Source organism: Mesorhizobium sp. M8A.F.Ca.ET.057.01.1.1, from assembly GCF_003952565.1.
In the GTDB taxonomy this organism is placed as follows: Bacteria; Pseudomonadota; Alphaproteobacteria; order Rhizobiales; family Rhizobiaceae; genus Mesorhizobium.
Window position 1 is genome coordinate 5,233,594 of the sequence record NZ_CP034454.1, and the last position, 56,270, is coordinate 5,289,863.

The following is a 56,270-nucleotide window of genomic DNA, read 5'->3' on the forward strand; positions in this document are numbered from 1 at the left end:
ACGCAGTCTATGTTCCGGCAACCGGCGACACACCGCTCACGGCCGCCGATATACTGACGCGACGCGAGCTGCAGATCGCGCTGCTGATCGCCGACGGCAAGCTCGACAAGGAAATCGCACGCCAGCTCGGCATCAGCGGCTACACGGTGCGCGAACACATCAGGCGGATCTTCGCCAAGCTGAATATCGGCCGGCGCTCGGCGATCGCATCTTGCGTACTGCCCGGATGGACGGATTTTCGCCACGATGTCCGATAGATCGAGGTGCTGCCTGCGACCAGCAGGGGTGCCTTGCCTGAAGGGGTCAGCCCTGAGCATGCCGAAGAGCTCGCGCGGCTCGTCGGGGTCGGTCAGCATGTCGAGTTCCTTGTAGAGGCCGGTCGACTTCAGCTGACCCCTGACATAACGCAGCGCCGAAAAGTCCCTCTATGGCGAAGCCTACGGAATCGAACAGCGTGATCTGGATGGCATCGCGCCGGCCCTTGGTCGCGCCTGATATGACCTGCCACAGCTCGGTTACCAGGTGATCGGGCACATGCTGCTGGATCTCGCCTTCGATGGGGTCCGCTGGGGATATTCGACGAAGATGCCGAAGGCCGGCGATCGCCAGATGTCAACATCCCTTCATTGTTGACATTATTTAATGTATCTGTAATAGTTTTTACAAAATAATAGACCATGGATTGCGGGGGGGGCCAATGGCGATACGCAATGTTCTGATGCGCGGGGATCTGGCGCTGACGCCGTCGGAGGAAAAGATCGTCCGGCTGCTGTTGACGGACTATCCGACCTCCGGCCTTGGCACCGCCTCGTCGCTGGCGCGGCGCGCCGGCGTCAGCGATCCCACCGTGGTCCGGCTGGTGGTCAAGCTCGGCTATGAGGGGTTTCCGGATTTCCAGGCAAAGCTGCTCGCCGAGGTCGAGGCCAGGCTGCATTCGCCGCTGTTGATGATGGAGACCAAGCGGCAAAGCGGTTCCATCGACAGCGCGGTGCTGGCCTATCTCGATTCCGTCACCGCGGCCCTGCAGAAAGCTACCGCCGCGACCCCGATCCAGACCTACGAGCGGGCCGCCCGCCTTTTGATGGAGGCCAAGGGCGAGATCGTTCTGGTCGGCGGCCGGTTCAGCCGCCACATCGCCGGCATGCTGGCCGGATATCTCGTGCAGTTCCGCAGCGGAGTCCGCGATCTCGGCGTGCTCTCTTCCCAAGCATTCGACACGCTGGCCGATCTCGGTCGCCGCGACGTGCTCGTCGTCTTCGACTATCGCCGCTATCAGCTCGACGTGATGGCCTTTGCACGCCAGGCCGCCGCGCTCGATGTGCGCATTCTTCTGTTCACCGACCAATGGCTATCGCCGATATCCGATCTCGCTGAAGTCACGATCGTCAGCCCGCTCGAAGTCGCCTCCCCCTATGACACGCTGGCGCCGGCGATCGCACAGATGGAGGCGCTGACCGCCCACATCGTTTCGACGCTGGGCGATGACGCCCGGGCCCGTATCGAGAGAATCGAGAACGTGCGGCACGCCAATGCGGTGACACTCGACAGCGATGCGGAAGGCCAGACGGTTGGCCCCCGAAAGACAGCTGAACCACGCAAGACACCTGGACCCAAAGCAGCAAAGCAGGACGACAAGGCATGACCCAAACCTTATCCAAGCGGGCCCTACCCAAGCGAGACGAAGCCTTCCGTGCCGGCGAGACGGCGCTGCTGCTCGTCGACATGCAGCGCATCTGGCTGGAACCGGGCGCGGATCCCTCGCATCCGGAGCGCGGCCCCGACCATTATTTCTACCGGCAGACATCCTCGCAGACGATCCCCAACCAGGAGCGCCTGCTGGCGGCGGCGCGGGCCAATGGCGTCGAGGTGCTGCACACCATCATCCAGAGCCTGACCGAAGATGGCCGCGACCGTTCGCTCGACCACAAGCTGACGCCGATCCATGTCGCGCCCAGCCTCCCCGAAGGCCTGCCGGTCGCATCGCTGGCGCCGGTCGGCGACGAGATCATGCTCCCGAAGACCTCGTCCGGCATCTTCAACTCGACCAATGTCGACTACCTCCTGAAAAATCTCGGCATCCGCTACCTCGTCGTGGTCGGCGTGCTGACCGACCAGTGCGTGGACATGACGGTGCGCGACGGCGCCGACCGTGGCTATCTCGTCACCTGCGTGTCGGATGCCTGCGCCACCATCACCCAGGAACGTCACGACATCGCGCTGAAGGCCTTCGGCGGCTATTGCTGGGTCACGGACACCGACGCCGTCGTCGACCGCTTCACCGCTTTGGGAAAAACCGCATGACATCGACCGTCGAGCCCCTCGTTGCCGTCGTCACCACGGATCTCTCGGCCATTACGCGGGGCCGCTTCGTTACTGAAGGCAAGTTGCAAAAAACCGCCGCGACCGGTGTCGGTTGGCTGCAGGCCAATCTGTCGATGACGCCGTTCAATTCGATCGTCGATCCCAACCCCTGGGGCTCGTCGGGGGACCTTCGGCTGATCCCCGATCTCAAGGCACGCTTCCGCACCGAACGGACGGGATCGGCGACCCCGTTCGACATGGTGGCCGGCGACATCGTCGAGCTCGACGGCAGCCCGTGGCTCGGCTGCACGCGGACCATGCTCCGGGAGGCGCTGGCGGAATTGAAGGCTGCGACCGGCCTCTCCGTCATCGCCGCCTTCGAGCACGAATTCCACATTGCCGATGGCAGCTTCGCGCCGGCGCATTCGATGTCCTTTGCCGCGCTGCGCCGCGCCGACCCGTTCGCCCCCAATCTGATGGCGGCGCTGGAGGAGGCAGGCATCGGCCCCGAAGTCGTCATCGCCGAATTCGGCAATGAGCAATTCGAAGTGACGCATGAGCCGGCCAATGCGCTGACGGCAGCCGATCGCGCCGTCGCCATCCGTGAAATCACGCGCGAAGTGGCGCGCAATGCCGGCTGGCGCGCCAGCTTCGCGCCCAAGATCGCCCCCGATGCGGTCGGCAATGGCGTGCACATCCATTTCAGCTTCGTCGACGAAACCGGCAAGCCGGCGACTTACGATGCGGCGCGCCCCGGCGGCCTTTCCGCGAGGGCTGGCGCCTTCTGTGCGGGCGTGCTGCGCCACCTGCCTGGAATGACCGCCATGACGGCGTCGAGCGTATCGTCCTTCTATCGCCTCAAGCCGCACAGCTGGAGTTCGTCCTACACCTGGCTCGCGGACCGCGACCGCGAGGCGTCGCTGCGCATTTGTCCGACGGTGACGATCGGCGGACGCGATCCGGCACGGCAGTACAATGTCGAGTACCGGGCGGCCGACGCCACCGGCAATCCTTATTTGTCGCTGGCGGCGATCATCCGCGCCGGGCTGGAAGGGCTGAAGGCGGATCTGCCATCGCCGCCGCTGGTCACCGGCGACCCGACGCTGATGAGCGAGGCGAAACGGGCGGAACTCGGTCTGGTGAGGCTGCCCGAGACCCTGCCGGCGGCGCTGGACGCGTTCCTTGCCGACAAGACCGTTACGGGCCGGTTCGCGCCGATCTTCATCGAGACCTTCGTCGGGCTGAAGCGGCATGAAGCCGAGCGTCTGGCCGGCCTCGATCCGATTGCCATCTGCGATCTCTACCGGACGCTTTATTGATGACTGCGCAGACTGAAAAAAACTCGCTCACTCAAGAAGATTGGCCCGACGCCGTGGAGGTTCTCAACGAGCACGGTCTCTCGGATATCGTCCTGCTGTGCGAGCACGCGTCCAACCACATGCCGGCGCAATATCGGCAGCTCGGGCTCGATGCCAGCCATCTGCAGCGCCATATAGCCTGGGACATCGGCGCCGCGGAAGTAACGCGCCTGTTGTCGGCACGGCTCGATGCAGCGGCCTTGCTCAGCGGCTATTCCCGACTGCTGATCGATCTCAACCGGCCGTTGGGCAGCTCGGGCAGCATTCCGGTGCTGTCGGAAGACACTGACATTCCCGGCAATGTCGGCATTGACGCTGCCGAACGAAACCGACGCGCGGAAATCATGTTTTCGCCGTTTCATGAGCGAGTGTCGGCACTTCTCGATTGCCGGGCCGCCGAAGCCAGGCCGACGCGGATCGTGACGATCCACTCTTTCACGCCGGTGTTCCTTGGTGTTGCCAGGCCATGGCATGCGGGCGTGCTGCATGCGCATGCAGCCGATCTCGCCGCGGCGATCCTTTCGGGCCTGCGCGCTGACCCAGCCCTCAATGTCGCGGCCAATGTGCCCTATGTGATCAGCCGCGACGCCGATTACGCCGTGCCCATCCATGGCGATGATCGCGGCATCCCTGCTGTCCTCATCGAGATAAGGCAGGACCTGCTGTCGACACGGTCGGGCATCGAGGAATGGGCGGACCGGCTGGCGGCGGCGCTGCCCACCCGCGAGACAGAGACAACTTCGTGAAGAATCTCGGCCTGCGCGAACGTGACGCCGCGACGATCGCGCAGATCGGCGCTTCGCTGCCGTCCGAGCGCGAGTTGATAACGATGTTTGATGTCCCAACCGACGTCAGGGCAATCCCGCCTAAAGCGACGGCCCCAGCTGCATCGGGCTGCCGTCGCTGAACCGGGATAGACGGAACCTGTGAAGGTTGTGTCCAGTCTCCTTTCCCTGGATCAAGTCGGACAGGACGCGGCCCATGCCGGGCCCTATGCCAAAGCCGTGGCCGCTCATCCCTGTCGCGATGACGAGACCCGGAACCGCGGCCGCGCGATCCACGACAGGCACGACATCCGGCATCGCATCGATCATGCCGGCCCAGCTTGCCTTGAGCGGCACCGCCTCGAATTGCCGGAAAAGTTTCCGAAAGCCCACGTCGATGGCGCGAAGGGCCCTGGGCTCCGGGGCAGGATTGAGAACGCGCATCCGTTCGAACGGGCTTTGCTTGTCGGCGTCCCATTTGCGTGGGGTGGACCAGCTGTCCGGATAGGCGCGAGGCGCCGCCGGCTGGTAGCGCGTGCCGAAAGGATTTGCCTTCAGGGCGGGGAGATATTTCGGCGCGTGACGCAATGCATCCGGCCCGACATAGAGCAGGTGGCTGCCGCCCGCCGCCAGCGTGTATCCACCGTCCTTTCTACGCCGGAAGGCGATGCGTTCGTCCGCGGCGGCGCCCGCATGGATTTCCGGCATCGGCGTGGTCGCCGCGACGGTCGTGCGGACGCTGAGCTGCGGGATCGAGACGCCATGCGCGCGCAGGAACAGCGACGTCCAGGCGCCGCTGGCGACAAGCACGTTCGACGTGGCGATGCGGCCTTTTTCGGTCCAGACCCCGCTGACGCGCCCCGCGGAGATATCGAGCATGCGCGCCGCACAGTTCTCGATGATGGTGACACCCTGGCGAGCGGCCAGGCGGGCAAGACCCGGCACGGCGACCCAGGGCTCGGCGCGCATGTCCGACGGCGTGGTCATGGCACCCTTGAAGGGGCGAGACATGGCTGGGATCAGTTTGGCGGTCTCGCCCTGGTCGAGGAGGCGCGTGTCGACGCCATGGGCCTCGGCGATCTTCAGGAACTTGGCGAAATCAGCCATCTCCTTGTCGGTGCGCGCAAGATAGGTCACGCCGGCCTGCGTCAGGCCTATGTCCTCGCCGCACTCTTCGGCCAGTTGGCGCCAGAGACGCTGCGCTTCGATGACGATGGGCAGTTCGTCCGCGTCGCGGCCCTGCTGGCGGATCCACCCCCAGTTGCGCGAGGACTGTTCCGCGGCGATGCGTCCCTTCTCCAGCAAAGTCACTGGTATGTTGCGCCGGGCGAGGAACAAGGCCGCGGTCACGCCGATGATGCCACCGCCGACAATGACCACATCCGACGTTTTCGGCAACGGCGCTTGAAACTGGATCGGACTGGCCTCGGTGAAAGGGAAGATTGTCAAAGGATTATCCTTGTTTATAAGCGTGGCCCGACGCCGACGGCTGGTCCCGGTGGCGCGAAAGTCGCAAGCCAAGCACGACGTGCGTCAACGAGCACTACACGACCGGTCTCGAAAATTTGCATGCCAGCTCAATGAAATTGTTGACCATCCGTCGAGGCCGCTTCTCGTCACCGCGGTCAGGCGTCGAGAACGCGCCGCGGCCGCCAGTACATGCCCGGGCGAAAATTGGATGGTGGTTCAGCTTTTCAGGTCTCGAAGCGCCGTCAGATCGATCTCGGTGATATGCCAGCGGCCGAGGTTCGCCGTGTAGAGTTTCTCGCCCTTGAAGGCGATGTTGGTGGGATGCGCCAGTGTCGTGGCCGCCGGGTCTTCGATCAGCACTTCGAGGCCTCGGTCCGGCCGCCAGCGATAGATGCGGCTTGGCTCGTAGCACGAGATGAACAGCGCGCCGTCAGCCGCGAAGGCGAGCCCGTCGGGAACATTGTGCACGCCTTCGACGACGACTTTTCGCGGCCCTGCCGCGCCGTTGGCAAGGATCGGCACATGGCTGATGCAGGGCGCGTCGCTCTCCACGACATAGAGGCCGCTGCCATCAGGCGCCATGGCCATGCCGTTGGCGAAGGACATCGCCTCCCGGCACCACAGGCCACCCTCGCCGGTCTTGAGGTCGTAGCGAAAGATGCCCGAACGATTGTCTTCGCCGACGCTATCCGACACGTAGAGCCAGCCTCTGGCCTCATCGACGATCGGATAGTTAGGCACCCGGATGCCGGACGACGCGAAGCGCTCCATGTGAGCTGTCGCGGCGTCCCAGCGGAAGATCGCGGCATGCCTCAGATCGCAGGCAAAGCAGTTGCCCGCGCTATCGAAGGCGATGCCGAGCAGAAAGCCATCCGTCCCGCCCATACGCTCGACCGAACCGCCATCGGCGGCCAGCCGCAGCAGGTCACCTGTCTCGGTGCCGCACCAGATCGAGCCATCACGGTGGACGGCCACGCCCTCGGGATGCGCGACGCGCGGGCTGGTGAAGATGCCATCGAAGAAGACGCGCGCGGCCGACATGTCGAGCAACGGCTTTGGCATGGATCAGCTCCTTGCGGTGAACAACCTCTGCTGTGCAGCGATACAGCGCTCGACCACGGCGCGGTCCGCGGCGAGGATTTCCGCGATCAGCGCACCGCGCTCCTTGGCACTGACGAATTCCAGGCGGCGCAAGCCGAGCGGATCGATGCGATTGCGCAGGACGGCGAGCGTATCGCTGGACGGCAGCGGGACCTCGCGGCAATCGGCATCGAAGGTCACGGCAAATCCGGAGGCGTCGCGGATCTGCTGCTGCGTAGTACCAGGCATTGTCTCGATGACGATCAATTCCCGGGATATCTGGTCGAGCCGAAAGACGCAGAGATCGGTGAAGACCAGCGCCTTGCCGGTGCGATAGCCCATCGGCTCGCGCTCGGCCGGCGTCAGCAGCCCACGCGCGGAACTCGCGATCTCGACCCCGTCAACCAGCGACTGGGCCGAATGGCGGGGGACGTAGAGCAAATAGTCGCGATGCATGTTGGCGACATCGGCCATGCCGCCTTGCCCCGGCAGCCGGATCAGTCCGCCGCTTGGCTTGCGCAGCGCGACGGTGTTGACGCGGCCGCGCCGGTCGACCTGGGCTGCGCCGACGATCTCATGCGTCACGGCACCGGCCTGGTAATAGGTCGAATAAGTGTCGTCGCCGCCGGCATGCGCCGCCGCCGTCTCGCAATCCAGGCTTTCGATCAGCGACAGGATCATCGGGCTCGGCGCGATGTCGAGATGGCCGCAACTCATCGTCGCGATGATCATGTCCGGCGCGTGCGTTGCCTTGGCCAGCCGATAGGCGACATTGGCCAGCGGCGAGACGGCGCCGGCACTGGCGAAGCTTTCATTGTCGAGTTCGGCCGCGATTCTTGCGGCGATGACCTCGTCGACGGATGCTTTCTTGTCGCCATGCACGAGACCAGGCATCGCGAGGACAGTCTCGGCGCTGACTTTCGCTGCTTGTCGGAGCGGCTCCGGGACGCCTTCCGGAGGCGTGGGCAGATTGTCCGCCAGGGCTGTGTCCCTGGCCGCGAACGCTTTCGACAATGCCGGATAGTCCGTGACATAGAATGGCAGGCAGGATGCCGGATAAGCGCCGCCGGGCGCGAGCGCTATGGCCGAGACCTGATTGCGGGTGAGGATGCTCTGGCGGCCATCCTGCCGCAGCGCCCCGACCGGGACAATTTCCTCGACCGTGACCAGCACCTTGCGGGCAGCGCCGGCCATGGCGAAGTCCAGGGCACGCGGCCCGATGATCTGCACATTGCCGCTTTCGTCGGCGCGCTGGGCATGGAGGACGAACGTATCGAGCCGCAGCGGCGGGATAAATCCGGTATCTGTTCCGGTCACCGGATCAGGCCTGGCGCTCGCGCCCGGCACCCGCGCCAGCATGTCCGATCCCAGTGGCAGTTGGAACGGCATCGACGGCAGGTTCTGCTGCGCCGCCCGCAGCGCCTGGATCATGGCGAGTGCCGTCCAATCGCGAACCGGGATTGCGCCGGCCTCGGCGGCCGCGCGGAACCTCGGCGGCAGCCCAAAGATGTCGAGACTGGAAAAGCAGAGATCGATTTTCGCAACGGCATTTGCTTCGAGCAGCAGTTCAAGCGGCAAGCCGCCAGCCCAGCAGACGTAGTGCAAGTCCTTGACGCCGGAACGCGCGACAGCGCGCAGCAAGGCGATCGGCAGCCGCGCGAAATGGTGGCCGCCGACGCCAAGCGAGTCACCCTGGCCGACCATTGCGGCCAATCCCTCGATATCGGTGAAGCGCGGCCGGTTCGGTTTGACCAGGGACGTCTCGGAACTGTTCCTCACAGCGCGGATGCCTCGATGCGGTAGCGGGTCACGAACAGGTTTTCGGGCGAGAATTCCAGCGCTGTGGCAATGCTGGATTGCGCGATCGGATTGTCGGCCAGGGCGGTTGCCGGGCCGAGGCCGAAGGGCGAGCAGATCGGCTCGATGCCGATGGCGACATGACGCCCATTCCAGGGCGCGGCCTTGCGGCCGCGATTGGAGTACCACAGCAGAAGGCTCGGGAAGTGCTCCTTCTGCCAGGTGAGTCTTACCCGATAGCCGTCGGCGTGGTTGGCGAGCGCCACGGTGGCGCCGAGCCCTTCGATCTGCAGCAATTCCTCGGTATCGGCGGCCAGAGGCAATCGCGAGGCGTCGGCCATCCCGCCGGCGCGCGTCGGCACGCTGGTCAAGTCGGTGAAGGATTTGTCCCGGGCGAACAGTTCCGCGCCCGGTTCGACATCGTGTGGATAGGTGCGGCCTTCATCGAAGCTGCCGAGTTCCAGTGAGGCGGCACCTGTCGCGAACGGGAGCCGGAACACCGGATGCAGGCCGATCGGCAGGCGGCAGGCGCGGCGAACAGCGATCTTGAACTCGATGTCGATGGCCGGCGCCGACGGATCGGGCGTCACTGTCCGTTCAACGCGCTCGACCGGGCTTGCCTGGGGATAGGCGAGCGACATCGACAATGACCCGCTGCCGCTGGCCTGCCAGGCCCAGTCATGGTTGGAGCCGTGGCCATGGACCTCTTCATCCTGTTGCGGTGAACCCATCACGCGCGCCCAGTTCCCGGGCCATCCCTCGGCAGGCACCGAATAGCCGAAGGGCACGCAAGGCCATTCGCCGCGCAGCTTGCGCAGGATGCCTGGCAGCGCCTCCCTGTCCGGTTCGTTCGACCACGGCGCGATGTGCATCGGCGAGACCTGCCGGCCGTCCTCCAGAATGAAAGTGACCGGCGCCAGCATGGCGCCGAGCCGCTGCACGGTCAGCGCGCCGTGCGCCCAACCCAGGCCGCGATAGTCGTCGACGCCCTTCACTGCCCGGCCTTCTTCACCTTCGCAATGCTCCTCTCGGCGAACTCCCTGACGCGCCGCTGGCCGATCTCGCCGCGATAGAGGTCACCTAATATATCGCGCTCCATGGTGAGACCGGCGGCCAGATCGCCCGACACGGCATGCGCCGTCAGCGTCTTCAACCCTTCGATCGCGGCGGCGGGTTCGGCGGCGATCATTCCGGCCAGTTCCAGCGCGCGCGGCATCAGCCCGTCGACGTCGACGATTTCGTTGACCAGGCCGGCATCGACGAATTCGGAGGCCGGCACGATGGCGCCGGTCATCAGCAGAAAATTGGCCCGGTTGCGGCCGAGCTTGGCGACGCTGCGTTGCGTGCCGCCGCCGCCGGGGATCAGCCCGAGCTTGATCTCCGGCAGGCCGAGCTTGGCGAACTGGTTGGCGATGACGATGTCGCAGCACAGCACCAGTTCCATGCCGCCGCCCAGCGCAAAGCCGTTGACCGCCGCGATCACCGGCTTTGAGTTGTTCTCGATCGCCGCGTACATGCGCGTGCCGGCGGCCTGGAAAATGTCGAACTCCGGGCCGGTCTGCGCGGCATATTCCTTGATGTCGGCGCCGGCCATGAAGCCGCGCCCCTCGCCGGTCACCACGATCGCACCGATGCCCTCGTCGCCGGACAGCGCCTCGAAGGCCTCGGTGATCTCACCTTGCATCATCCGGTTCATGGCGTTGAGCTGGTCGGCCCGGCGGAAAGTGACGACCGCGACGCGGTGTGATAATTCAACCGTGAGTGTCTGGTAGGCGCGCATCGTCAGGCCGCGTCCACGGTCATGTCGCCGGATGCTTCCAGCGCGGCGATCTCGTCCTTCGACAGGCCGAACTCGGCCAGGATCTCGCGGCCGTGCTGACCGACCAGCGGCGCCGGCCGCTCGATAGTCGCCGGCGTCTCGCTCATCTTCACCGCCGGTGCCACCACCCGCACCTTGCCGCCGCGCGGATGATCGTAGCTGGTGATCATGTCCATATGCGTGACCTGCGGATCCTCGGCCGCGCGCCGGATGTCCTTCACCTCCGCACACCAGATGTCGGCTGCCAGCAGCCGCGCCAACAGATCCTGCGTGGCGAATTTCTTGGTCTCGGCGTTGACCTTCTCGAACACCTCGTCGCGCTTGTCGAACAGGGTCTTGAGGTCGTCGTAGACGGCAAGCTGTGGCGCCCGCAGCACCTCGTACAGCGTCTTGAATGGGCTCATGGCGATCGAGATGTAGCCGCCGTCGCTGGTTTCGTAGATGCCGAACGGCGCCTGCATGCCGGGATGGCCGATGCCGGAGTTCGGCCGCACGAAATCCTCGCCGAGATTGAGCACGGCGACATATTCCTGGTTGAGATGCGCCAGCAGGCCGGCGAGCAGGTTGACCTCGATCTTCTGGCCCTTGCCGGTCCTCTCGCGATAGTAGAGCGCCGACAATATGCCGTAGACCATGTTCATGGCGCCGATCTGGTCGGCGAGGCCCGCGCCGGCGGGAACCGGAGCCTGGTCGCCACGGCCGGTGTTGGCGATCAGGCCGGCGAGACCCTGGATCAGCATGTCCTGGCCGGGGCGCTCGACGTAAGGTCCCTCCTCGCCATAGCCCGACCCCGAGCAGTAGATGATGCGTGGGTTGACGGCCTTGAAGTCCTCATAGCCATAGCCGAGTTTGGCCAGCACGCCGGGACGGAAATTCTGCACGACGACGTCGGCGCTTTTCGCCATCTCCATGATGATGGCATGCACCTTGCGGCTTTTCAGGTTCAGCGCGATCGAGCGCTTGTTGCGGTTCCAGGCGAGGAAGTTCGGGCTCTCCGAGCCGCCCACCCATTTGGCGAAGAATGTCATGCCGCGGAACATGTCGCCGGCGCCGGCGCGTTCGACCTTGATGACATCGGCGCCCATGTCGCCCAGCAGTTGCGTGGCGAACGGCCCCTGCAGCAGGTGGCTGAAGTCGAGGATGCGGACGCCTTCGAGGGCCTTGTTCATATCATGTCTCTTCGTGGTTCACAGCAGTTCGGGAACGTAGCGCGGTGCGGCAGTCAACCCGCCGTCGACGCGCAGGTCGGTACCGGTGGTGAAGCCGGCGGCGTCGGAGGCGAGATAGACGGCGGCCTCGGCCACTTCGGAGGGCTCGCCGATGCGGCCGAGCGGATGCATTTTCACCCACGCCTTGGCGAGATTGCCACCGATCTCCTTGATCAGCTTGTCGTTCATCGGCGTGTTGATGGTGCCCGGCGAGATCGAATTGACGCGGATGTTCATTGGCCCGAACTCGACCGCCATCTGGCGCGTCATCGCCATCACCGCGCCCTTGGCGCCGGCATAGGCGGTCCAGCCATCCAGCCCGATATGGCCCTGGGCCGAGGCCATGTTGATGATCGAGCCTGATTTCTGCGCGATCATGTGCGGCAGCGCGTATTTGCAGCCGCGAAACACGCTGGTCAGGTTGACCGACATCAGCCGGTGCCATTGTTCGTCGGTCATCTCGTGCACCGGCATGCCGCCAATGGCGATGGCGGCATTGTTGACCAGAATGTCGAGGTGCCCGGTCTTCTTGACGGCACTGTCGATGAGCCCCGAGATATCGGCCTCCTGCGAGACATCGCAATGCACATAGTCGGCACGGCGGCCGGCCGCGCGCAGCGCGGCCGCGAAATCCTCGCCTGCCGTATCGGCGATGTCACCGATGAAGACATGCGCGCCTTCGCGCGCCATCGCCTCGGCAATCGCGTGGCCTATGCCGTCGGCCGCACCAGTGATGACGGCGGTTTTTGCTTCGAGACGAGCCATATCAGCCTCCGTTCGCGCGCCGGCGCTTCGCCTCGTCGAAGGCGACCGCGGCGATGATGATCATGCCGGTGATGACCAGCTGCCACTCGGTCGGCAGGCCAAGCCCGCGCAGGCCGTTGGATAGAAACTGGAGGATCAGCACGCCGAGCGCCATGCCGGTCAGGCTGCCGATGCCGCCGGCGAGGCTGACCCCGCCGAGCACCGTTGCCGCGACGACCTGGAATTCGAAATTGAGTCCGGCCGTGTGCTGCGCCGAGCCGACGCGCGCCGCCAGGATAATGCCGGCAACCGTCGCCAGCAGCGAACTGATGATGAAGCAGATGAACTTGACGCGGCGCACGTCGTAACCGGCCAGCCGCGCCACTTCCTGATTGCCGCCGACGGCATAGATCTGCCGTCCGAACGGCCGGTGCTGCATCATGTAGCCGAAGGCGGCAAGCAGGACGATCGCGATGATGGCCGAATAGGGGATGATGTTGAACAGGCGGCCATCCGACAGCGCGATGAAGCTGTCGAGGCTGGCATTGTCCGGGATCGCGCGCTGGCCGGTGTAGAGATAGACGCCGCCGCGCATGATGAACATCGTGCCCAAGGTCACGATCAGCGAGTTGATGCCGGCATAGGCGGTGAGATAGCCATTCACCACACCGATGATCAGGCCGAACAGCAGTGCTGCGCTGACGCCGAGCAGCAGCGAGTTGGTGTCGTTCATAATGATGATCAGCGGTAATGCGATGGTCGCGAGCAGCGATCCGATCGAGATATCGACCTCACCGGAGATGAAGACGATGGCGCAGCCAATGCCGGTGGTCAGCGCGAGCGAAGCCTGGCCGAGCACGTTGGTCATGTTGCGCACGGAGAAGAAATTCTCGACCGTGACGGAAAAGAAGACCAGCACCAGGATGAGGCAGACGAGCAGCGCAAGTTCCTGCCGGGCAACGAGCCGCGCCAGCAGGGAGGGCTGGGCTTTTGCGGAAGCTATATTGGCAAGGCTCATGGTCTTATCCGATCGCCGCATTGAGGATCTTTTCCTGCGTGGCTTCATCGCGCGACATGATCGCGGTCAGACGGCCCTCGCACATCACGGCGATCCGGTCGGCGAGACCGAGCAGCTCCGGCATTTCCGATGTCATCATGACGACCGCCAGGCCTTCGCCGGCGAGCCGGTCGATCAGCGCGAAGATCTCCGACTTGGCGCCGACATCGATGCCGCGCGTCGGCTCGTCGACGACGATCACCTTCAGGCCGCGCATCAGCCAGCGCGAGATCAGTACCTTCTGCTGATTGCCGCCCGACAGGTTCTTCACCTGCTGGAACAGGCTGGGTGTCTTGATGCGGAAGCGGTCGACATAGTCCTGTACCGCCCGGTGCTCCTTCGCCGTGTCGACGAAGCCCATGCGCGCGAAGGCGCCAAGCGAGGCGAGGCTGGCATTCTGGTAGACGGGCAACTCGCCCATCAGCCCTTCGCTCTTGCGATCCTCGGTGAGCAGGCCGATGCCGAGCCTGACACCAGTGCGCGTGTCATGTGGCGTGAGGCGCTGACCGTCGACGCTGATCGAGCCCGCGGTGATCGGATCATAGCCGACGATCGCCTTGGCGAGTTCAGTGCGACCCGCGCCCATCAAGCCGAAGAAGCCGAGCACCTCGCCGGCGCGTGCCTCGAAAGACACGTCGTCGAGCTTCTTCGCCGTGCTGAGCTTCTCCACCGACAAGGCAACCTTGCTGCCTGCCGCGCCGCGCTGGCGCGAAAACAGATTGTCGATGCGACGGCCGATCATGTCCTGGATCAGCGTGTCGTTGCTGTGCTCGCCGATCGGTTTGGTCGAGATGTGTCGCCCGTCGCGCAGCACCGTCACCGTGTCGGCGATCTCGAACACCTCGTCGAGCTTGTGGCTGACATAGACCACCGCTATGCCGAGGCTGGCCAGACGGCGGATGACGGTGAACAGCAGGGACACCTCGTTCGGCGTCAGCGAGGACGTCGGCTCGTCCATCACCACGACGCGGGCCTCATGGGCGAGCGCACGGGCGATCTCGACCATCTGCTGCTGGCTGACCGGCAGCGAACCCGTGCGTGCGGCCGGATCGACATTGAAGCCGATGCGGTTGAACAGGGCGTCTGAATCGGCGCGGATTTTCTTCCAGTCGATCGACCCTGTCCTGCCGGTCGGGTAGCCCTCGAGGAAGATGTTCTCCGCGACCGTGAATTCGGAGATCAACGCAATCTCCTGGAAGACGACCTTGATGCCCTCCTTCAGGCTGTCGCGCGGCGACTGGATATCGACCTCGCGTCCACGCATGCGAATGGTACCGGCATCCTTGCCGTAGACGCCGGCCATGATCTTGATCAGCGTCGACTTGCCAGCGCCGTTCTCGCCCATCAGGGCATGGATCTTGCCGGGCTCCAGGGTGAAGTCGACATCGTCGAGCGCCACGACACCCGGGAAGCGCTTGTCGATGCCGCGCAATTCCAGTGCCGGCACATCGGTATCGATGGCCGCGCCTTCGCCAGGGTGCAGAAAATCAACGGACATTGGCTCTGTTCCGGATGATGTCGAGATAAGTGGCCAGGATGATGACGACGCCCGGCACCACCATCTGCAGATCCTGGTTCCAGCCGAGGATGATGATGCCGTTGTCGATCACCTTCAGCACCAGCACGCCGAGCAAGGTGCCGAACAGCGACCCGCGCCCGCCGAGCAGGCTGGTGCCGCCGAGGATGACGGCGGCGATGACGGTCAGTTCGAAACCGCGGCCGGCGGTCGGCTGGCCAGCATTCATCAGCGACGAAAGGATCATGCCGGCAACGCCGACGCACAGGCCGGTGACGACGAAGGCAAACAGCTTGAGGCGTTCGGAACGTACGCCGGACAGCCGCACCGCCTTTTCATTGGCACCCACCGCGTAGAGGTAGCGGCCGAGCGTGGTGAAGCGCAGCGTGACATAGGCAACCACGAAGATCAGCGCGGCCAGGATGACAGGCACAGGCACAGGCACAGGCCCGACATAGCCGGCGCCGAGATCGGTGAAGCTTGCCAGCTGATTGTGGTTCTGCACAGCCTCGCGCGTGAACAGATAGACGCCGCCCTGCAGCATCATCATCGTGCCGATGGTGGCGATCAGCGAGTTCACCCGGAGCCGGGTGACGACCAGGCCGTTGAACAGCCCGACCCCGCCGGCAAAGGCGAGGGCCGCCAGCATGCCGAGCGCCAGGCTGTGGGTGGAATTCAGCACCGCCATGCCGATGCAGCCGACGAAAGCGAGCGAGGCGCCGACCGACAGGTCGACCTCGGCGGTGATGATGAGCATGGTCATGCCCGAGGCGACGACCAGCACCAGCGCGCATTGACGCAGGATGGCGATGATGTTGGCTTCCGAATGGAATTGCGGCGCCGCTATCGAGATGGCGATGCACAGCACAGCCAGGATGACGCCCAGCACAAGCTGGCTGCTGCCCAGCAGCTGACCGCCGATGAAACGCTTCGGTGCGGAGGCGTGTGTAAGCTCGCTCATTTCAGTTCATTCCAGACCAATTGCCTGACACTGCCCTTCCCGCGTCAAGGGAAGGGCAGTGTCATCAGGCTTATTGCTTCAGGTCGGCGGAGGTCTTCATGCACTTTGCCGGCGGTTGCAGCGCGTTGACGGCATCCCATTTGATGGTGCGGGTGGTGCCGTCATAGTCATAGTACTTCTTCCAGTCGTCGCCGTTCATCGGCGCCGTAGGGCTGACGATGTGCTCGGGCACTTCCTCGTTGTTGAAGAGCTTGACCGCCGCGTCGATGGCGGTGAACCCTTCCTTTTCCGGGAACATCGCGGCCTCGATGCGGTACGACGGTTCGTTCTGCATGGCGTTGATGAAGGCGAGGCCCTCGCCGCCGGTGCCGACCGTCAACAGGCCGTCCTGCGATTTGCCTGCCGCCTTCCAGGCCTGCAGGCCGCCAAGCGAGGAAGAGTCGTTGATGCCGTAGATGATGTTGATGTCGGCATTCTTGGCGAGCGCCGCCGAGGAGACTTCGAGCGCACGGTCGGGGTTGCCGCCGCCGTCGAGGTCGTGGACCATGACCGCATCAGGGATGACGGTCTTCAGCCCGTCCATGAAGCCGTGCGAGCGCAGCACCGTGGCCGACAGCAGCGGCAGGCCGACATTCATCACCTTGGCTGCCCCGCCAAGCTTTTCCTTGGCGTATTTGCCGGCTTCCACACCGGACATGTAGCCCGTGTCGTAGTCGCAGATGGCGACCATCGTGGTCATGCCCTTGACCGGGTTGCCTTCCAGCACCACCGGGACGTTGGCGGCCTTGGCCTGTCGCAACAGCGGCACCACGCCTTCCTCGTTGACCGGGGTGATGATCAGCACGTCGACGCCCTTGGCGATGAAGTCTTCGGCCGCGGCGACCTGCTTGGCGATGTCGAGATTGGCGTCCTGCACCTCGACTTCGATGCCGAGTTCCTTGCCGTGAGCCTTCATGCCCTTGATGACGTTCTGATACCATTCATGGGTGGCGTAGTTGGTGACGTAGCCGATGCGCTTGGGCATGTTCTCGGCATGCGCGGTTGCGGCGCCGAGCGCCAGCATGGCGGCTGACGCGAACAGGATTGACTTGGACCAGAGCATTTTCTTCTCCCAGATTTATCGCTTTTGTTAGTCGCTGAACGGGTAGTCCCGCCGTTCCGGGTCGGCACGTAAAGAAGAGGCGGAGTCGGACCAGCCGAGTGCCGCCGATATCTTTTCGGCGGCGGCCTGGGTGCGTTCGAAAACGGCTTCGCGGCCGAACCGCGCCGCCTTTTGCGGCAGCAGTGGCACGGTGAGCGCGGCGATGACGGCACCGGTGTGGTCGCGCACCGGCATCGAGATGTTGGTGCAACCCTCGACGGCCAGCGAGGCGCGCATCTCGTAGCCGAGCCTCGCGACCTCGTTCAGCCGCGCCTCGATTTCCGCCCGACTGCCCTGGCCTTCACCGGCGGCCACGATGCGCTCGACGATGCGGTCGCGCTCGGCCCGGTTCGAATGGGCAAGCAGCACGGCGCCCGAACTGGTTTCGAGGATCGGGAAATGCGACCCCAGCGCCACCGAGTAACGCATCGGCAGCGGGGAATCGATCTGCAGCACCACCAGCGCGTTCTGTCCTTCGCGCACCACCAAGTGGCAGCTTTGGTCGGCATTGGCGGTCAGTTCGCGCATCACCGGCAGCGCGCATTCGACCAGCCGGTTTACCGGCGGATGCATATGCGCCAGTTCGAACAGCTTCAGCGAGAGACGGAAACGGTCCGACTGGGTGCGGAAGATGTAGCCGCGCTTCTCCAGGAGAAGCAGGATGCGGTAGATCTCGTGGATTGAGCGTCCCAAGCCGGCCGCGATCTCGGTCTGGGTCAGCGTCTCGGCACTCGAGGCCATGAACTCCAGAACGTCGAGCGCCTTGTCCACCGCCGGCACGCGATAACCGCTGCGGCCGGCTTCGCCGTCGTCGAGTGTATCGGCAACACTGGCGGCCATCACGCAATGCTCCGTTCCGGTTGCATGGTTTCGCGGTAGAGGCGATTGACGAGGTCAGCGAGGTCGGCCGCCGATACCTCACCGGCGATGGCGGCGGCCGCATGCGGCGCGCATTCGCGGAAGAAGGCGATGAAGCCCGGATGCGTCGGACGCAGATAGGACGAGGCAATCGTCCGAAGCGTGGCGCTGAAGAAACCGCCTGAAAGCGCGTTGACCTCAGCGTCTTTCCAGGCAGCGAGCGATCCCGGCTGTCCGCCCGCCTTCACATAGTCGCCGCGCTGGTAGTGTGGCGAACACAGGAAGAGTGCATAGTCGATCGCGGCTTGTTTGTGTTTCGACTGGGCGCTGACGCCGATGCCGGCACCGCCGAGCAAGGCGCCGGCGGAGCCCGGTGTCGGCACATCGGCAAAGCGCAGATATGGCCCGTCGGTTCTCGCCGCGTAGTTCACGTAGCCGAAGGCGAACGGCACATAGACCACGTCGTCATGCGCGATCATGTGGTCATAGCAGCGGATCGGGTTCCATTTCGACGAGTCCGGATGCGACAGCGCTGCCAGCTCCCGCAACTGCGCGATGGCCTGCTCGACCCTTTGCCTGGCGATGAATGGCTCACCGACCTCCTGCGGATGGCCGAGCGTCAGAAGCATGCACATGGCATCCGTCGGGACCGAGGGCAGACCGAGCCATTTGCCGTCCTTGCGCGCAAGCCGGCCGAGTTCCAGCACCTCGTCATGCGTGCGCGGCACCGGCCCGTAGCGCTCCAGCAGATCCGGACGATAGGACGCGACCTGACAGGCGGCATCGATCGGCAGTGCCCATTGGCGTCCGTTCCTTTCGTAGGAGCGCCATGACGCGCCGACTGAATCCTGCTCGAAGAAGCGCATCTGCTCCGCCGACAGATAGGCGTCGAACGGCACCATCAATTCATCCTGAGCGATGTCGCCGATGAAGGGATGGTCGAAAACGACGAGATCGTAGGTGCCGAGTACCGGACCGAGCGCGCCCTCGCCGAATTCGTAGAGGCTGCGGCGATCCCATTCGATTTCCAGGCCGGGATTGCCAGCGCAATAGGGCGCGACGCTGGCGTCCAGCGGACCCCAGCAACGTCGATGATCCCACGCAAGACCGCGCAGTCTTGTCATTTCAGGCAATTCCTCCCTGGAGCCGGGCATGACCGCCCGGCCCGCCGACTAGTAGCAGGTATTTTCACATAGACAAGTAACTTTTACATATGCAAACGGCAGTTCGCCGTCCGACTGACCTCAGGCCAGGCCGAACCGCTCGACGGCGCGCATGATGCCGCGCAGCTCGGCGAGGCCTTTCAGCCGACCGATCAGCGAGTAGCCGGGATTGATCTTTTTCTTGCCGATGTCGTCGGCGAGCAGATGGCCATGATCCGGACGCATCGGGATTTGCCAGTCGGCGCGACCCTGTGCGCGGCGGCGCGCCTCTTCCTGCATCAAAGCGAGGATGACATGCGCCATGTCGGTGCCACCCTCGAGATGCTCAGCCTCATAGAACGAGCCGTCCTCCTCGATGGTGATGTTGCGCAGATGGACGAAATGGATACGGTCGGCGAATTCCTTGACCATGGCGACGATGTCGTTGTCGGCGCGCGTGCCGTAGGAACCAGTGCAGAAGGTCAAGCCATTGGCGGGGCTGTCGACTGCGTTGAGGATGAAACGCGCATCCTCGGCCGTCGAAACGACGCGCGGCAGGCCATAGAGCGAGAATGGCGGATCGTCGGGGTGGATGCACATGCGCACCCCCGCCTCTTCAGCCACCGGAATGATCTCGCGCAGGAACCAGGCGAGGTTATCGCGCAGTTCCTTCGGCCCGATCGCATCGTATTCCGCCAGGGCCTCGCGAAAACTGTCCCTGTTATAGCTGCGCTCCGTTGCCGGCAGGCCGGCGATCAGGTTGCGCTCGATCTGGTCGATCTGCTCCGGCGTCAGCGCCTTCAGGCGTTGCTCGGCCTCGGCGATACGCGCCGGCGTGTAGCTTGCCGCGCCATTCTTGCGCTGCAGGACAAAGAGATCATAGGCGGCGAAGTCGATGGCGTCGAAACGCAAGGCATAACCGGTCGTCGGCAGCCGGTAGGCCAGATCGGTGCGGGTCCAGTCGACCACCGGCATGAAATTGTAGCAGATCGTCGCGATGCCGGCCTTGGCCAGCGCGCGGATGCTGTCGCGATAATAGCCGGCATAGCGCTCGCGCTCCGGCGCGCCGATCTTGAAGGAATTGTGGACCGGGATGCTCTCGACCACCGACCAGGTCAGCCCAGCCGCCTCGATGATGCGCTTGCGCTCGAGCACATCGGCCTCGGGCCAGGCCCTGCCGTCATAAATTTGGTGAAGCGCTGAAACCACGCCGGTGGCGCCGGCCTGTTTGACATGCTCAAGCGTTACCGGATCGTCGGGACCGTACCAGCGCCAACACTGTTCCATGAAGTCTCCTCACTGTTTAGCGGCGACCATATTGTTGGACCATGGCCCTGTCAACTGAACCTTTTTGGCCTCGCATGGTTGATTTTCCGCCAGCCAAACCCTACTCTGGTCCAACAAATAGCAAGGAATTAGCGGTTGGAACAGGCAAGTCACGAGCCGATGGAAACGTCGGACGAAGCAGGGATCAGCAGCTCGGCGGTCGACCAGACGGTGCGGCAGATCCTCGACCTTATCCGCACTCGCGCCCTATCCGTCGGCGACGTCCTGCCTACGGAACGGGAACTCGGCGAGTTGTTCGGCGCCAGCCGCAACACGATCCGCGAAGCGCTGCGCACCATCCGCACCTATGGCCTAATCGACCCCAAGCCGCGTGTCGGCGCGGTACTGGCCGATCGGCAAAACGTCGCGATCCAGAATTTTTTCGCCGCGCAAATGGACATATCGAAAACCTCCTTTCACGACATTCAGGGCTTTCGCCGCATCATCGAGGTGAGCATCGGCGACCACATCATCCTCAATACCAGCGTCGCCGAACTCGACGCCCTGGACGAGATCAACGGCCTGATCGAGACCGCCAGGGATGTCCAGGAGGCGGCACAGCGCGATTTCGATTTCCACCTGGCGCTGATGAAGCTCGCCGGCAACCGCATGCTGGTGCAGACCTACCAGTTCCTGTCGCCTGTCATCCTGCACATCATGACCGTCGGCAAATCCATCCGGCCGGTGCTGAGTGAAACACGCCGCGCCCATGGCGAGATCATCGCGGCGCTGCGCGCCCGCGACCGCATCGCCTACAGCTACCTGATGAGCAGGCACCTGGACTTCGGCCTGCGCTTCGTTCCCGACGATCTCGAAAACGCCCGAACCGCGCCGGTGCCGCCGCTGTCGGACGTCCCATCTTCCAAGGAATTGCCCCATGCTTGATTTTGAGAACAAGGTCGCGCTGATCACCGGCACGACCGGCATCGCGCTCGCCACCGCGAAGCGGCTGGCGCAAGGCGGTGCAGCGATCGTCGCTTGCGGCATCGACCGAGCGGCCAATGCCGCCATGCAGGAGAGCCTCGCCAAGGCCGGATCGAATGCTCTGGTGCAGACGGTGGATGTCTCGGTTTCCGACCAGGTGCGCGAGGCGGTAGCGGCCGGCGTCGCGAAATTCGGCGGCATCGACGTCATCGTCAATTCGGCGGCGGTGCATCCCTATGGAACGGCGACGACGACCGACTGGGAAATCTGGAACCGCGCAATGACGGTCAATGTCGGTTCGATCTATCTGACCGCCCATTTCGGCATCCCTGAAATGATCAAGCGAGGCGGCGGCGCCATCGTCAATGTCGCTTCGGTGCAGGGCTTTGCCTGTCAGCAGAACGTTGCCGCCTATGCCACGACCAAGGGCGCCATTCATACACTGACGCGTTCGCTGGCACTCGACTATGCCGCATCGGGCATAAGGGTCAATTCGGTCAGCCCAGGCTCGATCCGCACGCCGATCCTGGAGAAGGCCGCGCGTGTCGACGGCGGCAGCGACGCCGACGTCGAAGAGGCCTACAAACGGTTCGGCGCGGCCCATCCGCTCGGCCGCATCGGCGAGCCGGAAGAGGTGGCCGAGCTCATCGCTTTCCTGTGCTCGCCCAAGGCCGGCTTCTGCACCGGTGCGGACTATAAGATCGACGGCGGCCTCACCGCCGGCATCGGCGTGAAGTAGAGCCATGAAGATCGGTCTTGGGCTTTACCGGGAATCTCTGACAACGGACAATTTCCGCTTCGCCCGCCAGGCGGGCGCCACGCACATCGTTGCCCATCTCACCAACTATTTTCGCGGCCGCGACCCTTCGCTGTCCGCCGGCAGCGAAGCCGAGGGCTGGGGCGATTGTTCCGACGACGAACTCTGGGACTACGAGGATTTCGCCGGCCTGGTGAAGACCGTGCGCGACAATGGCCTGGAAATCGCTGCGATCGAAAATTTCTCGCCCCGCTTCTGGTCCGACGCGCTGCTCGGCGGCCCGGACAGGGCAAGGCAGATCGAGGGTCTGAAGCGCCTTGTCCGCGATGCCGGACGCGCGGGCATTCCCTGCATCGGCTATAATTTCTCGATTGCCGGCGTCTGGGGCTGGTCGCGCGGTCCGTTCGCGCGTGGCGAGGCGGTGTCGGTGGGCTTGGACCTCTCGTCCATCGACCCCGATCTGCCTCTCCCCGACGGAGTCGTCTGGAACATGCGCTACCGCGCCGGCCGGCCGGATTCCGAACCGGTGAAAGTCAGCAGCGACGAGCTCTGGGAGCGGCTGGACATGTTCCTGCGCGAGATCGTGCCGGTGGCCGAAGAGGCCGGCGTCATGCTGGCGGCGCATCCCGACGATCCGCCGGCCGAGGCGCTGCGCGGGGCGGCGCGGCTGGTCAACCGGCCGGAGAAATACGACCGGCTGATGGATATCGTCGACTCGCCATCCAATGGGCTTGAACTCTGTCTCGGCTCGCTGCAGGAAATGCCAGGCGCCGACGACATCTACGACCATGTAAGGCGCTTCGCCCGACGCGGTCGCATCGGCTACATCCACTTCCGCAACGTACGCGGCAAGGTGCCCAGATATCACGAGACCTTCGTCGACGACGGCGACATCGACATGGCCGAGATCGTCCGCATCCTGCGCGACGAAAACTATGGAGGCGTGATGATCCCCGACCATACGCCGGAAATGTCCTGCGACGCGCCATGGCATGCCGGAAAGGCCTTTGCGCTGGGCTATATGCGCGCGCTGGTGCAGAACGCCGCGGCGCTCGGGCCTTCCCGCACCGACCAATCCACTGACGCTCGGAGGCAAGCCTGATGGCCGGATCTATTCGCCTCTATGGTGACGATGCCGAAATGTATCGCCTGTTCGAGGCCGAACTCTTCGTCGCCGTGGTTGGCGACGTGATGGACACGCTCGGGCTGCAGCACCAGTTCCTGCCGCCCGTGTTCAAGCCGGTCGACGACAAGACGCGGCTGCTCGGGCGGGCCATGCCGGTGCTTGAGACGGACATCTTCCTGTCCAATGGACCGACGCACAATCCGCTGATGACCAAGCCGTTCGGGCTGATGTTCGAGGCGCTGGACGATCTGAAGCCCGGCGAGATCTACGTAGCCAGCGGCGCCTCGCCCCGCTACGCCCTATGGGGCGAGCTGATGTCGACCCGCGCCAAAATCCTCGGCGCGCATGGCGCGCTGGTCGACGGCTTCGCCCGCGACACGGACGGCATCAAAGCATTGGGATTCCCCTGCTTCTGCACCGGCTACTATGCACAGGATCAAGGCGTGCGCGGTAAGGTGATCGATTACCGGTGCACGCTCGAAATCGGCGGCGTGCGGATCGAGCCGGGGACGCTGCTGTTCGGCGACAAGGAAGGCGTTATCGTCATCCCGCGACAGGCCGAGGAAGAAGTGGTGCGGCTGGCCTTGGAAAAAGTGCGTGGCGAAAAGCTCGTCGCCAAGGCGATCCGCGAAGGCATGAGCGCGGTGGAAGCCTACAGGACTTTCGGCATCATGTGATCGGTCCCGAGGGGCTTAGGTCCAGCCATGGGGTGGGCATTAACGCATCCAGTTCGGAACAATCTTTTTTGGTGGAAGTTCTCCCCTTGAAGGGACGAACTCTCCGAAGGAGATTTCCTATGAAACATGTTCTGATGACCAGCATGCTTGCGATCGGGCTCGGCTGCGGGGCGGCGATGGCTCAGACACAGCCCGCCGAAAGCCAATCAGGAGCGGACACAAACTGCGCTTCCGGCACGACCAACTGCCAAAACGGCTCGAAGATGAAGGACCAGGCACAGGGTACCAAGGCCCAGACTGATCAGCAGGCTCAGGGCAAGGCCAAGATGAAGACGGACGAGCAGGCCCAGGGCAAGGCCAAGGTCCAGACCGATCAGCAGGCCCAGGGCAAGGCCGGTGCCAAGACGGATGAGCAGGCCCAGGGCAAGGCCAAGGTCCAGACGGATCAACAGGCCCAGGGCAAGGCCGGCACCACGACGGACCAGCAGGCCCAGGGCAAGACAAAGGTCCAGACCGATCAGCAGGCCCAGGGCAAGGCCGGCACCACGACGGACCAGCAGGCCCAGGGCAAGGCTAAGGTCCAGACCGATCAGCAGGCCCAGGGCAAGGCCGGCACCACGACGGACCAGCAGGCCCAGGGCAAGACAAAGGTCCAGACCGATCAGCAGGCTCAGGGTAAGGCCTCCACGCAGGACAAGACTTCGACCGCGTCCATCAACAATGTGACGGTCGAACAGAAGACCCAGATCACCCAGGTGTTCAGGGAAACCAAGGTCGAGCCGGTCGCCAGCGTCAATTTCGACGTCTCCGTCGGCGTCGAAGTCCCGCGGCACAAAATCAGGCTGCATCGTTTGCCGGCTCGCATCGTCAAGATCGTTCCGGCCTACGAAGCCTACGAGTATTTCGTTCTCGCCGACGGCCGGATCGTCATCGTCGATCCGGATACATACAAGATCGTGCTGATCCTGACCTAGGAGCAATTCCAGGAAAAGATTAGAGCACGACATTGCTCAACCCGCCCCGCCGCACGCGGGTCGGGTTGAGCACTCATGGCGAGATGGATGTGGACCGCTTTCCCGTGCAAGCCTCAGCGCAGCTCAGGGATTCCGAGGCCGCAACGTTCGCAAGGTGATCGAGTACCGGTGCTCGGCAAGCGGCGGGATGCTGTGCTCCCATTCTATTCGCGAAGAGCCCGTCATGAGATAGGCCGATCTCGGCTCGACAGTGATTGTCTGGCGCTCCCATCCGGGCCCATTCTTGCGCCGAAGGCGAAAATCGCAGGGCGCCAGCAGCGAGACGCCCGCGACGTCCTCGAAATGAGGCTTGTCGCGGTGCCAGCCGATACCGGCGCCGGGCCGGTATTCATTGATCAGAACCTGCGCGAAGGCCTCGGCGGGCCGGTGCGCAAAGGCCGCAACTTTTTCGCGCAGGGGCAGTAGAAAGTCAGGGATCGGCGGTGCCTCGACGACCTCGCGCCGGTCATAATCGTAGCGAAGGCCAAAACCAACGACACGCCGGTTCGCCAGATGGCCGTGGAAGTCGAAAGCCTTGAAGGGCAGTCCTTCAAGCCGTCGGACAAGTTCGCTTTCCTCTTGCGGCGTGATCAGTCCGGGCTGGTAGGCGAAACCCTCGGGCAGATCATTCTGGGCGGCTCCGAAGAGATCGTACTGGGGCGCACGGCCGGCTGTTTTCGGTTTGAGCGACGACATTGTGCCTAGATGGTGAAGGCCGGACCTCAGGGCAAGACGGGAACCGCGCTTGCTTGCCTCGGACACATCTCAAAACCGGAACACCGGAGCGGCGTGAAAGTTTAGGAGACGGCGGTTCCGTCGGAGGCCGCCGGACTTGTTCCAGCCTTGGAGTGCCGGATGCCGCGCGTTGAAACCGGGGCCTGCTTTTGCGGGGCGATTGCCGCCGCCATGGACGGTGAGCCTTTCTGGATATGCTACGATCACGATGACGATTGCCGACGGGCGATCGGCAGTCCGCTCACCATCTGGGTCGGATATCGACCGAGTCAGTTCCGCCTTTTGAAGGGAGCGCCAAAGGCGTTCTCCAGGACGCCGGGCGTTGCCCGCACTTTCTGTCCCGACTGCGGGAGCTCGATAGGCTATAGCGACGAAGGCCTGCCGGACGAGTTGTATCTGACAATCGGGTTCTTCGACAGACCAGAAGGGCTGCGCCCACAGGCCCATGCCTATTGGGACCTCAGGCTGCCTTGGGTCGACTTTGCCGACAGGCTGCCGCGCATCGATCGATATTCGAGGACACGCGACGAGAAATTCGGCAATCCACGCGACAGGTAGCACCTTCGGGCGGTACGGAACCGGACCATGCCTGGAGGGTTAATCGGAGGAGCCGTCAGGTGCCACCATGCCGTCGACCGTCATTCGAAGCACGCAATACGATCCCGCGACCAGGATCCTCTCGGTCTGGTTCGTGCCGCACGGCAACCGCTATGACTATGAGGAAGTCGCCCCGGCTACCTATGCGGCGTTCATGAGGGCTTCCTCGAAAGGCCGCTTCTTCAATAAATTCATCAAGGATCGCTACAGCTACCGTCGCGTGGCGTGATACCCCGCCACTGAACCGTCAGGCCTTCTTCTGCCCGGCGATCACCTCATCCGGCGCCGGTTCCCAACCAAAGACACTGCGGCCGCCAAGCAGATGCGACTGGTCGAATTCGCCGGCGACAATTTCCTTGAGGCTGGGACCGGTAACGTATCGCTCGACCTGCCGCGACTGATCGTCGAGCCGCCTCAATGCGCCGATTTCCTCTTCGCGGCCAAGCCTGGCCTTTTGCACGGCGGACTTCAGGACACCGATCGTCTCGTCATAGACCTTGAGCGGAACAGGGAACGGATGCCTGTCCTTGCCGCCATGCGCCAGCGAAAACCGGCCAGGGTCCGAAAACCGGCAAGGCGCGCCATGCACCACTTCGGCAACGAGGGCGAGTGCGCGCACCGTGCGGGCGCCGACGCCGGGAACCAGGAGAAGCTCGGCGAAATCGGCGGGCCCCCTCTCGGCGGCGGCTGCCATGTTGCCGTGAAGGCGATGCATCACGACATCGCTTTCGCGGACATCATGGTGAGCCGGCATGATCAGATGCGGCAGCAATGGCTGCGCCGGAGCCGGTGCGGCACCGGGTTCCAGGGCGGCGAACTCCCGAATGATGCGGTCCGGCCCGAGATCCTGGAGCAGGTCCAGTTGTCCCTGGCGCGAGGCCTCGGCGCGCCGGTCGGTCAGGTTGACGATCTCGCCCTGGTTGGCGCCTTCGATGGCGGCATGCGGCTGGTCGACGAAGCTTTTCAAACCCTCGGACAGCCAATGATAGCGGCGCGCCACCTTGCTGTCACCGTTCATGCCTTGCTGCACCACCACCCAGTCGCCGTCGTCGGTGACGATGAAGCCGTGCAAATAGAGGTCGAAACCGTCCTGGACGGCGGCGCTGTCCACCTTGGCGACCAGCCGGCTGGTGGTTGCCAGGCGCGCGCCGTCGAAGCCGATGCGCTCACCGATGGCGGCAAGCTCATGCGGCGTTTTGCGCGAATGCGCGCCACGGCCGCCGCAGACATGAATGCCAAGCTCGCCTGACAGCGGCGTGAGCCCGCGTTTCAAGGCGCCGATGACGCTGGTCGTGATGCCGGACGAGTGCCAGTCCATGCCCATGACGGCGCCAAAGGACTGGAACCAGAAGGGATGCGCCAGGCGTCGCAGCAATTCATTGCGGCCATAGTGATGGATGATCGCCTCGCACATGACGGCGCCGAGACGCGTCATGCGATCGCCCAGCCATTTCGGCACACGTCCGCCGTGAAGGGGAAGATCAGCACTGCCCGATCGTTGCGCCACGTCCTTGCCTGCTCCGGTGTCCGCGAATCTCGCACAAATAGGTATCCCGGAGCGCGCGCGGAAGCACTGAATGGTCGCACCCGGCCCGGTCGCGAGCGCAAATGCGCTCTGCTATCTCACCACGCGCTTCTCGAGCTTGCGGGCCAGAGTCCGGCGATGCAGGCCAAGCCGGCGCGCGGTTTCGGAGATGTTGAAGCCGGTTTCGACCAGCGTTTCGTGGATGCGCTCCCATTCCAGATTCTTGATCGAGGTGGGCCGGGAGGAAAGCGGCACGGAAACATCACCCTCGGCCCGGCCGAAGGCGGCTTCGATGTCATCGGTGTTGGCGGGTTTTGCCAGGTAATGGCTCGCGCCGAGCTTGATCGCCTCGACAGCCGTGGCGATGCTCGCAAACCCCGTCAGCACAACAATCCTGATCGAAGTATCGCGGGCGCTGAGCAGCTTGACGCACTCCAGCCCGGAGCCGCCGGCTCCAAGTTTGAGGTCGACGACGGCGAATGCGGGAACGGCTGTTTCGAGGGCGCCAAGCAATGCTTCCCGGTCGTGGCAGACGACGACGTCGTAGTCGCGCTTTTCGAAGGAGCGCTTCAGCGTTTTGGCGAAGGTCGCATCGTCCTCGACGATAAACAGGGATCGATCAGGCCTCACGATCATCTCCATCGGTCAGCGCCGCAAGCGGCAGCGAAAGGGTAACACAGGCGCCCTGTTCCAGGTTGCGCGCCGAAAAATCGCCTCCCAGTTTCCGGACCACGTTCATGACGAGGAACAGGCCAAGACCGCCGCCCGGCCGTCCCTTGCTCGACATATAGGGTTGGCCAAGTGCTGCCAGAATACCCTCGTCGAAACCCGGCCCGCGATCGCGTACGGAAATCACCAGCTTGTCGCCCTGCCGCTCGGCGGTGACGCCGACCCAATCCTGCGACGCTTCCTGGGCATTGTCGAACACGTTGAAGATGACCTGCTTCAGCGCCGTGTCGGATACGATCTGCTCGTCCGGGTCGAAATCGTTCTTGTATTCGAGCTTGAATGGCTGGCGACTGATGCGCCATTCCTCGACCAGATCGTCGAGGAAACCGCGAATGGTCGTGCGTATCGTTCCCTCGCCCCTCGCTTGGCCGGAAGACATCAGGATCCCGGACACGATGCGCTTGCAACGCTCGATCTGGGCCTGCATTTCGGCCATGTCGGCCGCCAGTTCGCGGTTGCGCGTGATCGTGCGCATCTGGCGCCAGTCGGACAGGATGACGGATATCGTGGCAAGCGGCGTGCCGAGTTCGTGCGCGGCGCCGGAGGCCAGCAGGCCCATGCGCACGATGTGGTCCTCCTCGGCCGAGCGCTGGCGCAGATCGGCGAGATAGGCGTCGCGCTCGCGTAGATTGCGGTTGATGCGCGTCATGAAGATCACGATCAGTCCGGCCGCCAGCACGAAGCAGATGAACATGCCCCTGATATGCAGGGACAGGAGATCGCTGCCGCCATGATGCGGGATCGCGATCGGCTGGAAGAGGAAGATGAGGAAGACGAAGCAGGCCGACGCAGCCGCCACGAGGATCCAGGTATACCTTGGCGTCAGCAGTGCGGCGCCAAGCGTGATCTGCAGGAGATAGAGCGATACGAACGGATTGGACGCGCCGCCGCTCAGGTAAAGCTGCGTCGTCAGCGCCGCCATGTCGAAGATGAGCGCAACGAAGAGCTGGATATTGGTGATAGGGCGGATACCGCGCAGGACCAGCAGGCTAAAGATGTTGAGGCCCAGCAGGAAAAGCACCACGCCGGCCATCTCCGCCAGCGGCAATGGGATATCGAACCAGTATTCCGTCGCCAGAATGGTGAGCACCTGACCAGCCACCGCCAGCCAACGCAGCTGGATGAGCAGGAACAGGTTCTTCCTGTTCGTCGCATCAGGATGCGATACTGCCCCGTTCTTGCCGGCAAGGGATGCCGCCACCAGGGATTTGTCATGGCGAAGCGCTTGCGTGGGAACGCTCATCTCGCGGGTCCTTCCCGTCGGCCCTGGCCGATTATCGGCGTGGCCATGGCAATGACGAGCATCGCAGCGAGCGTGAACCAGGTCAAAGCATAGACCAGGTGGCTGTTGCGGAAAGCGACGACGGTCAGGCCGCCGCGCGGCCAGCTCTCCATGCCGGACGCTTCCGCATCGACGAAATAGGGCGCGACATTGCTCGTCAAGCCGTGCGCGGTTGCGATGGCGGCGACGTCCCGCGAATACCAGCGATTGCCCGTGGTGTCGTTCTTGCGCAGGAAGCCGCCGCCGGATTCGCTCATGCGCAACAGGCCGTCGATAACGGCCGGCGAGGTTGGGCCGCCTCTCTCCCGTTCGAACTCAGCCTTGCGCTCCAGGGGTATGAAGCCGCGGTTGACCAGCACGACGAAGCCACGATCAGTCCGCATCGGCGTCAGCACCCAATAGCCGCCGCCAAGCTCCGTCACCGCCTGCACCAGCGTGTTGGCGCCGCCCAGATAGCGTCCCGCCAATCGCACATGGCTGTATTCGTAACCGGCCGCGGTGATGCCGTTCCAGCTCTTCGGGCCGGGCGCATCGACAACCGGGGCATGAATGCGTTGGTCGACGCGAGCGATCAGGTCGAGCTTCCAGACCCGCCTTTCCAACTGCCAGATGCCGAGCCCGACAAACACCAGCACGCCGAGGAGCCCGAGCAGCACAAGGACAAGGCGCGACACGGACGACCTGCCGGCGCGCTCTTGCGGGACGGGACGCGGGCCGATGCCTGTTTGTCCGATCGCCTCGATGGTGGTCCTCCCGGAGCCCGCCGGGCTCATGGCATCTCGCGCATGTCGTGCAGCCCGGGCATCATGTTGGCGTTGAGATGGTACATCACCCAGAGCGAACCGGTCAGCACGATGACAACCAGGATCAGCGTGAAGATCAGCGCCAGCATCGACCATCCGCCTTCCGAGGCGGTGTTCATATGCAGGAAGAAGACCATGTGGACCACGATCTGCACGACCGCGAAGGCCATGATGACGATGGCCGTGGCCTGCTTGTCATCGATGACGCCGCTCATGACCAGCCAGAAGGGAATGGCGGTCAGGATCACCGACAGGACGAAGCCGATCAGATAATTCCTGAACGATCCGTGCGCGGCACCACCATGCGCGTGGCCGTGCTCCTCGGCATGATCATGAGCGCTCATCGCAACATCCCCATCAGATAGACGAAGGTAAAGACACCGATCCAGACGACGTCGAGGAAGTGCCAGAACATGCTGAGGCACATCAGCCGGCGGCGGTTGGCCTCGATGAGACCGTGTCTCGCGACCTGGATCATCAGCGTCACCATCCAGACGATACCGAAGGTCACGTGCAGGCCGTGCGTGCCGACGAGCGTGAAGAAGGACGACAGGAAGGCGCTGCGCTGCGGCGTGGCGCCTTCATGGATCATGTGCGCGAATTCGTAGAGTTCGATTGACAGGAAGGCCAGGCCGAACAGCATGGTCACGGCAAGCCAGGCTTGCGTCGCCGCGACGCGGCCCTTGTCCATGGTCAGCATGGCGAAGCCATAGGTGATCGAGGAGAAGAGCAGCATGGCGGTGTTGACCGCCACCAGATCGAGGTCGAACAGGTCCTTGGGCGCGGGCCCGGCCGCATAGTTGCCGCCAAGCACGCCATAGGCGGCGAACAGCATCGCGAAGATCAGGCAGTCGCTCATCAGGTAGAGCCAGAAGCCGAGCATGGTGGAGCCGCCTTCGGCGTGCGCATGCTCTTCTTCCAGGTGGAAGACCGGTTCGGTACCGGCCCTGATTGCCGTCGATCTCATGCTCAAACCCTAACCCTGAGCGGCGAGGAGCGTCGTCCTCGCCTCTTCCGTCTGCGAGACTTCGGCCGCCGGAATGTGGAAGTCTCTGATATAGTTGAAGGTGTGGCCGATCGCGGTGGCGATGAGGCAGACGAAGCTCAGCGCCGCCAGCCACCAGATGTACCAGATCAGGCCGAAGCCGAGCGCGACGCTGAAGGCGGCCAGGATGATGCCGGTCCCGGTGTTGCTGGGCATGTGGATCGGTTTGAAGCCGGCGAGCGGCCTGATGTAGCCGGCCTGCTTCATGTCCCACCAGGCATCGTTGTCGCGAATGACCGGCGTGAAGGCGAAATTGTAGGCGGGCGGCGGCGAAGAGGTCGACCATTCGAGCGTGCGGCCGTCCCAGGGATCGCCGGTCGGATCGGCAAGCGCCTCGCGCCTGCGGATGGAGACGAAGATCTGGATCAGGAAGGCGGCGATGCCGCAGGCGATCAGCACCGCGCCGAAGGCGGCGATGACGAACCATATCTGCAGCGAGGGATCATCGAACACACGCATGCGGCGCGTCACGCCCATCAGGCCGAGGATGTAGAGCGGCATGAAGGCGAACCAGAAGCCGACCACCCAGCACCAGAAGGAGACCTTGCCCCAGAACGGATCGAGCTTGAACCCGAAGGCCTTGGGCCACCAGTAGGCTATGGCGGCGAACAGACCGAACAGAACGCCGCCGATGATGACGTTGTGGAAGTGGGCGATCAGGAACAGGCTGTTGTGCAGCACGAAGTCCGCCGGCGGCACGGCAAGCAGCACGCCGGTCATGCCGCCGACAACGAAGGTGAGCATGAAGGCCACTGTCCACATCATCGGCAGTTCGAAGCGGATGCGGCCCCGGTACATTGTGAACAGCCAGTTGAAGATCTTCGCTCCGGTCGGGATCGAGATGATCATCGTGGTGATGCCGAAGAAGGAATTGACGCTGGCACCCGAGCCCATGGTGAAGAAGTGGTGCAGCCAGACCAGGTACGACAGGATGGTGATGACCACCGTGGCGTAGACCATCGAGGTGTAGCCGAACAGGCGCTTGCCGGAGAAGGTCGAGGTGACCTCGGAGAAGACGCCGAACAGCGGCAGGATGAGGATGTAGACTTCCGGGTGACCCCATATCCAGATGAGGTTCACATACATCATCGGGCTACCGCCGAAGTCGTTGGTGAAGAAGTTGGTGCCGACATAGCGGTCTAGCGCCAGCAGCGAGAGCACCGCCGTCAGCACCGGGAAGGAGGCGACGATCAGCACGTTGGTGCAGAGCGACGTCCAGGTGAAGACAGGCATGCGCATCATCGTCATGCCGGGCGCCCGCATCTTGATGATGGTGCAGATCAGGTTGATGCCCGACAGCGTCGTGCCGACACCCGCCACCTGCAGCGCCCAGATATAGTAGTCGACACCGACGTCGGGACTGTAGCCGATGCCGGAGAGCGGCGGATAGGCAAGCCAGCCGGTGCGGGCGAATTCGCCGACGAACAGCGAGGCCATGACGAGGATGCCGCCGCCGACCGTCATCCAGAACGAGAAATTGTTGAGGAACGGGAAGGACACGTCGCGCGCCCCGATCTGCAGCGGCACGACGAAGTTCATCAGCCCGGTGACGAAGGGCATCGCCACGAAGAAGATCATGATGACGCCGTGGGCGGTGAAGATCTGGTCGTAGTGATGTGAGTTCAGGTAGCCCTCGGAGCCGTTGAAGGCGATGGCCTGCTGGAGCCGCATCATGATGGCGTCCGAGAAGCCGCGCAAAAGCATGACGAGGCCCAGCACCATGTACATGATGCCGATCTTCTTGTGGTCGACGCTGGTGAACCATTCGCGCCACAGATAGGTCCAGAGCTTGAAATAGGTGATCACGCCGAGAAGCGCGATGCCGCCGAGCGCAACCGCGACGAAGGTGGCGACGACGATGGGTTCGTGCAGCGGCAGCGACTCCAAGGTGAGGCGGCCGAAAATGAATTTGGTCAGCGTATCGGGCATCGGCTGTCTCTCACAATTGACGCCGCAGCAGGCCGAGAGGCGGCGTATCCGCCTCGGCGCTGCGGCTGTCTGTTCCTGGCCGGAGCAGCCCCGCCCCGCGAAGCGGCGACAGGTTTTTCGCCGGCCAATAGCTCGGCCAGGCATCGCGCGACGCGCGTGAGACGGCAGCAGCCTCCTCCACCGTGCAGATGCTGGCGACATAGGAGGGATCGTTTCCGAAAACCGCGCCGCGCCGGGCGAGCTTGTCGTATTGCAGCGGCAAGGTGTTGCGCACACCGGCAAGACCGAGACCACCCTTGGCGTCGATCGACATCATCTCGTTCATGCACATCTTGCCGCGCTCGACGCACAGATTGAGGATGGCGCCATAGAGGTCGGGATCGACGGAGGCGTAGTGCCGGACCGGTTCGTTCTCGCTCGGCTTTTCGAGTTCGAGATAGCTGTCACGGTTAAGCGCGGCCGACGCGGTCCTGGCCTGTGCCACCCACTGGTCGAAGGCCTGGGCGGACAGGCCGTGGAAGGCGAAGCGCATGCCCGAAAAGCCGGCGCCGCTGTAGTTGGCGGAGAAACCGCTATAGGTGCCCGGCCGATTGATGACGGCGTGCAGCTTCGTCTCCATGCCCGGCATTGCGTAGATCTGTCCGGCAAGGGCTGGAATGTAGAAGGAATTCATCACCGCCGACGAGGTGATGCGGAAATCGATCGGCTGGTTGACCGGCGCCGCCAGTTCGTTGACGGCGGCGATGCCGTAATCCGGATAGATGAAGAGCCATTTCCAGTCGAGCGCCACGACCTCGACCCTGAGGGGCTTGTGAAGCTGAGTGACGGGCTGGCCGGGTTCGATCCGGTCGATGCGGCGGTATGGGTCGAGCAGGTGGGTGCCGAGCCAGGTCAGCGCGCCAAGGCATATGATGATGAGGAGCGGTGCCGCCCAGATCACCAGTTCCAGTTTCGTCGAATGGTCCCAGTCCGGCGCATAGGACGCCGAGGCGTTGGATTGCCGGTAGCGCCAGGCGAAAAAGACCGTCAGCGCCATGACCGGCACGATGATGATCAGCATCAGCAGGGTCGAGACCACCAGCAGGTCGCGCTGCTGGGCGGCGACATCGCCCGCCGGCGCGAGCACGACCATATCGCAGCCGCTCAACAGCCCGGCCAGGGGAAGCAGAAGCAAGGCTCCAAATCGTTTCATCAGACGCTGCCCTCGATGGACCGTCGCAACGTGTTGCGATGTTGCAGTGCGGTATCGGCAAAGGGCTACTGCCGGCGACGGCGCGGTGACATTGGACAATTCGTCCAATGCCCAGCCGGGCCGGGTCTGGCGCAGTGTGCATTGCACAATGGGATTGCTACAAATGCGTCCCGGGAATTTCATCCACGCGGTGGCGACGGACAAGATGGCTCAGACTTCGACTGCCGAAACAAACAGCGAGCTGATCGGCTCGCATCATGGCCAGGTCAGCGCGGGCGATATCGCGGTCGGCGTGATCGTGGGCAGGACGTCGGAATTCTTCGACTTCTTCGTCTATGCGATCGCGTCCGTCATCGTGTTCCCCAAGCTGGTGTTTCCGACGCATGATCCGCTCGTCGGAACGCTCTACTCCTTCGCCATCTTCGCTCTGGCCTTCATCGCCCGTCCCTTCGGCTCCGTCCTGTTCATGGCCGTCGATCGCGCCTACGGTCGCGGTGCAAAACTGACGATCGCACTGTTCCTGCTCGGCACCTCGACCGTCGCCATCGCGTTTCTGCCGGCCTATGGCGATATCGGCGCGGTCGCGATCTGGCTTTTGGCACTGGCCCGCATCGGGCAGGGCGTGGCGCTCGGCGGGACGTGGGACGGCCTGCCCTCGCTGCTGGCGTTGAACGCGCCACGGAACCGGCGCGGCTTCTATGCCATGATCCCGCAACTGGGGGCGCCGATCGGCCTTATCGTGGCCAGCGCTCTCTTCGCCTTCTTCGTCGCCAACCTGTCGGCCGACGACTTTCTTGCCTGGGGCTGGCGCTATCCGTTCTTCGTCGCGTTCGCCATCAATGTCGTGGCCCTGTTCGCCAGGCTGCGCATCGTGGTGACGCCAGAATTCTCGAAACTGTACGAGAGCGGCGACCTCCAGCCGACGCGCATAAGGGACACGATCAGGGCCGAGGGCCGCAACGTCGTCATCGGCGCCTTCGCGCCGCTGGCGAGTTTCGCCCTGTTCCACATGGTGACGGTGTTCCCGCTCTCCTGGGTGTTCCTGTTCACCAATGAGGGGCCGGCGCGCTTCCTGGCGATCGAGACGGTGAGCGCGCTGTTCGGCATCGCCGCCATCGTCGCATCGGGCCCGCTCGCCGATCGGGTCGGACGCCGCGCGCTGCTCGGCGGTTCGGCGATCGCCATCGCGACGTTCAGCGGCTTTGCCCCGCAACTCCTGGATGGCGGCACCGTCGGCGAAGCCCTGTTCATGGTGCTGGGCTTCATCCTGCTGGGGCTGAGCTTCGGGCAATCGTCGGGCGTCGTCGCATCGAGCTTTTCGAGACGGCATCGCTATACCGGCTCGGCGATAACCTCGGATCTCGCCTGGATGTTCGGCGCCGGCTTCGCGCCGCTCGCGGCACTGCTTTTGGCCGGCAATTTCGGCCTCATCGCCGCGGGTGCCTACCTGCTCTCGGGCGCGGCTTGTACCTTGCTTGCTCTATGGATCGACAGGCGGCGTTCGGTCACGGATCGGCCGGCCGACTGAACACGGATGGCAAGGCTGCACGGGGCGTGGGCATGTCACGCACCGCGCGCCCTACATCCCAGCATTCGCTGAACGATCTATTCCGCCGCCAGCGCCGTGACTTCTCGCCGAAACGGCAATGCGTCGCCGATGTCGGGTTCGTCCAGCTCGCGGGCGAAGCGGTGGCCGGCATAGGTTGCCCATGCGATGGGCCCCGGCGCTTCGGCGTCGCCGATGACCTTGACCGAACGGATGCCATTGTCGGCCCACTCGTTTTCCCGGGCCTTGAGATCGCGCCAAACGGCGTCGTCCTGATTGCGCGAGGTAACCAGGACGACGGCATCCGCTGCCAGATTCTGTGTTGCGCCGGTGTAGACGCAAGCCGTCACGACACCGCCAGAAGCGACACTCACGACGCTCCTGTTGAGCACGATATCGACTCCCAGCTCCGCCAGGCGGCGGTGGATGGCACCCTGCTCCAGCGTGTTGCGGGTCCAGTCCGAGACATAGGCCGATGGCGTCACCAAGGTCACCTTCGTTCCCTGCCGTGCCATCAGCTCGGCGAGTACGCCGCCCATGTAGTAGTGGTCGTCGTCGAACAGCACGACCTTGCCGCCTGGTACCTTGCCGGCCATCAGATCATCGGGCGTATGGACCGGCATCGCGGCGTCGATCGGCATCGGCACGACATGGGCTCGGGCGACGCCATCGCGGCGCCAGGTCGATCCGGTGGCGATGGCGACGTTCTGGAAGCCGAAAGACAGGATGTCATCCGCCGTCAGCCGGCTTTCGAAATAGATGTCGACGTCAGGCATCTGGCCGAGCTGATACTGCCGATAGTCGCGCACCCTGCCCCAGGCCGACAGGCCTGGAAGTTTGCTTTCGCGCGCCACGCGCCCGCCAAGCTCGGTACCCGATTCCGCGATGGCCACCTTATAGCCGCGCAGGCCGAGCGCACGCGCGGCCTCCAGCCCGGCAGGCCCGGCGCCGACGATCAGCACGCTCTCGCTGTCGCCCTTGGCCTGCATGCGCTCCGGATGCCAGCCTTTGCGCCATTCCTCCATGAAGGTCGGGTTCTGCGTGCAGCGCGAGATCGACATGGTCATGTCGCCGGTGATGCAGATATTGCAGCCGATGCATTCGCGAATGTCCTCGATGCGGCCCTCCTCGACCTTCCTCGGCAGGAAGGGATCGGCGATCGACGGGCGGGCGCAGCCGATGAAGTCGAGCGTGCCCGACCTGATCATCCTCACCATCACGTCGGGCGAGGTGAAGCGGCCGACGCCGACGACCGGCTTCGAGGTCAGTTTCTTGATGCCCGACACCAGGTTTTCCTGCGCCGCCTCTTCCTTGAAGCGCGACGGGCCGGAGCAATCCTCCCATGCGCCGTGCGCGAGATCCCACAGATCGGGCAGTTCGGCATGCATCTCGATCATGTCGCGGACTTCCGAATTGGCGAGGCCGAGCTCGCCGATCATCTCGTCCAGCGACAGCCTGAGCGTCAGGCCGCAGGTGTCGCCGATCGCGTCGCGCCCTTCCTCGATCAGCTCGCGCATCAGCCGCGAACGGTTTTCCAGCGAGCCGCCATATTCGTCGCCGCGCTGATTGGTGGCCGTCGACAGGAAATGCTGGATGATGCCGAAGCCGTGCGCGCCATAGAGGCATACCAGGTCGAAACCCGCCCGCTTCGCGCGTTTGAAGGCATTGCGGTGCCAGCGACGCAGGTCGCGGATGTCCTGCTTGTCCATGGCGCGCGCCTGCACCGGATCGTTGGTGAAGGTGCGGATCGGCAGGGCCGACGGCCCGCGCGGCACCTCCTTGGTGTAGAGGTTGGGACCGTTGATCCCGGAATAGGCGAGCTGGATGCCAGCCAGCGCGCCGTGCTCGTGCATGGCTCTCGCCATCTTGGCCAAGGCCGGAATGTCGGCGTCGTCCCATAGCCGCAATTCGATGAAAGGCGTGATCTCGGAAGTGTGGTGCATCTCCGTCTGCTCGGTGAAGATGACGCCCCATCCGCCTTCCGACTTGATGCGGCGCATCTCGGCCGCGGCCGACGGATCTCGATAGCCGCCGCCATTGCAATGCGGAACCTGATAGAAGCGGTTCTTGGCCGTTACCGGACCTATCTTCATCGGCTCGAACAGGATGTCGTAGCGTGAGTCGCGCATGATGTTTCCTCCGTGCCGGCCCGGCACCGCCGGTCTCCGCCGAGACTACTCATAAGTTGGAGCCGGCGCGGGAAAACTACGGATTTCTTCTGCGCCGATTAGGACGCGCCTAATCGCGCGCGCCGGCGCGGATTAGTCTGTGTTGAACCGGGGCTGAGCGAAATGCGACTTCAGGGCATTGGCGGCATGATGCTAGACAGCCAAGACCCGACAGCGAGACTGGAACATGGACAGCATCAGGATACTCGAAAGGCTGATCGCATTCCCGACGGTGAGCCGCGACTCGAACCTCGACCTGATCGGCTATGTGACCGACTTGCTCGAAGCGAGCGAAGTTGCCTGCCAGATCGTCCACAGCGCGGACGGACACAAGGCCAACCTCTTTGCCACCATCGGCCCGACCGACCGGCCCGGTGTCATGCTGTCCGGCCATACCGACGTCGTTCCCGTCGACGGCCAGAACTGGACGCTGCCGCCGTTCGAAATGACCGAGCGTGACGGCAAGCTTTATGGACGCGGCGCTACGGACATGAAGGGTTTTGTGGCCTCCGCGCTCGCGGCCTGCGTCAAGGCGTCCAAGATGGCGCTTCGGACGCCGCTGCATCTGGCGCTCTCCTATGACGAGGAAGTCGGCTGCCTGGGCGTGCGCGACCTGATTGAAATGCTGAGCGCAGCGCCGCAACGCCCGCTGCTGTGCATCGTCGGCGAGCCGACCAACATGCAGGTGGCGACCGGGCACAAGGGCAAGCTTGCCGCTCGCGCCATCTGCAGGGGACGCGAAGGCCATTCGGCGCTCGCCCCGCTGGCGCTCAATGCCATCCATCTCGGCTGCGATTTCGTGCGCGCCTTGCGCGACGAACAGGAGCGGCTGGCACGCGACGGCTCCCGCGACGGCGACTACGACATTCCCTACACGACGGTGCATGTCGGTAAGATCAATGCCGGCGTCGCGCTCAACATCGTGCCCAACCTGTGCCAGGTCGATTTCGAGATCCGCAACGTTGCCGCCGACGATGCCGCCGGCATTCTCGACAGGCTGCGCATTGCCGCGGCGCGCATCGCTGAGGACGCCGCCTCGATCGCGGCCGAGGCCGCGGTCGAAATCGAGATCAGCAACACCTATCCGGGCCTCGACACGCCGGCCGCATCGGAGGCGGTGGCTTTCGTCAAATCGCTGACCGGTGCCAACGACACGATGAAAGTCGCGTTCGGCACGGAAGGCGGCTTGTTCAGCCGCGATCTCGGCACGCCTGCCGTCGTCTGCGGGCCGGGCTCGATGGCGCAGGGACACAAGCCGGATGAATTTGTCAGCGTCGAACAGCTGCGGCGTTGCGACGGGATGCTGGACAGATTGCTGGAACGGCTCACGGACGGCTGGCCGTGATGCGAATGGCAGCCCTCACTTCACGATGCGTTCGGTGCCGAAGACGCCCTGCTCGACGACGAAGCGGCGGCAGTGGTCGATGAATGCCTGCACCGTCAGTGTGCGATGTTCGGCGTTCGGCAAGGCAATGCCTATGGTCAGCGGCCTGAGGTCCCCCAGCAAAGGCACGAAGACCAGCAATTTTCCGTCCGGCGACATGGTGTTGAGCGGCCGCATATTGGCGATACCGTAGCCGAAGCCATTGGCGACCATCGAGCGCATCACGGCGATGTCACCGGTGCGCTCGACGATCCTGGGCCGCAGGCCCCTGGGCTGGAAGGCCGACAGGAAATATTCGCGGCTGTAGGGCAGATCGAGCAGCACCATCGGCTCATCAACGAGTTCCTCGGGCGTGATGCCTGCCTTCGCCGCCAGGCGATGCGCGGCCGGAAGCATCACATAGGCCGGCAACTGCATCAGCGGCTCGAAGGTCATGTCCTGCGACAGCTCGAGATCATAGGTCAGCGCGGCGTCTATCTCGCCACGCTGCAGCATCTCGAACAATTGCCCCTGGTTGCGCTCGAATTGCCGGACGCGCACATCGGGATAGGCATCCTCGAATTTCTTGCGCAGCGCCGGCAGCACGATCTGCGCGAAAGTGAGCAGGCAGCCGATCGCCAGCGGTCCGCGCACCTTTTCGGCGATGTCGCCGGCAATGTCGTGCAGCGCGTCAGCGTCGTTGAGCAGGCGCGCGGCTTCCTTGAGGAACAGGCGCCCGCCCGCGGTGAGCGCCAGGGCATGCGAGTGCTTGCGCACGAAAAGCTGGACACCGAACTCGGCTTCGAGCTGGGCGATCGACGCCGAGATCGATGGCGGCGAGACATTCACCTGCTCGGCCGCCTTGGCGATCGAACCCGCTTCGCCAACGGCGACGAAATATTCGAGCTGTCTGAGCGTGAAGCGGAGCGGCATGGTGGCTATGTTGCCGGTTTGCGGCTGGTGATCAAGTCGCGGCCACTCCTCAGTACTTGATCCAGGTGGTCTTCAGCGCGGTGTATTTGTCCAGCGCGTGCAGCGACAGGTCGCGCCCGAAACCGGACTGCTTGAAACCGCCGAAGGGAGTCATCGGGCTCAGCGCATCGACGGTATTCACGGAAACCGTGCCCACGCGCAGCCTTTCCGCGAGGCGATGCGCCCGCGACAAGCTGTCGGTCCACAGCGATGCAGCCAGGCCGTAGACACTATCGTTGGCGATGCGAAGCGCCTCGTCTTCGGTGTCGAAGGCGATCACCGACAGGACCGGACCGAAGATCTCGTCGCGGGCAAGCGGGTCGTCGGGCGAGACGTTATCGAAGATCGTGGGTTGCACAAAACTGCCGCGCCCGTCGACGGCGACGCGGTCGCCGCCGGTCACCAGCCGTGCCGACTTCCTGCCGCCATCGATGAAACGCATCACAGTCGCGGCGTGGCGCGCGTCCACCATCGCACCCATCCTGGATGCTGGGTCGAGAGGATCGCCGGGCTGGGTCGCGGTTGCGCGCTCTGCCAATTTCTCGACCAGCGCATCCTTGATGCCGCGCTCCACAAGAAGCCGGGAATTGGCCGAGCATACCTGTCCCTGGTTGAAGAAGATGCCGAAGGCGGCCATGTCGGCGGCGGCATCCAGATCGCCGCAATCGGCGAACACCAGATTGGGGCTCTTGCCGCCGGTCTCCAGCCAGACCTGCTTCATGTTCGACTGGCCGGAATATTGCAAGAACATCTTGCCGACAGCGGTCGATCCCGTGAAGGCGAGGCAATCCACATCCATATGGCGGCCAAGCGCCTGGCCAGCCGTCTCGCCGAGGCCGGGCACCACATTGAGCACGCCGGCGGGCAGGCCCGCCTCCATGGCAAGCTCGGCCAGCCTGAGCGCCGAGAATGGCGATTGCTCGGCGGGTTTCAGCACCACCGAATTGCCAGCGGCCAGCGCGGGCGCGCATTTCCAGGTCGCCATGTCGAGCGGAAAGTTCCACGGCACGACGGCGCCAACGACCCCAAGCGGCTCACGCCGCACCAAGGCGAGGTCGCCCCGGCCCGTTGGCGCCACCTCGTCATAGACCTTGTCTATCGCTTCGGCGTACCACTGGAAGATCGCCGCCGACCCCGGCACGTCGATGGTCGCTGCATCCTTGACCAGCTTGCCCATGTCCAGCGATTCCAGCAGCGCCAGCTCCTGCAGGTTCTCGCGCAACAATACCGCCAGCCGCAGCAGCACGTGCTTGCGATGCTGAGGGCTGGTTCGCGACCAGACGCCAGCCTCAAAACTGCGCCGCGCCGCGGCGACGGCGAGGTCGATGTCCTCTTCGCCGCAGGAAGCGACCTCGGCGAGCGTTGCGCCCGTAGCCGGATTGATGCTGGCGAAGGTCCGGCCGGAGCTGGCCGGCACCGCCTTGCCGTCGATGAACGCCCGGTCACGAAAACGGATCGCCGACGCCTTGCCGATCCAATCCTTATGACTGAGTTCGCTCATGCTGGCTCCAGATGTCGGACTATTCGTCACCCGGAACGCCGTAGCTCGGCGCACCGGACGGATTGAGGGCGCGCGTGACATAGGCGTCGAGCTGAGGCTTGTAGATTTCCCACAGCGTCGCCAACTGCTCGACCGGACACGCTTCGGTCCAGTCGCAACGCAGGTCGGCGATGGGCCATGAGACATCGCGCACCAGCTTCATGCCGGCCGAGCGGACCGGCCCCGCCTCCCCGCCAGCCGCGAGTGCGGCCCGCATGGTGGCGATCAGCCTGTCGCCGAGATCACCTTCGGAGGCGAGAAAGGCATCGACCATGGCTTGCGGAACCCTGTCGCTGGCAAGCAGGTTGCCGCCGCAGGCGACATCCTCGCCGCGCGCTTCGGCCCAGATGCCGAGCGCTTTCGGTCCCGAATGGATTGCGCTGCCGCCGGCCGCGTCGACCGCCAGCACCTGCCGGTATTCGCTGAATGCTGCCGTGCGCTTCAGGATCGCGACGGCCTCGGCCGCGGAAGCGCCGCGCGCCATCAACTCCAGCGCTCGCGGCCCGAGCGTCGGGTCCGTGACGTTCTGGCTGGCGACCGCGCCGACACCTGCCTGCGCGTAGGCGCAGCGTGCCGCGACGGCGGGAGACGACGAGGATACCGCCACCCCGAACATGCCCGTGCGCCGGCAGCGCGCCACTATCGAAAAGGTCATGACACTCAGTCCTGGATGACAGCCTTGCCATCATCCCGGATGATGGCTGTGCCATCATCCGGAATGACGGCGGTGCCGTCGATCTCGACCAGCCAATCCGGCCGCGCCAGGGCCGACACGACCAGGCCGGTCGAAACCGGATGCACGCCCTTGATGTATTCGCCCATCGTCCGGTAGACGGCTTCGCGATGGCGCACGTCTGTCAGATAGATCACCACCTTCACCAGATGCTCCATCGTGCCGCCGCATTCCTCGATGAGTTGCTTGATGTTCTGCATGACCTTGTGGGTCTGCTCGACCGGATCGTGGCTGTCGATGGTCTTGGCCGTGTCGAGATCCTGCGGGCATTGGCCGCGCAGATAGATCGTGCGGCCGCCCCGCGTGACGACCGCCTGGCACAGATCATTGTCGAGCTTCTGCTCGGGATAGGTATCCTTGGTATTGAATTTGCGAATTCGCGTGTGCGCCATGTCGGTCTCCATCAGGTCGGGCTTGCAGCTGTCGACAGCTCTGGTCAGGCGTCGACGGGCTCGGGTTTCTTGGCGGCGTGGTAGGCCAGATATTTGCGCTGCGTCGAGATACGGTCGGCCACGTGCTTTGCGTCGTGCCAGACGCCCCAGATGAAACTCGATCCCCTGCGCGACTGCCAGGGCAAGCCCAGGAAATAGATTCCGGGTTCCGTCGAGATGCCGCGCTGATGCCTCGGCCGGCCCTTATTATCAAAGGCATCGACCTTCAGCCAACTGTAATCGGCGGCAAAACCCGTCGCCCAGATGATTGCCGCTATCCCGGCCTCGGCCAGGTGCAGTTCGCGGATCGGATTGGTCATGCATTCGGGATCCGGTTCGATCCGTCGGGCGGCGGGCTCTTCGGGAAGGTCGAGACCGTTGCGCGCGACATAGGCGTCGGCCTCGTCCAGCAGCGACATCAGATTCGCGTCGCCGCGGGCAATGTTTCTGGCAAGATCGGGCGCGAAGCTCATCAGCCCGTCCTGGTAGGTCCTTGTCATGCCGACAAGGGTAAGTCCCTGCGCCGCCAGACGACGGAAATCGATGGTTTCGCCGCCGCGCGCGCCGCTCACCGCGATCGTCACATGTTCCGTGCCCGGTCCGGGGGTTTCGAGGTCCCATTTGCCGAGAACGCCCAGCCACCAGCAGAAGTCGCGCCCGCGATAGGCCCGCGGCGGGCGATCGTGCGGGCCGACCGAGAGGTAGACGCGTCTTCCCGCACGCTGGAGTTCGTCGGCGATCTGCACGCCCGAGGATCCCGCGCCGACCACCAGCACTGCGCCTTTTGGCAGTTGACCGGGATTGCGGTAGGCACTGGAATGGATTTGCAGGATGCCTGCCTCCTTGGGGACGAGAGGCGGGATGACGGGGACCTGGAAAGGTCCGGTCGCGGCGACGATGCTGTTTGCCTCGATCACGCCATCGGACGTCTCAACGCGGAATCCGGGCCGGCCGACATTTCTTTCCACAAGCCTGACTTCGACGCCGCTGCGGATCGGCGCATCGATCTGCTTTGCGTAAGCGACAAAATAATCGGCAACCTCCTCCTTGGAGGGAAAGCCATCGGGACCCGTAAGCGGAAACTCCATGCCCGGGAAGCGGTCGTGCCAGGCCGGGCCATTGGCAACCAGGGAATCCCACCGCTGCGAGCGCCAGCGCTCGGCAATGCGGCCGCGTTCGAGAACGAGATGGGGCACCCCGCACTTGCTCAGGTGCTCGCTCATGGCCACCCCGCCTGGCCGCCGCCAACGACAAGCGTGTCTATCGTCTCAACCGACATGCCCAGTCCTCTCCTGACCATCCGACAGCTCCTGCCGCACGGGACGAAAGCCGATTTCCGGCGGCTGGCAGACGCAGCCTGGGGTGATCCATTTCGCCCGTGTTCCGGACAAGCCTCTTGCGCCATCCGGTCGTCTCGCTATTGGCGCTCACAAGTAGCAGCACGTGCCGGTGGGCGCCCATAACGAATCTCCGAAGTCACGCGTAACCATTTCCGAATTTCTCGCGCCGACAGACGCATCTACAGTTTCAGCGATCGGGTCCGCAGCCGCATGGCGTGGCGGGCGAAGCCGGGCATGGGTCGGCACGGAACTGGTTGCGGAACAGGATGCGCTACTGCGGCGGTCCGTTCGCAATGCCTCGAGCGCCGGCATTCTCGAGGGGCCGCCATGAAGACTGAAAACTATGATTACATCGTCGTCGGCGCGGGTTCGGCCGGCTGCGTGGTGGCCAATCGGCTGAGTGCCGATCCCTCGGTCAGAGTGTGCCTGATAGAGGCAGGCGGCAGCGACAACAGCCTGCGGGTCAGGGTGCCCGCAGGCATTCTGTCGCTCTATGGCAACCCGAACTACGACTATTGTTTCGTCGGCGTGCCACAGCCCCATCTCAACAACCGCAGCATTCCGGTCAACCGGGGCAAGGCGCTGGGCGGATCGAGCTCGATCAACTCGATGGTCTATATTCGCGGCGCCGCTGAGGACTATGACGAATGGGCCGGGCTCGGCTGCGCCGGCTGGGCCTATAGCGACGTGCTGCCTGTGTTCAGGAAACTGGAGCGCAACCTGATCGCTCAGGACCCGCGCTATCACGGCACGGACGGCGAGCTTTTGGTCGACAATCCGCGCGATCCAAACGTGCTTTCCCGCATGTTCGTCAAGGCCGGTGAAAATGCCGGCCTGCCCGCCAACGAAGACTTCAACGCCGAGAGCCAGTTCGGCGTCGGCATCTACAACGTCACGCAGAATCGGGGCCAGCGCTTCAGCAGCTTCACCGCTTTCATGCGTCCGGTGCTCGATCGCAAGAACTTGACCCTGCTCAGCGCATGCGAGGTGATCGACCTTGTCATCGCCGAAGGGCGCGCGACTGGACTGCGCGTGCGCCATGACCGCCAGGAGAAAATGCTCTCGGCCAGCCGCGAGATCGTGCTCTGTGCCGGAGCCATCAACTCACCCAAGATCCTGATGGCGTCCGGCGTCGGCCCCGCGGACGAGTTGCGGCAGATCGGCATCACGCCGGTTGTCGACCTGCCGGCGTCGGCAAGAACCTGCAGGACCACATAGACGGCATGATCACCGTGCGCTCCAAGAGCACCAGGACGCTCGGCCTGTCGCTTGCCAACCTGCCCCGCATCGCGGCAGCACCCTTCCAGTATTTCGCGCGCCGCAAGGGCATGCTCACCACCAATTATGTCGAGGCTGGCGGCTTCGCGAAAACCAGGCATGCGAACGGCCTGCCCGACATTCAGTTCCACTTCGTGCCGGGCTATCGCAGCCACCGCGGCAGGCTCATCGAATATGGCCATGGCTATGCCATTCATACCTGCGTGCTCAGACCCAAAAGCGTGGGCGAGATCAGATTGTCACGCGACAGTTCTCGGCGCGACGTTCTGATCGACCACCGTTTCTTCGCGGAGGAAGACGACGCGATGGTGCTTGTCGAAGGCATCAAGATCGCGCGCAAGATCCTCGCCGCATCCGAGTTCGATCCGGTGCGTGGCAAGGAAATGCTTCCGGGCAAGTATGTTCGCAGCGACGACGAGATCCTCGCCTATCTGCGTGCCGAGGCGCTGACCGTCTACCACCCGGTCGGGACTTGCAAGATGGGGACCGACGCGATGGCGGTCGTCGATCCGGCGACGCTGAAAGTGCGCGGCGTGGACGGGCTCCGGGTCGCGGATGCGTCAGTCATGCCGAAGCTGATCGGCGGCAACACGAACGCGCCAACCATGATGATCGGACAGAAGGTTTCCGAGATGATCCTCGGCTCGGGACACAAGGGTGGCAAATAGGTCGCCGCTGCTTCGGTGAATCATCGCAAACGTCCGGAATTGCCTTAAGCCCTCCCAAACGTCGTCATTCCAGGGCGGAGCAAGGAGCGAAGCGACGCGCGCAGACCCTGGAATCCATGCCGTGACGCCGAGGCGTTGCCGCGGTGAAGAATTCTGCCCCGCTGCATCCCTCGGCCAAGGTCACGGAATGGATCCTCGGGTCTCCGCGTCCGCTTCGCCCGTGGATGACGAAGCCGAGAGGTTTCCGCCAATCCCCAACGTCTGCGCTGATTTCACGGAAATGTACGGTGAAAATCTTGCCGCCGACAAGCCTGCAACCTTTTCAGAATCCCTGTGTCGAGAGGCTAGTTTAATGATCCTCGTCGATCTCGTCGTGCAAGAGGCCGAGGATACGGCGCTTGAGTGCGATGAACTCGGGTTCGAGGATTACGTCCATCGAGCGCGGCCGGGGGATGTCGACCTTGATCTCGGCCTTGATCTTGCCGGGCCTCGCCGTCATCACCAGGACGCGATCGCCCAGGACGAGCGCCTCGTCTATATCGTGGGTGACGAACAGGACCGTTTTTTGCTGCCGCTCCCAGACACGCAAAAGCAGTTTCTGCATGGTGCCGCGGGTCTGGCTGTCCAGGGCGCCGAAGGGCTCGTCCATCAACAGAACGGCCGGGTCGTTGGCAAGCGCACGCGCGATCGCCACGCGTTGCTTCATGCCGCCGGAAAGCTGAGCGGGGTAGTGGTCGGCAAAGGGCGCGAGGCCGACCTCGTCGAGATACTGGTCGACGATCTGCTTGCGCTGCTCCGCCGGCAGGCCCTTGCGCCTCGGCCCGTACTCGATGTTGGCGCGCACCGTGAGCCAGGGAAACAAGGTGTAGCTCTGGAACACCATGCCTCTGTCGGGGCCAGGTTCGATAACTTCCCTGCCATCTACCTTGATGCTGCCCGAAGTCGCGTCATTGAGGCCGGCCGCAAGGTAGAGCAGGCTGGATTTGCCGCATCCCGAAGGGCCGACGATGACGCAGAATTCATTCCTCGCCACCTCCAGCGACACATCGTCCAGTGCCAGCACGCCGTTGGCGTCGCCGTAACGCAATGTCACGTCTTCGATGGCCATCGTCGTGCCGGTCGAGCGCGGATCACCGGTCGTCGAGGCCGTGCCGGCCAGATTTTTCGCCTTGATGGTTTCGGTCATTGCCATCCTTGATCCGGCAGCGGTTTGCGAGCTTGCGTTCAAAATCAGGGTGCCCATGGCGCGACCCTTGCCCGGACGATGCGGAACGCCGTGTCGGTGATGAGGCCCAGAAGCCCGATCGCGGCGATCGCCATGAAAATCACATCGACCTGGAAGCCTCGCATCGCCTTCAGGCTGATATAGCCGAGGCCGCTCGACGCGGCGACGAGCTCGGCCACGACCAGATAGGTCCAGGCCCAACCCATGGTGACGCGAAGCGTGTCGAGGATGGCTGGAAGCGCGGCCGGGAAAATGACGTGCCACACGGCTTCGCTGCGCTTGGTGCCCAAAGTGTATGAGGCGTTGACCAGATCCCTGGATACGCTGCGCGCACAGTCGGAAATCATCACCAGTTGCTGGAAGAAGGTGCCGAAGAAGATGACCGCTATGCGCTGTTCGATGCCGATGCCGATCCAAAGGATGAACAGGGGTACGAAGGAGGTCACAGGCAGGTAGCGGATGAAGTTGACCAAGGGCTCCAGCGGCGCCTGCACCACTCGGTAGGTCCCCATCCACAGTCCCAGCGGCACCGAGATCAGCGAGGAGACGATGAAGCCCAGGATCACCACCTTGGCGCTGGTCAAGGTGTGGTAGAAAAGGCTGCCGTCCAAAGACATACGATAGGTCGTCTGCAGAACGGTTCCGGGCGTCGGCAGGAACATGTTCGGCACGACGCGGCCATAGGACAGCAAAGCCCAGCCGCCGATCACCACCACCCACATCGCCAGCGCGAGTGTTGTTGCCGTGCTGGCGGGAATGTTGGCGAATGGGGTCGTCAGGCGCGTCCACGCCGTCCGCCTCTGTGCCATGGGATGGCCTCCGTTTGTCTTCTGAAGCGCGAAGTTCTGGCCTGTCGGAAACCGGGTTCGGCCCAGACGGACCGACCCGGCTTCCCGAAGGCTCACTGTTCCCTGATGAAACCGGTGTCGAGGATTGTCTTCGCGTCGATCGTCATCTTGAGCTTGCCGGCCTTGCCCCAGATGTCCTGCGCAAAATTCACCAGGTCGGACGCCTCGCTCTTCTGCGGCGTGCCGAAGAATTCCAGGTTGCGATCGCGGTCGTAATAGCGCACGCCCTTGGCGCCGGCGGCGAAATCCTCGGGCTTCTCGAGATAGCCGCCAATGCCCTTGGCCATGATCTCATATGCCTTTTCCGGATTGGTCTTGATGTATTCGACCGCCTTGTAATAGCCCTTGACGAGAGCCTTTACGTCCTCCGGATGCTTTTCGATCAAATCGCATTTGAGGGCGATCACATCGACGATCAGGCCAGGGGTGGTCGTGGAATCGATCAGCACCTTGCCCTTGCCGCCCTTGCGGACTTCGGTTAGGTGCGGCTCCCAGGTCACCGCGGCGGGAACCTGGCCGGCGATGAAGGCGGTCGCCGCGTCATCGGCGGTCATGTTGGTGATGGTGACGTCGTCCTCGGTCATGCCTTCCTTTTTCAGGAGCACGTTGAACCAGAATTCGGAAACGGAGCCCTCGTTCAAGGCCACCTGCAGGCCCTTCAGATCCTTGAGCGCCTTGACGTCGGGCTGCGTCACGACGCCATCACCGCCGTGGCTGTCGTCCAGCGCCAGGACGTATTTGAAACAGAGATCGTCGGAGCGGTACTTCATCAGCTCGTCGACGGTGGAGGCGGCGCCATCGAGATCGCCGCCGGCGACCGCCGCCATGTAAAGCGCTGATTCTTCTATGATCTTCAGGTCGACATCGACGCCGGCCTCCTTGAAGTAACCAAGGTCGCGGGCAAGAAACAGCGGCCCGTAGCCTACCCAGGTCGTCATGCCAAGACGGATGGCGCCTGCGTTGGCTGGCGCCGCAAGCCCCAGGCCCAGCAGGCCTGCGCCGACCGCGCCCATCAGGCAATTTCGGAATGTCTTCATTGTCGTCGTTCCCCTATGGCTGTTGCCGGCATCGGCCTCATGCAAGCGGCGTATGCCGGCTGTGTTTCGGCAGCCGCTCTTGTTTGGGCGTCGCCTCCCAGCGAGCCTTGCGTGTTTTAAGGTCCGCAAGAGAGCATCCGGACCGGATCGCAAAAAGAAGTCTTTTTCTGCCCATTGCTTCGTCGAAACCGAAGCGCGGTCGATAGCCAATCGGCGAGCTAGTGCCGGTCTTCATGCATGGATTGCGGGAGCCAGCCGTTTGATTATTTTCGTACAGATGTTTTTTCGTGACACGCTGGGCGGGTGGTTTTATGAATCCAGTGATCGATCCGCGCGTCCGGCATGCCTTCTGGTGCGCAATGCCTGATCGCTTCGGGCCGCTTCGAGATCAAAGGTGACGCCCATGCGGGAATTGCCGAAAGACATTGACGCCGATGTGGTGATCGAAATCAGCAGGTTGCTGGACGACAACGCGCTTTTCGCGCCTGTCCGGGTTCATGAACTCACAGCAAGGGTAAGGCAGAAAGTGAAGACGGGTTTGCCGGACCGTTCAATTGAAGAGCTGATCGTGGAAATGGCCTCCTTGCGTCGGTTGGCCATGGCCTTTGAGCTGCCTGGATCGGAAAATGTGGTGCAAATTCCTGAGCGACTCCTACGCTGACCGGGTCAAAGTCACGCGCTCCACAAGGCGGTCAGGACAAGCGACGCCTCGAGCACCTGGGCACCGGCCTCGTTGCGCACCTTGACGGTGATCTTGACGAGATCGCGATCCGGCATCTCGTCGCGGGCGACATCCTGCAAAATGCGGATGGCTTCTGCTCTCGCTTGTTCTCGCGATTCGAACTGCTGGCCATCGTCGTCCGGCACGAGGCCATCGCCGTTATAAAGGTCGAAATGATACCGTTTCATTTTCGGGCAGCCTTGAACACCTCTAGCGTGCTAAATACTTGGCGACGCTGGTGGTTCCCTGTCCGCTCCGGCGTTTGCGCCATAATGCACTCGGGGTGTCAAATGATAGTGTCCGCCATCCTCCCAAGGCCTAGGTTCCGAATGCTATCCTTGCGTCCGAGACATTTGGCGATCGGCGGTTCAACCCCGATCCCTTCGAGGCCATCATGTTAGAGTCTCTCTATCTGCAACTCGGCCAGCACGACACACTTTCGGACGAAGAGAAGGCCTTGTTGGCCGAAACGGTTTGTTTCGGACGGGAGTTCGAAAAGGGGCAGGATCTGGTCAAGGCGGGGTCCCGGCCAACCTATAGCACCATGCTGCTGGATGGCCTCGCGGCACGCTATAAAGTGCTCGAGGACGGCGGCCGGCAGTTCACGTCCTTGCAGGTGCCCGGCGACTTTGTCGATCTCCACGCCCTTTTGCTCAAGACCATGGATCACGGTATCGTCGCGCTGTCGCCTTGCCGGGTGATGTTCGCGGATCACAACAAGCTGAAAGTCATTACCGAACAGGCCCCTCACCTGACCCGGTTGCTGTGGCTCGACACGTTGGTCGACGGCGCCATTCATCGCGAATGGATCGTGGCGATGGGCCGCCGTTCCAAGACCTCGCATCTGGCCCATCTCATGTGCGAATTGTTCGTGCGCCTGCAGGCGGTGAAACGAACCAACGGGATGAGCTTCCATCTGCCGTTGTCACAGGCTGAAATGGCCGACGTGCTTGGGTTGTCAGTCGTGCACATGAACCGGGTGATCGGAGGCTTGAAGAAGATCAAGGTGATCACCTGGACGAACCATGTGGTCACCATTCTGGACTGGGACCAACTTGCCAGGCTTGCCGAGTTCGACCCCACCTATCTGAGCATGAACAACGAGCCGAGATAAACAGGTTTGGCTCAATTTGCGGTGCTGCTTTTCTCGTCAAAAAATTGAATGCCCCGCGCAGCAGCCTTCTTGATGATCAAGCCCTTCAGATCAGCATCCGATCGCTCTGTACCGGTCCGCTCCCGCAGCATGGCTATGGCGGCTTGCATGGACGAAAAGGGACGGTCCTGCAACTCGTCGAGAATGGCGTCCACCGACGCCGCGACGTTTGTCGGTTCGGGATTTATCGACATGGCCTTTCTTCCGACTCGCCTGCCCTATCGGCGTGGCAGGTGTTTAAAGGCGCTTGATAGCACCCAGCTTCAAGCGAAGTCTTTGGCCCTCAGCATAGGCCAGGGCAAAGGATTCGAGGTCGAATTGGCAGATGGTTTCCTCACCACCGCCGATCACACGGACGAACCATTCGCCGCAGCCTTCGACGACCTCGAGGTTCCGACTTTGCCTTTGTGCTGCGTGTCGTGCACGGCTTTCCTCGCAAGCATCAGCCAACGCGGGATTCTCGCACCAGAATAAGGTTGCGTCATTTAAATTTGATGTCTTTGCACTGTACGAGTTTTGCCAAACCGTGCGCCGAGCCAATCTGTCGCGCCGACAGCATAAAACGCGGGTCGCACAGGATTAGGGGGTCGGGAGCGCTAAACTCGCTTGAGGCCGACAACAGAGCGCTGTCGATCAGGAGGCGGAAATCATCGGTTCACGTCGGCAAGCCCTTGAATGCGTGTTAACGACCATCTCACCCGAGGACTGGATGGCTCCTTGGTCTCCCGAGAATCCCCCAGCCGGAATCGGCCGGAGGTCCATGCGGCGTGCGACGGGCACTTATATCGCCTATAACCGCGTTCGGTCTGTAGCTCCGGGCAAGGCTGCTCCTGAAACTCCGCGAGGCGAGCCACTGCCGATCCGTGGCCCGCCGATCTTTCACGCCTGCAACGCAAGGATTCCTGTCTCCGTTGGCTCCGTGTAGGATTCAGCCTGATGCGGTTCACTGATCCGGAACCACGCGACATAGAGAGCCGGCAGGAAGATCAGGGTAAGAACCGTCGCGACAGCGAGGCCGCCGATGATTGCGAAGGCCATAGGCCCCCAGAAGACAGTCGGCGCGATCGGCACCATGCCGAGTGTCGCGGCGGCCGCCGTGAGCAAGATCGGACGTGTCCGATGGAGCGCGGCTGTGACGACGGCGTCCCACGGATGGGCGCCGGTCCTCCTCTCGGTCTCGATCTGATCGATCAGGATGACCGAATTGCGCGCGATCATGCCGGTCAGCGCCAGCACGCCGAGGATCGCGACGAAGCCCATCGGAGCTTGCGCAAGCAGCAGGGCCGCCACCACGCCGATGATGCCGAGCGGAGCAACACTCAAGACCAGGAACATGCGCTGGAAGCTCTGTAGCTGGAACATCAGGATCGTCAGCACAAGAAGGCCCATCGCCGGCAGCACCGCCATAACCGAAGCTTGGGCTTTGCCACTCTCCTCCACCGAGCCGCCAGTCGAGATGTGATAGCCGCTTGGAAGCGCCGCCACGAGTTTGCCGAGTTGAGGCTCAAAGGCCTGGACGGCCGTTGCCGGCAGCACACCAGGCACCACGTCTGCCTGCACGGTCAGGGTCGGAACGCGATCACGCCGCCAGACGATCGGGTATTCCTGGGAATAGTCGAAGGTTGCGATCTGCCTTAGGGGAACCACCCGCCCGCCCGGGAGCGGGATCTGCAATGAGCGAAGCGATTCAAGAGAGGTCCGCTCTGTCTGCTCGGCGCGCGCGACCACGTCGACCAGATAAATATCGTCGCGAACCTGCGTCATCGTCGTGCCGGAGACGATGGCATTGAGTGCGGTCGCCACCACGGCGGAGCTAAGGCCTAGCTGTCTCGCCTGGTCCTGGTCGACGCGGACACGCATAACCCGTGATGGCTCGACCCAGTCGAAGTTGACGTTGCGGAGGCCCGCCGTCTTGCCCAGGGCATCGGCAACCTGGAGAGCAATGGAGCGAACTTGGGCCGGGTCTGGTCCGTCCACTCGGTATTTCACCGGCCAGCCGACAGGGGGACCGAGTTCCAGCGGATTGACACGCGCGACGACCTGCGGGAACCGCGTCGCCAAAGCCTTCTCGAGACGCGCGCGAACCTGCTCGCGTTCCTTGAGGCCTTTGGTGACAATGACTGACTGCGCGAAGAAGGGATTCGGCAGGGCTACGTCGAGCGGCAAATAAAAGCGAATGGCGCCCTGACCGACATAGGTCGAGAAATGCTCGACGTCAGGATCGGCGGCCACGATCTCGTCGAACTGTTGCACGACCTCGTTTGTCGCAAGAATCGAGGCGTTGTCTTGCAGCTTCAAATCCACCAACAACTCAGGCCGATCGGAGGACGGAAAGAACTGCTGCGGGATGAGACGGGCTCCGGCCAGGGCTGCAGCGAAGAGACCCGCCGTCACAAGGATGGTGATCCATTTGGCGCGCATTGCAGCCAACAGAGCACGCTTGAACAAGCGCATCGGCGCGCTCAGCATTTCACCATGCGAGTGCTTTGGCTTTCCCAGGAGCGCAACGCCCACGACAGGAGCAAAGAGGCCCGACACCACCCAGGAAGCGATTAGAGACAGTGCCACCACGGCGAAGAGTGAGAAAGTGTATTCGCCTGCGTCGCTGCGCGCAAAACCAACTGGCACAAAGCCTGCGACGGTGACGAGCGTCCCGGCAAGCCGCGGCATGGCAGTCGAAGCGTAGGCGAAGACGGCCGCGGTCGGCTTGTCGTCGCCACGTTCGAGACGGCTCACCATGGTCTCGATGGTGATCATGGCATCGTCGACCAACAGGCCGAGAGCGATGATGAGGGCGCCAAGCGAGATACGCTGAAGGTCGATGCCGAAGGCCAGCATTGCCGCGAACACGACTGCGAGGACCAGCGGAATCGAGATTGCGACAACGGAGCCGGCGCGGAAGCCGAGGCTCAAAATGCTCACAACGAGGACGATGGCGATCGCTTCCCACAGCGCTTCCATGAAGTCGCCGATAGCGTGACTGACTGTCTCCGGCTGGTTGGCGATCATTGTGGGCTCGATGCCGACCGGCAAGTCCTTCCTAAGTTCCTTTATCGTTTCTTCGACGTTGCGACCGAGCGCCAGGACGTCGCCGCCGTCGCGCATAGAGATCCCGATGCCCAAGCCAGGCTTGCCGTTGATGCGGAAGATCGGATCTGGCGGGTTGGCATCCTCGCGGCGCACTTGAGCTATGTCGGCAAGGCGAATGATGCGATCGCCCACCGCGAAGTTGACGGCGAGGATATCCTTCTCGGATTTCAGCGCCCCGCTTACCTGCAGTTTGATGCCTTCCTGATCGGTGACGATCTCACCCGAGGGAACCACGACGTTTTGAGCCTGCAGCGCTGTTGTCAGAGCTTCCGCGGTAAGGCCGTAGCCCGCGAGCTTTTGAGGCGAGAACTCGATGTAGATGCGCTCAGGCTGCGCGCCGATCAAATTTACCTTGGCGACATCAGGCACCTGCAAGAGCCGAGAACGGACATTTTCCACGTAGTCTCGTAACTCGCGGTTGGTATACCCGTCGGCGGTGAAACCATAGATGATGCCGTAGGTGTCGCCGAACTCATCATCGGCTACCGGGCCGATCACGCCCTGCGGCAAGGTCAGCCTGATGTCTTCGATTTTCTTGCGCACCTGATACCAGGTATCCGCCACCGTCTTCGGGGGCGTCGATCCCTTGAGGTATACGAACACGGTGGACTCGCCTGCCTTTGTGAAGCTTTTCAGGTAGTCGAGATGAGGTGATTCCTGAAGCTTGCGCTCCAACCGTTCGGTTACCTGGTGCAGCGTGTCGTCGAGCGTGGCGCCAGGCCATCTCGCCTGTACCACCATGGTCTTGATGGTGAAGGTCGGATCCTCGTTGCGACCCAGTTGCAGATAGGCCCCAATGCCAAGGACAAGGACAGCGAGCATCAGATAGTAGACGACCGAACGATGCGCGAGCGCCCACGCGGAGAGATTGAAGCGGTTCATTGGGAAGCTCCCAGCAGCCGGACGTTCTGGCCGGGCCTCAGCGCATGCACGCCGGCGGTCACTACGATTTCGCCGCTCTCGACCCCTCGCGATATCACGATGCGGGAAGAATCCTGTCGAAGCAGGTCGACGGTTCGAAGCGAGACTTGCTGCGTTTTGCCGTCGACGATCCAGACCGCAGGCCGGTCCCCGGCCGTCGTCAGGGCGGTTGCCGGCAGATCTATGCCGCTCGCCACCTGCATATGCGTCTGGCCGGTCACTGTTGCCCCAAGACGCATCGCCTTCGGCCAGGCGCTGAGCCCAATTTTAACCCGGTAGCTCCGGGTGACGGGATCCGCCTGTGGCGCCACCTCTCGGACCTGGCCAACGGCGCGCACCGACGGATCATCGGTCAGCGCG

General features: G+C 63.4%; 54 protein-coding genes and 2 pseudogenes (2 of these 56 only partly in view). 19 read left to right on the forward strand and 37 right to left on the reverse strand.

The genetic code is table 11. The features are described from left to right. A protein-coding gene (locus EJ077_RS24940) for a helix-turn-helix transcriptional regulator (RefSeq protein ID WP_208697091.1) crosses the window boundary here: on the forward strand, nt 1-257 show its 3' portion. 232 nt of this gene lie to the left of the window's left edge; 257 of the gene's 489 nt are visible here — the last part of the coding sequence; the start codon falls outside the window, past its left edge; it ends in the stop codon at nt 255-257. 54 nt (nt 258-311) lie between these two features. On the opposite strand, the pseudogene EJ077_RS24945 reads toward EJ077_RS24940, so the two are convergent. Beyond that, nucleotides 312-623, reverse strand: a pseudogene (locus tag EJ077_RS24945) (hypothetical protein); the annotation flags it as partial. Nucleotides 624-697: 74 nt separating this feature from the next. Between EJ077_RS24945 and EJ077_RS24950 the strand changes: the two are divergent. The 4 genes from EJ077_RS24950 to EJ077_RS24965 are packed head-to-tail and all read left to right on the forward strand — an operon-like array spanning nt 698 to nt 4,405. Next, nucleotides 698-1,642, forward strand: a complete 945-nt coding sequence (locus EJ077_RS24950; protein ID WP_208697092.1) for a MurR/RpiR family transcriptional regulator — start codon at nt 698-700, stop codon at nt 1,640-1,642. Further along, nucleotides 1,639-2,301 carry a cysteine hydrolase family protein gene (locus EJ077_RS24955; RefSeq protein ID WP_208697093.1) on the forward strand — a complete coding sequence of 221 codons (663 nt, stop codon included), beginning with the start codon at nt 1,639-1,641 and terminating at the stop codon, nt 2,299-2,301. The genes EJ077_RS24950 and EJ077_RS24955 overlap by 4 nt, the downstream gene beginning before the upstream one ends. Then, complete coding sequence (locus tag EJ077_RS24960) at nt 2,298-3,620, forward strand: glutamine synthetase family protein (protein ID WP_208697094.1); 1,323 nt, start codon at nt 2,298-2,300, stop codon at nt 3,618-3,620. The genes EJ077_RS24955 and EJ077_RS24960 overlap by 4 nt, the downstream gene beginning before the upstream one ends. Beyond that, nucleotides 3,620-4,405: an N-formylglutamate amidohydrolase gene (locus tag EJ077_RS24965; RefSeq protein ID WP_208697095.1), complete on the forward strand. Its 786-nt coding sequence runs from the start codon at nt 3,620-3,622 to the stop codon at nt 4,403-4,405. The genes EJ077_RS24960 and EJ077_RS24965 overlap by 1 nt, the downstream gene beginning before the upstream one ends. A 120-nt stretch (nt 4,406-4,525) precedes the next feature. Here EJ077_RS24965 and EJ077_RS24970 read toward each other — a convergent pair whose 3' ends face one another. From EJ077_RS24970 to uxuA, 14 genes are all read right to left on the reverse strand, one after another. Then, nucleotides 4,526-5,872, reverse strand: a complete 1,347-nt coding sequence (locus EJ077_RS24970) for an NAD(P)/FAD-dependent oxidoreductase (RefSeq protein ID WP_208697097.1) — start codon at nt 5,870-5,872, stop codon at nt 4,526-4,528. Between the two features lie 237 nt (nt 5,873-6,109). Continuing rightward, entirely contained in the window at nt 6,110-6,955 is an 846-nt protein-coding gene (locus tag EJ077_RS24975) for an SMP-30/gluconolactonase/LRE family protein (RefSeq protein WP_208697099.1), read from the reverse strand. 3 nt (nt 6,956-6,958) lie between these two features. Further along, nucleotides 6,959-8,752 carry a CoA-transferase gene (locus EJ077_RS24980; protein WP_245458545.1) on the reverse strand — a complete coding sequence of 598 codons (1,794 nt, stop codon included), beginning with the start codon at nt 8,750-8,752 and terminating at the stop codon, nt 6,959-6,961. Further along, a complete protein-coding gene (locus tag EJ077_RS24985) occupies nt 8,749-9,765 on the reverse strand; it encodes a hypothetical protein (RefSeq protein WP_208697101.1) in 1,017 nt (338 codons plus the stop codon). The genes EJ077_RS24980 and EJ077_RS24985 overlap by 4 nt, the downstream gene beginning before the upstream one ends. Beyond that, nucleotides 9,762-10,550, reverse strand: coding sequence for an enoyl-CoA hydratase/isomerase family protein (locus tag EJ077_RS24990; protein WP_208697103.1), 789 nt, complete (start codon nt 10,548-10,550; stop codon nt 9,762-9,764). The genes EJ077_RS24985 and EJ077_RS24990 overlap by 4 nt, the downstream gene beginning before the upstream one ends. Before the next feature lie 2 nt (nt 10,551-10,552). After that, a complete protein-coding gene (locus EJ077_RS24995) occupies nt 10,553-11,758 on the reverse strand; it encodes a CaiB/BaiF CoA transferase family protein (protein ID WP_208697105.1) in 1,206 nt (401 codons plus the stop codon). Between the two features lie 18 nt (nt 11,759-11,776). Beyond that, nucleotides 11,777-12,562, reverse strand: coding sequence for an SDR family NAD(P)-dependent oxidoreductase (locus EJ077_RS25000; protein ID WP_208697106.1), 786 nt, complete (start codon nt 12,560-12,562; stop codon nt 11,777-11,779). Nucleotide 12,563: 1 nt separating this feature from the next. Beyond that, nucleotides 12,564-13,559, reverse strand: coding sequence for an ABC transporter permease (locus EJ077_RS25005; protein ID WP_208697107.1), 996 nt, complete (start codon nt 13,557-13,559; stop codon nt 12,564-12,566). Nucleotides 13,560-13,563: 4 nt separating this feature from the next. After that, nucleotides 13,564-15,096: a sugar ABC transporter ATP-binding protein gene (locus EJ077_RS25010; protein ID WP_208697108.1), complete on the reverse strand. Its 1,533-nt coding sequence runs from the start codon at nt 15,094-15,096 to the stop codon at nt 13,564-13,566. Further along, nucleotides 15,086-16,075, reverse strand: coding sequence for an ABC transporter permease (locus EJ077_RS25015; protein WP_208697109.1), 990 nt, complete (start codon nt 16,073-16,075; stop codon nt 15,086-15,088). The genes EJ077_RS25010 and EJ077_RS25015 overlap by 11 nt, the downstream gene beginning before the upstream one ends. Nucleotides 16,076-16,145: 70 nt before the next feature. Then, the gene (locus EJ077_RS25020; protein ID WP_208697110.1) at nt 16,146-17,177 is read right to left on the reverse strand and encodes a sugar ABC transporter substrate-binding protein; all 1,032 of its coding nucleotides are present in this window, start codon (nt 17,175-17,177) and stop codon (nt 16,146-16,148) included. 27 nt (nt 17,178-17,204) lie between these two features. Beyond that, the gene (locus EJ077_RS25025; protein ID WP_208697111.1) at nt 17,205-18,056 is read right to left on the reverse strand and encodes an IclR family transcriptional regulator; all 852 of its coding nucleotides are present in this window, start codon (nt 18,054-18,056) and stop codon (nt 17,205-17,207) included. Then, nucleotides 18,056-19,198: an ABC transporter substrate-binding protein gene (locus EJ077_RS25030; RefSeq protein ID WP_208697112.1), complete on the reverse strand. Its 1,143-nt coding sequence runs from the start codon at nt 19,196-19,198 to the stop codon at nt 18,056-18,058. The genes EJ077_RS25025 and EJ077_RS25030 overlap by 1 nt, the downstream gene beginning before the upstream one ends. Nucleotides 19,199-19,318: 120 nt before the next feature. Next, a complete protein-coding gene (gene uxuA / locus EJ077_RS25035; protein ID WP_208697114.1) occupies nt 19,319-20,503 on the reverse strand; it encodes a mannonate dehydratase in 1,185 nt (394 codons plus the stop codon). A 135-nt stretch (nt 20,504-20,638) separates the two neighbouring features. Between uxuA and EJ077_RS25040 the strand changes: the two genes are divergently transcribed. The 5 genes from EJ077_RS25040 to EJ077_RS25060 all read left to right on the forward strand — a co-directional run bounded on the left by EJ077_RS25040 (nt 20,639) and on the right by EJ077_RS25060 (nt 25,000). Beyond that, complete coding sequence (locus EJ077_RS25040) at nt 20,639-21,427, forward strand: FadR/GntR family transcriptional regulator (RefSeq protein ID WP_245458546.1); 789 nt, start codon at nt 20,639-20,641, stop codon at nt 21,425-21,427. After that, a complete protein-coding gene (locus EJ077_RS25045; RefSeq protein ID WP_208697116.1) occupies nt 21,420-22,205 on the forward strand; it encodes an SDR family NAD(P)-dependent oxidoreductase in 786 nt (261 codons plus the stop codon). Before EJ077_RS25040 ends, EJ077_RS25045 begins: the two co-directional genes overlap by 8 nt. A 4-nt stretch (nt 22,206-22,209) precedes the next feature. After that, nucleotides 22,210-23,325: a mannonate dehydratase gene (locus EJ077_RS25050; protein WP_208697118.1), complete on the forward strand. Its 1,116-nt coding sequence runs from the start codon at nt 22,210-22,212 to the stop codon at nt 23,323-23,325. Next, complete coding sequence (locus EJ077_RS25055; protein ID WP_245458547.1) at nt 23,325-24,026, forward strand: RraA family protein; 702 nt, start codon at nt 23,325-23,327, stop codon at nt 24,024-24,026. Before EJ077_RS25050 ends, EJ077_RS25055 begins: the two co-directional genes overlap by 1 nt. Before the next feature lie 119 nt (nt 24,027-24,145). Further along, nucleotides 24,146-25,000, forward strand: coding sequence for a DUF1236 domain-containing protein (locus tag EJ077_RS25060; protein ID WP_208697119.1), 855 nt, complete (start codon nt 24,146-24,148; stop codon nt 24,998-25,000). Between the two features lie 123 nt (nt 25,001-25,123). On the opposite strand, the gene EJ077_RS25065 is transcribed toward EJ077_RS25060, so the two are convergent. Then, nucleotides 25,124-25,735: an alpha-ketoglutarate-dependent dioxygenase AlkB gene (locus tag EJ077_RS25065; protein ID WP_208697121.1), complete on the reverse strand. Its 612-nt coding sequence runs from the start codon at nt 25,733-25,735 to the stop codon at nt 25,124-25,126. 159 nt (nt 25,736-25,894) lie between these two features. Here EJ077_RS25065 and EJ077_RS25070 point away from each other — a divergent pair, with 159 nt between their 5' ends. After that, entirely contained in the window at nt 25,895-26,332 is a 438-nt protein-coding gene (locus tag EJ077_RS25070) for a GFA family protein (RefSeq protein WP_208697123.1), read from the forward strand. 67 nt (nt 26,333-26,399) lie between these two features. Continuing rightward, complete coding sequence (locus EJ077_RS25075) at nt 26,400-26,600, forward strand: KTSC domain-containing protein (protein ID WP_208697125.1); 201 nt, start codon at nt 26,400-26,402, stop codon at nt 26,598-26,600. Nucleotides 26,601-26,618: 18 nt separating this feature from the next. Here EJ077_RS25075 and EJ077_RS25080 read toward each other — a convergent pair whose 3' ends face one another. The 8 genes from EJ077_RS25080 to cyoA all read right to left on the reverse strand — a co-directional run bounded on the left by EJ077_RS25080 (nt 26,619) and on the right by cyoA (nt 34,876). Beyond that, a complete protein-coding gene (locus tag EJ077_RS25080) occupies nt 26,619-27,878 on the reverse strand; it encodes a DUF763 domain-containing protein (RefSeq protein ID WP_208697126.1) in 1,260 nt (419 codons plus the stop codon). 111 nt (nt 27,879-27,989) lie between these two features. Next, nucleotides 27,990-28,526, reverse strand: a complete 537-nt coding sequence (locus EJ077_RS25085; protein WP_208697128.1) for a response regulator transcription factor — start codon at nt 28,524-28,526, stop codon at nt 27,990-27,992. Continuing rightward, complete coding sequence (locus EJ077_RS25090; RefSeq protein ID WP_208697130.1) at nt 28,516-29,868, reverse strand: ATP-binding protein; 1,353 nt, start codon at nt 29,866-29,868, stop codon at nt 28,516-28,518. The genes EJ077_RS25085 and EJ077_RS25090 overlap by 11 nt, the downstream gene beginning before the upstream one ends. Further along, complete coding sequence (locus tag EJ077_RS25095) at nt 29,865-30,680, reverse strand: SURF1 family protein (protein ID WP_208697131.1); 816 nt, start codon at nt 30,678-30,680, stop codon at nt 29,865-29,867. Before EJ077_RS25095 ends, EJ077_RS25090 begins: the two co-directional genes overlap by 4 nt. Beyond that, nucleotides 30,677-31,054, reverse strand: a complete 378-nt coding sequence (gene cyoD, locus EJ077_RS25100; protein WP_208697132.1) for a cytochrome o ubiquinol oxidase subunit IV — start codon at nt 31,052-31,054, stop codon at nt 30,677-30,679. Before cyoD ends, EJ077_RS25095 begins: the two co-directional genes overlap by 4 nt. Further along, nucleotides 31,051-31,683, reverse strand: coding sequence for a cytochrome o ubiquinol oxidase subunit III (gene cyoC / locus EJ077_RS25105; RefSeq protein ID WP_210212141.1), 633 nt, complete (start codon nt 31,681-31,683; stop codon nt 31,051-31,053). Before cyoC ends, cyoD begins: the two co-directional genes overlap by 4 nt. A gap of 3 nt (nt 31,684-31,686) precedes the next feature. Then, complete coding sequence (gene cyoB, locus EJ077_RS25110; RefSeq protein WP_208697134.1) at nt 31,687-33,684, reverse strand: cytochrome o ubiquinol oxidase subunit I; 1,998 nt, start codon at nt 33,682-33,684, stop codon at nt 31,687-31,689. A 10-nt stretch (nt 33,685-33,694) separates the two neighbouring features. Then, complete coding sequence (gene cyoA / locus EJ077_RS25115) at nt 33,695-34,876, reverse strand: ubiquinol oxidase subunit II (RefSeq protein WP_208697135.1); 1,182 nt, start codon at nt 34,874-34,876, stop codon at nt 33,695-33,697. 205 nt (nt 34,877-35,081) lie between these two features. Between cyoA and EJ077_RS25120 the strand changes: the two genes are divergently transcribed. Beyond that, nucleotides 35,082-36,404, forward strand: a complete 1,323-nt coding sequence (locus EJ077_RS25120; RefSeq protein WP_208703129.1) for an MFS transporter — start codon at nt 35,082-35,084, stop codon at nt 36,402-36,404. A 77-nt stretch (nt 36,405-36,481) separates the two neighbouring features. On the opposite strand, the gene EJ077_RS25125 is transcribed toward EJ077_RS25120, so the two are convergent. Next, nucleotides 36,482-38,551, reverse strand: coding sequence for an NAD(P)-binding protein (locus EJ077_RS25125; RefSeq protein ID WP_208697136.1), 2,070 nt, complete (start codon nt 38,549-38,551; stop codon nt 36,482-36,484). 226 nt (nt 38,552-38,777) lie between these two features. On the opposite strand from EJ077_RS25125, the gene argE reads away from it, so the two are divergent. Beyond that, a complete protein-coding gene (gene argE, locus EJ077_RS25130; protein ID WP_208697137.1) occupies nt 38,778-39,935 on the forward strand; it encodes an acetylornithine deacetylase in 1,158 nt (385 codons plus the stop codon). A gap of 15 nt (nt 39,936-39,950) precedes the next feature. On the opposite strand, the gene EJ077_RS25135 is transcribed toward argE, so the two are convergent. From EJ077_RS25135 to EJ077_RS25155, 5 genes and pseudogenes are all read right to left on the reverse strand, one after another. Next, nucleotides 39,951-40,886, reverse strand: a complete 936-nt coding sequence (locus EJ077_RS25135; RefSeq protein ID WP_208697139.1) for a LysR family transcriptional regulator — start codon at nt 40,884-40,886, stop codon at nt 39,951-39,953. Between the two features lie 49 nt (nt 40,887-40,935). After that, complete coding sequence (locus EJ077_RS25140) at nt 40,936-42,426, reverse strand: aldehyde dehydrogenase (protein WP_208697141.1); 1,491 nt, start codon at nt 42,424-42,426, stop codon at nt 40,936-40,938. A gap of 19 nt (nt 42,427-42,445) precedes the next feature. Beyond that, nucleotides 42,446-43,120, reverse strand: a complete 675-nt coding sequence (locus EJ077_RS25145) for a DUF1028 domain-containing protein (RefSeq protein WP_208697143.1) — start codon at nt 43,118-43,120, stop codon at nt 42,446-42,448. A gap of 5 nt (nt 43,121-43,125) precedes the next feature. Further along, nucleotides 43,126-43,590: a RidA family protein gene (locus EJ077_RS25150; RefSeq protein ID WP_208697145.1), complete on the reverse strand. Its 465-nt coding sequence runs from the start codon at nt 43,588-43,590 to the stop codon at nt 43,126-43,128. Nucleotides 43,591-43,634: 44 nt separating this feature from the next. Beyond that, nucleotides 43,635-44,908: pseudogene (locus EJ077_RS25155) on the reverse strand (flavin-containing monooxygenase). Nucleotides 44,909-45,296: 388 nt separating this feature from the next. Between EJ077_RS25155 and EJ077_RS32410 the strand changes: the two are divergent. Together EJ077_RS32410 and EJ077_RS32415 are read left to right on the forward strand one after the other, a co-directional pair. Beyond that, on the forward strand, nt 45,297-46,187 hold the full coding sequence (locus EJ077_RS32410; RefSeq protein WP_245458548.1) for a GMC family oxidoreductase: 891 nt from the start codon (nt 45,297-45,299) through the stop codon (nt 46,185-46,187). A gap of 5 nt (nt 46,188-46,192) precedes the next feature. Continuing rightward, nucleotides 46,193-46,915 (forward strand): GMC family oxidoreductase, encoded by a 723-nt coding sequence (locus tag EJ077_RS32415; protein WP_245458549.1) that lies wholly within the window; start codon nt 46,193-46,195, stop codon nt 46,913-46,915. 349 nt (nt 46,916-47,264) lie between these two features. On the opposite strand, the gene EJ077_RS25165 is transcribed toward EJ077_RS32415, so the two are convergent. The 3 genes from EJ077_RS25165 to EJ077_RS25175 form a co-directional block, all read right to left on the reverse strand. Next, on the reverse strand, nt 47,265-48,023 hold the full coding sequence (locus tag EJ077_RS25165; RefSeq protein WP_210212178.1) for an ABC transporter ATP-binding protein: 759 nt from the start codon (nt 48,021-48,023) through the stop codon (nt 47,265-47,267). 122 nt (nt 48,024-48,145) lie between these two features. Further along, entirely contained in the window at nt 48,146-48,949 is an 804-nt protein-coding gene (locus EJ077_RS25170) for an ABC transporter permease (RefSeq protein ID WP_136092599.1), read from the reverse strand. Nucleotides 48,950-49,041: 92 nt separating this feature from the next. Then, nucleotides 49,042-50,025, reverse strand: coding sequence for an ABC transporter substrate-binding protein (locus EJ077_RS25175; protein ID WP_208697149.1), 984 nt, complete (start codon nt 50,023-50,025; stop codon nt 49,042-49,044). 403 nt (nt 50,026-50,428) lie between these two features. Here EJ077_RS25175 and EJ077_RS25180 point away from each other — a divergent pair, with 403 nt between their 5' ends. Further along, entirely contained in the window at nt 50,429-50,686 is a 258-nt protein-coding gene (locus tag EJ077_RS25180; protein WP_208697151.1) for a hypothetical protein, read from the forward strand. A gap of 11 nt (nt 50,687-50,697) precedes the next feature. Here EJ077_RS25180 and EJ077_RS25185 read toward each other — a convergent pair whose 3' ends face one another. Then, a complete protein-coding gene (locus EJ077_RS25185) occupies nt 50,698-50,934 on the reverse strand; it encodes a DUF6894 family protein (protein WP_208697153.1) in 237 nt (78 codons plus the stop codon). Nucleotides 50,935-51,140: 206 nt separating this feature from the next. Between EJ077_RS25185 and EJ077_RS25190 the strand changes: the two genes are divergently transcribed. Next, nucleotides 51,141-51,860, forward strand: coding sequence for a Crp/Fnr family transcriptional regulator (locus EJ077_RS25190; RefSeq protein ID WP_208697155.1), 720 nt, complete (start codon nt 51,141-51,143; stop codon nt 51,858-51,860). Nucleotides 51,861-51,871: 11 nt separating this feature from the next. Here the strand turns inward: EJ077_RS25190 and EJ077_RS25195 are convergent, their stop codons facing one another. Next, nucleotides 51,872-52,093 carry a hypothetical protein gene (locus EJ077_RS25195; protein WP_208697157.1) on the reverse strand — a complete coding sequence of 74 codons (222 nt, stop codon included), beginning with the start codon at nt 52,091-52,093 and terminating at the stop codon, nt 51,872-51,874. Here EJ077_RS25195 and EJ077_RS25200 point away from each other — a divergent pair. Next, nucleotides 52,092-52,373 (forward strand): hypothetical protein, encoded by a 282-nt coding sequence (locus tag EJ077_RS25200; RefSeq protein ID WP_208697159.1) that lies wholly within the window; start codon nt 52,092-52,094, stop codon nt 52,371-52,373. The two genes, EJ077_RS25195 and EJ077_RS25200, sit on opposite strands and share 2 nt — an antisense overlap. A gap of 405 nt (nt 52,374-52,778) precedes the next feature. On the opposite strand, the gene EJ077_RS25205 is transcribed toward EJ077_RS25200, so the two are convergent. Together EJ077_RS25205 and EJ077_RS25210 are read right to left on the reverse strand one after the other, a co-directional pair. Further along, nucleotides 52,779-55,871, reverse strand: a complete 3,093-nt coding sequence (locus EJ077_RS25205; RefSeq protein WP_208697161.1) for an efflux RND transporter permease subunit — start codon at nt 55,869-55,871, stop codon at nt 52,779-52,781. Further along, nucleotides 55,868-56,270, reverse strand: partial view of an efflux RND transporter periplasmic adaptor subunit gene (locus EJ077_RS25210; RefSeq protein WP_208697163.1) — the final stretch only. Its footprint extends 740 nt past the window's final position; only the last 403 of its 1,143 coding nucleotides appear in the window; the start codon falls outside the window, past its right edge; the stop codon is at nt 55,868-55,870. The genes EJ077_RS25205 and EJ077_RS25210 overlap by 4 nt, the downstream gene beginning before the upstream one ends.

Excerpts from the sequence above, each read along its gene's own strand:
- EJ077_RS24950 (WP_208697092.1), top strand. The coding sequence starts at position 698 with ATGGCGATACGCAATGTTCTGATGCGCGGGGATCTGGCGCTGACGCCG.
- EJ077_RS24955 (WP_208697093.1), top strand. The coding sequence starts at position 1,639 with ATGACCCAAACCTTATCCAAGCGGGCCCTACCCAAGCGAGACGAAGCC.
- EJ077_RS24960 (WP_208697094.1), top strand. The coding sequence starts at position 2,298 with ATGACATCGACCGTCGAGCCCCTCGTTGCCGTCGTCACCACGGATCTC.
- EJ077_RS24965 (WP_208697095.1), top strand. The coding sequence starts at position 3,620 with ATGACTGCGCAGACTGAAAAAAACTCGCTCACTCAAGAAGATTGGCCC.
- EJ077_RS24975 (WP_208697099.1), bottom strand. The coding sequence starts at position 6,955 with ATGCCAAAGCCGTTGCTCGACATGTCGGCCGCGCGCGTCTTCTTCGAT.
- EJ077_RS24990 (WP_208697103.1), bottom strand. The coding sequence starts at position 10,550 with ATGCGCGCCTACCAGACACTCACGGTTGAATTATCACACCGCGTCGCG.
- EJ077_RS24995 (WP_208697105.1), bottom strand. The coding sequence starts at position 11,758 with ATGAACAAGGCCCTCGAAGGCGTCCGCATCCTCGACTTCAGCCACCTG.
- EJ077_RS25000 (WP_208697106.1), bottom strand. The coding sequence starts at position 12,562 with ATGGCTCGTCTCGAAGCAAAAACCGCCGTCATCACTGGTGCGGCCGAC.
- EJ077_RS25005 (WP_208697107.1), bottom strand. The coding sequence starts at position 13,559 with ATGAGCCTTGCCAATATAGCTTCCGCAAAAGCCCAGCCCTCCCTGCTG.
- EJ077_RS25010 (WP_208697108.1), bottom strand. The coding sequence starts at position 15,096 with ATGTCCGTTGATTTTCTGCACCCTGGCGAAGGCGCGGCCATCGATACC.
- EJ077_RS25015 (WP_208697109.1), bottom strand. The coding sequence starts at position 16,075 with ATGAGCGAGCTTACACACGCCTCCGCACCGAAGCGTTTCATCGGCGGT.
- EJ077_RS25020 (WP_208697110.1), bottom strand. The coding sequence starts at position 17,177 with ATGCTCTGGTCCAAGTCAATCCTGTTCGCGTCAGCCGCCATGCTGGCG.
- EJ077_RS25025 (WP_208697111.1), bottom strand. The coding sequence starts at position 18,056 with ATGGCCGCCAGTGTTGCCGATACACTCGACGACGGCGAAGCCGGCCGC.
- EJ077_RS25030 (WP_208697112.1), bottom strand. The coding sequence starts at position 19,198 with ATGACAAGACTGCGCGGTCTTGCGTGGGATCATCGACGTTGCTGGGGT.
- uxuA (WP_208697114.1), bottom strand. The coding sequence starts at position 20,503 with ATGGAACAGTGTTGGCGCTGGTACGGTCCCGACGATCCGGTAACGCTT.
- EJ077_RS25045 (WP_208697116.1), top strand. The coding sequence starts at position 21,420 with ATGCTTGATTTTGAGAACAAGGTCGCGCTGATCACCGGCACGACCGGC.
- EJ077_RS25050 (WP_208697118.1), top strand. The coding sequence starts at position 22,210 with ATGAAGATCGGTCTTGGGCTTTACCGGGAATCTCTGACAACGGACAAT.
- EJ077_RS25055 (WP_245458547.1), top strand. The coding sequence starts at position 23,325 with ATGGCCGGATCTATTCGCCTCTATGGTGACGATGCCGAAATGTATCGC.
- EJ077_RS25060 (WP_208697119.1), top strand. The coding sequence starts at position 24,146 with ATGAAACATGTTCTGATGACCAGCATGCTTGCGATCGGGCTCGGCTGC.
- EJ077_RS25065 (WP_208697121.1), bottom strand. The coding sequence starts at position 25,735 with ATGTCGTCGCTCAAACCGAAAACAGCCGGCCGTGCGCCCCAGTACGAT.
- EJ077_RS25070 (WP_208697123.1), top strand. The coding sequence starts at position 25,895 with ATGCCGCGCGTTGAAACCGGGGCCTGCTTTTGCGGGGCGATTGCCGCC.
- EJ077_RS25075 (WP_208697125.1), top strand. The coding sequence starts at position 26,400 with ATGCCGTCGACCGTCATTCGAAGCACGCAATACGATCCCGCGACCAGG.
- EJ077_RS25090 (WP_208697130.1), bottom strand. The coding sequence starts at position 29,868 with ATGAGCGTTCCCACGCAAGCGCTTCGCCATGACAAATCCCTGGTGGCG.
- EJ077_RS25095 (WP_208697131.1), bottom strand. The coding sequence starts at position 30,680 with ATGAGCCCGGCGGGCTCCGGGAGGACCACCATCGAGGCGATCGGACAA.
- cyoD (WP_208697132.1), bottom strand. The coding sequence starts at position 31,054 with ATGAGCGCTCATGATCATGCCGAGGAGCACGGCCACGCGCATGGTGGT.
- cyoB (WP_208697134.1), bottom strand. The coding sequence starts at position 33,684 with ATGCCCGATACGCTGACCAAATTCATTTTCGGCCGCCTCACCTTGGAG.
- cyoA (WP_208697135.1), bottom strand. The coding sequence starts at position 34,876 with ATGAAACGATTTGGAGCCTTGCTTCTGCTTCCCCTGGCCGGGCTGTTG.
- EJ077_RS25120 (WP_208703129.1), top strand. The coding sequence starts at position 35,082 with ATGGCTCAGACTTCGACTGCCGAAACAAACAGCGAGCTGATCGGCTCG.
- EJ077_RS25125 (WP_208697136.1), bottom strand. The coding sequence starts at position 38,551 with ATGCGCGACTCACGCTACGACATCCTGTTCGAGCCGATGAAGATAGGT.
- argE (WP_208697137.1), top strand. The coding sequence starts at position 38,778 with ATGGACAGCATCAGGATACTCGAAAGGCTGATCGCATTCCCGACGGTG.
- EJ077_RS25135 (WP_208697139.1), bottom strand. The coding sequence starts at position 40,886 with ATGCCGCTCCGCTTCACGCTCAGACAGCTCGAATATTTCGTCGCCGTT.
- EJ077_RS25140 (WP_208697141.1), bottom strand. The coding sequence starts at position 42,426 with ATGAGCGAACTCAGTCATAAGGATTGGATCGGCAAGGCGTCGGCGATC.
- EJ077_RS25145 (WP_208697143.1), bottom strand. The coding sequence starts at position 43,120 with ATGACCTTTTCGATAGTGGCGCGCTGCCGGCGCACGGGCATGTTCGGG.
- EJ077_RS25150 (WP_208697145.1), bottom strand. The coding sequence starts at position 43,590 with ATGGCGCACACGCGAATTCGCAAATTCAATACCAAGGATACCTATCCC.
- EJ077_RS32410 (WP_245458548.1), top strand. The coding sequence starts at position 45,297 with ATGAAGACTGAAAACTATGATTACATCGTCGTCGGCGCGGGTTCGGCC.
- EJ077_RS32415 (WP_245458549.1), top strand. The coding sequence starts at position 46,193 with ATGATCACCGTGCGCTCCAAGAGCACCAGGACGCTCGGCCTGTCGCTT.
- EJ077_RS25165 (WP_210212178.1), bottom strand. The coding sequence starts at position 48,023 with ATGGCCATCGAAGACGTGACATTGCGTTACGGCGACGCCAACGGCGTG.
- EJ077_RS25170 (WP_136092599.1), bottom strand. The coding sequence starts at position 48,949 with ATGGCACAGAGGCGGACGGCGTGGACGCGCCTGACGACCCCATTCGCC.
- EJ077_RS25175 (WP_208697149.1), bottom strand. The coding sequence starts at position 50,025 with ATGAAGACATTCCGAAATTGCCTGATGGGCGCGGTCGGCGCAGGCCTG.
- EJ077_RS25180 (WP_208697151.1), top strand. The coding sequence starts at position 50,429 with ATGCGGGAATTGCCGAAAGACATTGACGCCGATGTGGTGATCGAAATC.
- EJ077_RS25185 (WP_208697153.1), bottom strand. The coding sequence starts at position 50,934 with ATGAAACGGTATCATTTCGACCTTTATAACGGCGATGGCCTCGTGCCG.
- EJ077_RS25190 (WP_208697155.1), top strand. The coding sequence starts at position 51,141 with ATGTTAGAGTCTCTCTATCTGCAACTCGGCCAGCACGACACACTTTCG.
- EJ077_RS25200 (WP_208697159.1), top strand. The coding sequence starts at position 52,092 with ATGGCCTTTCTTCCGACTCGCCTGCCCTATCGGCGTGGCAGGTGTTTA.
- EJ077_RS25195 (WP_208697157.1), bottom strand. The coding sequence starts at position 52,093 with ATGTCGATAAATCCCGAACCGACAAACGTCGCGGCGTCGGTGGACGCC.
- EJ077_RS25205 (WP_208697161.1), bottom strand. The coding sequence starts at position 55,871 with ATGAACCGCTTCAATCTCTCCGCGTGGGCGCTCGCGCATCGTTCGGTC.